The following is a 41839-nucleotide window of genomic DNA, read 5'->3' as shown; positions in this document are numbered from 1 at the left end:
TTGGTTTTATTGGAAAGTGATGACAAAGATAATAATTAGAACGTTATTTTTTCTATTATAAAAAGTTCTAACAAAATAAAACCTCAAAGGTTTTAAAAACCTTTGAGGTTTGTATAAATTTTAAAAAATTGTTTTTACAAACTTCCTTTTTCTAGTTAGTAATATGCGTTAAGGATTGAGCAATTGCTTAAGCTCTTTTTTGTTTTTCACAAAAAAAAAAGCGAGCGCCTTTCGATTATGCTTAAGATAAACTTCAGCCTGACCTGAAAGTTAACGCCCAAATAAATTAAGAAGCGGCTCTTAATTTCTTTAAGGTTGAATTTGTTAATTTTGCTTCTGCATATTCTTTCGTTACATTAAATTCCTTATCGTCTGAACTTGGTAGTTCAAACATAGCGTCTGTAAAAATTGCTTCACATAAGGAGCGCAAACCTCTGGCTCCTAACTTATATTCAACAGCCTTTTCTACAATGTAATTTAATGCTTCTTCCTCTATGGTAAAGGCAACATTATCCATCATAAACAATTTTGTATATTGCTTAATAATAGAATTCTTAGGTTCTGTAAGAATTGATCTTAATGTTACGGCGTCTAACGGATTCATATAACTTAAAACAGGTAAACGACCAATAATTTCTGGAATTAAACCAAATGATTTTAAATCTGAAGGAATTATATATTGTAATAAATTTTCTTCGTCAATTTTATCATCACTTATAGATGCGCTGTACCCAACTGCTTGCATGTTTAAACGTTTGCTAATAAATCTTTCTATACCTGAAAAAGCGCCTCCTGCAATAAATAGAATTTCTTGGGTATTTACTTCTATAAATTTTTGCTCTGGATGTTTTCTACCTCCTTTTGGCGCAACATTTACAACTGTACCTTCTAATAGTTTAAGTAATGCTTGTTGCACACCTTCACCTGAAACATCTCTAGTTATAGATGGATTGTCTCCTTTTCTGGCAATTTTATCTATTTCATCAATAAAAATAATACCTCTTTCTGCTTTTTCTACGTCGTAATCTGCAGCTTGTAATAACTTACTTAAGATACTTTCTACATCTTCACCAACATAACCAGCTTGTGTTAAAACGGTTGCATCTACAATACAAAACGGCACATTTAACATTTTTGCAATTGTTTTTGCTACCAATGTTTTTCCGGTTCCTGTTTCTCCTACTAAGACAATGTTAGATTTTTCTATTTCTACTTCGTTTTCATCATCTTTGGTCTGCAATAATCTTTTGTAATGATTATAAACAGCAACAGCCATTGCACGTTTTGTTTCTGTTTGCCCAATAATATATTGATCTAAAAAATCTTTAATTTCTTGTGGCTTTTTTAGTGTTAAATCTTTAGATAAGCTGCTTGTTTTTGAATCGGAAATTTCTTCTTCTACAATACCATGAGCTTGTTCTATACATTTATCACAAATATGTGCATCCATTCCTGCAATTAACAAGTCTGTTTCTGCTTTTTTACGTCCACAAAAGGAACATTCTAAATTTTCTTCTTTCGACATTTATTATGGTTTTTGGTTGACAGTTTATGGTTATTGGAAAAAACCAACAACTAAAAACCAACAACTAACAACTATTACTTTCTTACTAAAATTTCATCCACCATTCCATAGGCTTTTGCTTCATCTGCTTTCATCCAATAATCTCTATCAGAATCATTGTGTACTTTTTCTATGGTTTGGCCAGAGTGATTTGAAATAATTGCGTACAATTCATCTTTTAACTTTAAAATTTCTCTTGCAGTAATTTCTATATCAGAAGCTTGCCCTTGTGCGCCACCTAAAGGTTGATGAATCATGACTCTAGAATGTGGTAAAGCAGAGCGTTTTCCTTTGGTTCCTGCACACATTAAAACAGCGCCCATAGAAGCAGCCATACCTGTACAAATAGTTGCTACATCTGGTTTTATAAACTGCATGGTATCGTAAATACCTAAGCCGGCATACACACCACCACCAGGAGAATTTATATAAATTGAAATATCTTTATTAGCATCTACACTTTCTAAAAACAATAATTGTGCTTGAATTATATTTGCTACTTGGTCATTAATTCCTGTTCCCAAAAAGATAATTCTATCCATCATTAAACGAGAAAAAACATCCATTTGAGTAATGTTCATTTGTCGTTCTTCCATAATATATGGTGTTACACTGCTTGTAATTTTACCAAAATATGTACTATTTATTCCGTGATGCTTTGTTGCGTATTTTTCGAACTCTTTTCCGTAATCCATTTCTGTGATTATTTTTTATGTTTATTTGTGTAAATATAAGAACTATTTTGTTAGAATTAGTTGCTAAAAAAACCTGAATTTTTATTGAATTCAGGTTTTTTTTTCTTTGTTGAAACTTAAAATAAGTAAGTTTCGAAGCGGCTCTACTAGCTATTCAAAACAGCAGAGTGAGATACTAAAAATAGTCTGAAGCTATTATTTGTATACTTCTTTTATAAACTCTTCATAAGAAACTTCTTTTGTTTTAAAAGTTACATTTTCTTTATAAAAAGCCAATAATTTCTGGCTAATTAATTGAGATTGTAATTTTTGAGCTTCTTCTTGATTTTGTAAAATTCTACCAGCAATTTCATCCAATTCTTTATCTTCAGGATTCATATTACCAAATTGTGCCATTTGCGTGCGGATAAATCCTTTTGCATAGTCTACCAATTCTGCATATTCTAATTTAATGTCATTATCTTTCATAATCTTTCCTTCGATTAATTGATAACGCAATCCTTTTTCAGATTTTTCGTATTCTGCTGTAGCTTCATCTGCAGATAATTCTTTTTCTCCTGCCGTTGCTAACCATTTTTTTAAGAAATCTGCTGGTAAATCAAACTTTGTATTTTCTACTAAATGTTCTGTTACGGCATTTAATAATTGTTGATCTCCTTGTTGTTGAAACTGCTTTTCTGCGTCTTCCTTAATTTTTTCTCTTAATTCTGTTACAGTACTAACGCTACCATCAGCAAATAATTTATCAAATAATTCTTTGTCTAACTCTGCTGGTTCTGTTTTTGTAATTTCTTCTACAGTTAAAGTTACAGTAACATCTAAATCATGAATTACATCATGCTCTACACCTAAAATATGTTGTAATTTATGATCGTCTTCAAATAATTTCTTCGTTTTTAACTCGATAACATCACCAACTTTAGCACCAATTAATTTTGCTTCGTTTTTCTTACCTTTTAAGTCATTCACTAAAAAAGTAGATTTTTTATTGATTTCGCTTTCTTCGTTTACAAAAGTTCCTGTAACATTTGCATGTTCAGTAGCTTCTTCTAGCGTACTCATTTTTCCGTAACGCGTTTGAATATTCTTAACTTCTTCGTCAATTAATTCATCTGTTGCAACAATATTATATTGTGTAACTTTCTCTTTAGATTTTAAATCTACATCAAATTCTGGCGCTAAACCTAACTCAAATTCGAAAGAAAAAGTTTCTGCATCCCAATTAAAATTTTCTTCAATTCTAGGTAATGGATTTCCTAAAATATCTAACTTTTCTTCTGTTAAAAATTTATTTAAAGAACTTTGTAAAAGCTTGTTAACCTCATCTATCATTATAGATTTACCATACTGCTTTTTTATCATTCCCATTGGCACATGCCCTTTTCTAAAACCAGGAACGTCTGCCTTTTTACGATAATCTGTTAATAATTCTGTTACTTTTGCTTGATAATCATCAGCAACAATATCTACTTTTACAACTGCGTTTAACGCATCTATGTTTTCTTTTGTAATATTCATTTCTATGTTCTTTTATCTTGAAAAATCGAGTGCAAAATTACTGTTTTTTATCAATTTTGCAAAGGTTTAAATAGTTCTATTTCAGTATTGTTATTTAGTTTTCTATTGATTTCTGATCCTCTTTTAATAATGAAAATAATGCCGACCTAAAAATAGAGAGTAATATGCTGAATAATAAGGCAGCAAAAAACCCATTCACAGCAAAACCATCTACCAATTTATTTGCCAATAAAATAATACACGCATTTATTACAAAAAGGAATAAACCAAATGTAACAATTGTAGCTGGTAAGGTAAAAAAGATTAAAAGCGGACGTACAAACATATTTAGCAATGCAATAACCACGGCTACAATAATTGCAGACACGTAACCATCTACTGCTATTCCTGGTAAAATATTGGCCAAAACAATTACCGCTAAGGCTGTTAATAATATCTTTAAAAAAGGTTTCATTCCTATAATTTTTATTGAATCTTAAGAAAAATCTCAAGAAATAATCTGTACACCCTAATTGCGAAAACTATACCAAATTACAAAGTCTGCATTTTTGTCATGTTTACGTGATTTTTTTGATTTGTTTCTTAACTTTAAAAAATCTAACTTAGCTACAGCTGATTAAAGTAGTAACACTTTAAGAATTGGTAACAAATACCGCACTAAGTATCTAAACTGAAAGAACATCTTTTTTAGAAAAAATTAGCTATTTAATCAATGACATTTTAACAGTCTTTGCCTAAAAACAATGAATTTTTTAGCATTTATATTTATTTGTTAGCAAAAAATATAATTGAAAATATTCAGGATTGAAAATAAACTTAATATAATTTTTTATAAAACAATTAACTCAAATAAACTGATAGTATGGCTAAAAAAGTAGTAACATTTGGTGAAGTAATGATGCGTTTATCACCTCCCGGACATTCAATGTTTTCGCAAGCAACTTCTTTTGATCTAGTTTACGGTGGTGGCGAGGCCAACGTTGGTAGTTCTTGTGGGTATCTTGGTATGAAAGCTGCTCACGTAACCCGTTTTCCAGACAATGCACTCGGTAAAGCGGCCACTCAATTTTTACGTAAACACTGGTTAAGTACCGTAGATGTTATCTATGGTGGAGATAAAATGGGCATGTATTTTCTAGAAAAAGGAGCTGTTCATAGATCTAGTGTTGTCATTTATGAAAGAGAAGATTCTGCTTTTTCTTTAATTGAACCTTCTATGATCAATTGGGAACAAGTTCTTGAAGGTGCAGATTGGTTTCATTGGACAGGGATTACTCCGGCCATTTCAGAAGGAGCGGCAATGTGTCTTTTAGATGCCATTAAAACAGCCAATAAAATGGGCGTACTAGTTTCTGGTGATATTAATTCTAGAAAAAACATGTGGAAATACGGAAAAACCATGCAAGAAGTGATTCCGGAATTAGTAGAACATTGCGATATTGTAATTACTAGTAGTTATGGTATTCATGAAATGTTTGGATTGGGAGAACCTGGTAATAAATTTAGATTTTCTGCAAAAAAATTAATGGAAGCTTTTCCTAGAATTAAGAAAGTAGTTGGAAAAACTAGAACTTCTATCAGCGCTTCTCATCAACAAATATTAGGTAAAATGTGGAATGGCAATGAATATATTAAAACCAAAACATTAGACATTAGCCATGTAATAGATCGTGTAGGTACTGGAGATGCTTTTGCTTCTGGTATTATTTATGGACTTTTACATTATGATAATGACTTACAAGCTTTAAATTTTGCAACAGCTGCTTGCGCACTTAAACATACCATTCCTGGTGATGTAAACATGGTATCAAAAGAAAATGTAGAAAGTTTAATGGACGGAAACACTTCTGGGAAAATTAAAAGATAGTGCAAACCAGTATTCACTTAAAAACATAATAAGGTATTACACTTTTAAAAAATTCTAATTAATGTATATTACAAGCCTATTTAAAGGTGAATAATATGCAAGTAGATAAAACGCAAAACTTTATTAAAAATGTACTAAAAAATATGCCAAGTGATTGGTTGAACCTAACAACCCATCGCTTGGATATTTATACTGAAAAGTTGGCTAAAACTCAATTTTTAAATCAGTTTGAAACCTTATTTAACAACAATAATTCTACGCTATCTGCACTAAATAAATTACCCACAGCTTATGATTATATTAGATTAGGGCATCCTTTGTCTTGTGTTTTAGAATGGGCAATTGCGCAATTGCATGAACTAAAAACTGAAAATGTAATCAGTTTTTCATCAAAATCGATTGCTATTTTAGCAATTCTTAGAAAAAACTTATTAGAAAATAAAAACACTCAAATTCTTTATTCTGATGAATTACCTTCCTTTTTTGATGTAGAAATACTCAAGAATATTTATGGTTATAAATTTGATTTAAATAAAATTGAAAACGTTGCAGATATTTCTAAATTTGACGGAAGTACAATTTTTATTTCACAAAAAGAAGCTCTTTGTAACTTTGACATTTTATCGAATATCGATTTTTTTATAAATATTCACGCCACTTTAGGAAGTGTTTTAGTCATCAACAAAAATCAAGACAAAAGCTACATTTCAGACATTCAACATGTTAGAAGAAGAGAAACAATAGCAATGACCCCTACCAATTCTCTTATTGCTTTAAAATCTATAATTGAACCATTTTCAATTGAAAAGAAACGCAATTCTCTAGAAAGCAACAAAACAAATGTTTTAACTGCTATTCAACAAATAACGGGAACAACTACAAAACCATTAGTTGCCTCTAGCGGATTGTCGGTTCAATATGCTATTTTGATGGGTTTAATTCATGATGCAAAAGAAAATCATACAGGAAAAGCAATCAAAATTATTGTTCCTCCAAATTGTTATGGAGGCACAAATGATCAAGCAAGACGCGTTGCAGCCTGTATTGATGATGTAGAAATAGTAGATTTATTAGTAGATGGCGATAACAATATGGTGCAAAGTATTGATTCTGTTTTAACCAAAATAGCAAGCGAAGATGCCATCCCTTATATTATTGCAGAAATTCCTACAAACCCTAGAGTAGAAGTTCCGGACCTTCTGAAATTAAAAGAAGTGTTACGCCAAGAACGTAAAACAACAGCAGGCAAAATAGCAATTGACCCAGTATTTATTTTAGATCAAACATTTTGCCCTAATGTTCGCTTTTTAGGTGAAGGAGATATTTTATCATCCGTTAGAACTATTTCTTTTGCAAGTGGTTCAAAATTTCCTAGTGGCGGAAAATGTACTGCTGGCTACTGCGTAGGAAATAAAAACACAAAAGTATTGATGGAAAAAATAGAAACACATTTACATCTTTGCGATAATGAGGCTACCCCTTTTCAATATGAAATATTAGCAAATCAATTGCCGTCTATGAATCAAAGAATAACAGATGCGTATAAAAACACACGAAAATTTGTAAATTTTATTCAAGAGACTTTACCAAGCGCAAAAATAAATTTTGTTTCATCAGCATTGGCAAAACAAGGGTTTACGCCGTCTGTATTTTCTTTAGATCTTCCTACAAAAGGGACAACTGATGAAGAAAAAGAAAGCTATAAAAGAGCCTTGAATTTAACGTTAATCAATTTAATGATTACAGAAATTCCCAATGAAAGTAAGTTTTGTGTGAGCTATGGCCAATTAAATGGATGTTATTGGACCATTCCGGCAACCTCAACGCAAGGAACCACTAAAGAAGGAGATAAGGATTATATTGTTCGTGCATCACTTTCTCCTAATATGGATCTAGAACGTCATAAAAAAGTGTTTTTAGATTTTGTTAATACTATTTAACCCAAATAAAATGAAACATTTCTTTTTTAAAAATTATTAAAAAAGAATACTTGTCTTCTAAAAACGTCCTTAAAATTTTTAGGGTCGTTTTTTTATTATTTATAAATGGTACATTATATTCTGATGCTAAACTGTAAAGTAAGAAATGTTATTTATTTTTTTAGTTTAGTTTATGTTAGCAAAAAACAGCAAGCAATAAGAGAACATTTCTGTACAAACTAGCTCGCGTTAGGGATTGCAGTGAAAAGCCCACAGGGAGGAACGACCGAGGACTTGCAACGTAAAGCCCGACCCTTTTTTGGGGAACGCCCTAATTAATAAATTCTATTTTTTACTTATTTTGTAGCTCTGTAGCCTTGCGCTCTAATTCTGCCTGAAACTCTTCCATAACAGGTTTTACAGTGCTTTCTGGTATGTCTGCAACTTTTATGTACATTAAACCATCTACAGCATTGTTAAATTTAGGATCTACATTAAATGCCACCAAACGTGCATTTTGTTTTACATATTTTTTAATCAAGACAGGAATTCTTAGTGCTCCTGGTTCTATTTCATCAATAATTTTATCGAACTTTTGCATGTCTGCTTTGGTAGCATCAAATACAAAATCTTTATCGCCGTCTTTTAATTTTACTTTATATTCTTTCTTTGGATAAATGTATTGTGCAATATATGGATCGTAATAATGAGATTTCATAAACTCAATCATTAATGATTTAGAAAAATCTGAAAACTGATTGCTAATAGAAACGCCACCCATTAAATATTTATATTCTGGATAACGCAATGTTACATGCACAATACCTTTCCATAATAAAAATAAAGGCATTGGTTTTTGTTGATATTCTTTTATGATAAAAGCACGTCCCATTTCTATGGTGTTTTCCATCATTTGATACAATTCTGGTTCTATCCTAAAAAGGGTTTGAATGTAAAATCCGTTAATGCCATGTTTTTTATAAATATCTTTTCCTAGTCCCATTCTATAAGAACCTACCAAACAATTGGCTTCTCTGTCCCACAAAAATAAGTGATAGTAATACTTATCATATTTATCTAAATCTATAGAATTATTGGTTCCTTCTCCTACTTCTCTAAAAGTAACTTCTCTTAACCTACCAATTTCATGTAATAAATTAGGCACCTCTTTTGCATTGGCAAAAAAGACTTCGTAATTTTTACTTTCTAACAATCTGCCATCTCCTTCTCTTAAGGCATTTACTTCTTTAATAAATAAATCGACACTTTTTTGGGAAGTAATTTTCTTAGCTCGTTTCTTAGGAATTTTTAAATTTTGTGTTGAAATTAATTTATGGGCTTTCTCAAAAGGATTTGCCAACATGTAGGTCTTCTTTCTTATGAATTCATAAAAAGCAGGAATTTCTTTATACTCATCTTGGTTTTCAACTGAAATAGGTTTTCCTATTCGTACCCTAATAACTCTACCACCTTGTGACACTGCTTCTGATGGTAATTTTGCGGTTCTTAAAGTGCCAGATATTTTTGATAAAAAATAAAAAAGACGACTATTTCTAGCATGAAAATAAATAGGAATTACAGGTACTTTTGCTTTTTTTATCAACCTAACAGCACCTTCTTCCCAAGGTTTATCAACATTTAATTTTCCGTCTTTATAGGTAGAAACTTCCCCTGCAGGAAAAATACCCAACGGTTTTCCTTCTTTTAAATGTAGCAATGCACTTTTTACACCGGCAAGACTAGATTTTGCATCCTTTCTATTTTCAAAAGGGTTTACAGGCATTACATACGGTTGTAAAGGCGCTATTCTATGTAACAAAAAATTACCAATTATTTTATAATCGGTTCTTTTTTCTATAAGTAGTTTTAGTAATAATACACCGTCTATTCCTCCTAAAGGATGATTAGAAATAGTAATAAATGAACCATCTTTAGGAATTCTTTTTAAATCTTCTTCAGGTATTTCAAACTTTATATTACAATCGTCTAAAACTCCGTTTAAAAATTCTAAATCGGTTTTATTTTTATTTTTTTCGTAAATTTTGTTGATAGCAGAAATACGTAAAATACGCATTAACAACCAACCTACAAAAGTTCCTAAAAAACCAAACTTCTGTAAACCAATTACTTGTGCAATCTCCTTAGAGGTAACTAATGACATATATTATAATTAGACGTACCCACAAAACTACTAAAAAATATGAAGCAAAAAGTATATTTTATTTTGAATGTAGATAAAAACACCTCAAAAGTTTTATTGCTGAAATCTGTTCTACAAATGAAACTTTTGAGGTCTAGAAATTAATAATTAATCTTATGCTTGAATAGTAAGCTTTAAACTCAATTCTTTTAATTGCCCCTCATCTAAAAATGCAGGAGCATCAATCATAACATCTCTACCAGCATTGTTTTTTGGAAATGCAATAAAATCACGAATTGTTTCTTGCCCCCCTAAAATAGCAACCAATCTGTCTAAACCAAAAGCCAAACCTCCATGAGGTGGTGCTCCGTATTCAAACGCATCCATTAAGAAACCAAATTGTGCTTTTGCATCTTCTTCAGAAAAACCTAAATGTTTTAACATGGTTGCTTGCATTTGTTTGTCGTGAATTCTTATGGAACCACCACCAATTTCGTTACCATTCAATACCAAATCGTACGCATTTGCTTTTACAGCTCCCGGATCTGTGTCTAACAATTCCATTTGCCCAGGTTTTGGCGAAGTAAAAGGATGATGCATTGCATGGTAATGTCCTGTTTCCTCATCCAATTCTAATAAAGGGAAATCTATTACCCAAAGAGGAGCAAATACCTTAGGATCTCTTAATCCTAAACGTTCTGCCAATTCCATACGCAAAGCAGACAATTGTGTTCTTACTTTATTTGTTTCACCTGATAACACACATATTAAATCTCCTGGTTTTGCGCCTGTTACTTCAGCCCATTTTGCTAAATCTTCTTGATCGTAGAATTTATCTACAGAAGATTTAAAAGATCCATCTTCGTTTACACGCGCATAAATCATTCCCAAAGCACCAATTTGCGGACGCTTAACCCACTTAATAATAGTATCTATTTCTTTTCTTGTGTAAGAATTTCCTCCAGGAACTGCGATACCAATTACCAATTCTGCAGAGTTAAAAACTCCAAAATCTTTATGTTGCGTAACTGCATTTAACTCGCCAAACTCCATTCCAAAACGGATGTCTGGTTTGTCATTTCCATACAAACGCATGGCATCATCATATAACATTCTTGGAAATTTTTCTACCTCAACATTATTCACTTCTTTAAGTAAGTGACGTGTTAATCCTTCAAAAATATTTAAGATATCTTCTTGCTCTACAAACGCCATTTCACAGTCAATCTGTGTAAATTCTGGTTGTCTGTCTGCACGTAAATCTTCATCTCTAAAACATTTTACAATCTGAAAATATTTATCCATTCCACCAACCATCAACAATTGTTTAAAGGTTTGTGGAGATTGAGGTAAGGCATAAAACTGACCTTCATTCATTCTACTTGGCACCACAAAATCTCTTGCACCTTCTGGTGTAGATTTAATTAAATAAGGAGTTTCAACTTCAATAAAGTCTTCATCAGAAAGATATTTACGAACTTCCATTGCCACTTTATGGCGAAAAATTAAACTGTCTTTTACAGGATTTCTTCTAATATCTAAATACCTGTATTTCATACGAATATCTTCTCCACCATCCGTTTTATCTTCAATGGTAAATGGTGGCGTAATAGAAGCATTTAAAATTTCTAATTTAGAAACCAAAACTTCCACGTCTCCTGTAGCCATTTTAGAATTCTTAGATTCTCTGTCAATTACAGTTCCAGTAACCTGAATCACAAACTCTCTTCCTAAAGATTTTGCTTTCTCCATCATTTCTTTTGGCGTACGTTCTTCATCAAAAATTAGCTGTGTAATTCCGTATCTATCACGTAAATCTACCCAAACCACAAACCCTTTATCACGACTTTTTTGTACCCAACCCGCTAAGGTTACCTCTGTATTTATATGCGATGCTCTTAAATCGCCACAAGAATGACTTCTATACATTTCTTTATTTTTATATTGCTATCTACCATTCTTTCAAACGTAGAAATATGGTTAATTGAAGCTGCAAAATTAATCATTTTCTAATTAATAGCGGTTTTTTGGGCGTTCATTTCTTATCAGAAATACCCCGCTTTCCGCACTCGCTTTTTTTATTCCGAAAAAGAATAAAAAAGAGCTCAAACAATTGCTGCAATCGGTAACGCAGAATCCGTACAATTCTCTTAAAATTCGTTATAAATAATCATTATAAATTTAACTAAAAAGTTAAAAGTATAGGAATAATTTAATGATTAAGTTTTATCTTTGAGATAGACAATTTAATATGAAGCCCTTCTACCTTTTTTGGTGTGTTTTAATTTTATCTTTTCCATTATTTTCTCAAAAAAAATCAATTGCAATAGATAGTGCTTTTCAAGTACTAAAAAATACGCCTAATTCTCAAAAAAAGGTAGACGATTTAATTATTCTTTACAAACAATCTATAAGACAAAGAGAGATTAATACAGACTTAGTTGAAGAGGCTTTAAAGATTTCTGAAAGCTTATTTTATATAAAAGGAATTGGTATTTGTTATGATAGAAAAGGATTAACCGCAAGATATGATCAAGATTATAGCAGTTCTATTACAAATCACAAAAGAGCATTATCTTATTTAAACCAAACTACAGACACATTATTAATTATTAAATGTCTTAATAATTTAGGCGTTACTTATAGAAAAGTAAACTTAGAAAAAGAAGCTTTTAATCACTATTTTAAAGCTTTAAAATTATCAGAAAAAACAAAAAACACACGTAGCCAATCTATTGCTTTAAATGGTATTGGTAATGTTTTTATAGATACAGAACAATACAATAAAGCTTTATATTATTTAAGAAAAGCAATTTTACTTGAAAAAGAATTAAAAAATAATAAAGGCCAAGAATATGGTTATGCCAATTTAGGCGAGATCTTTATTGAAAAACAAGCTTATGATTCTGCCTATTTTTATATTAATAAGTCATTAGATATTGCTATTAAACATCCTAGAAAAGAAGGGGTTTCAATTAAATATACACTTTTAGGTAAATTATATCAAAGAAAAGGAGATTATAAAAAATCGAACGAATTTTACTTTAAATCAATTCCGCAGTTAGAAAAATTTAGTAATACGCGTTATTTAAGTAAAAGTTATTTAAATATTGGTGTCAATCAACTTGAGTTAAACCAGTTTACAGAAGCAAAAAAATACATTGATAAAGGTTTAGAGAAAGCAAAAAATATTAACTCTAAAGAGAATATTTTATTAGGGTACAAAACATTAACTAATTATTACACCAAAACAAATCAATATAAAAAAGCATTAAATGCACAAAACCAGGTGTTGGTTTTTAAAGATAGTATTTTAAATGAAGCTTCATTAAAAAGTTTTATAAGTACAGAAATTGGTTATGAAACTTTTAAAAAAGATCTTAAAATTCAAACTTTAGCAATTGCAAAAAGTAATAGTGATAAAAAAGCAAAATCTAATTTTTGGCTTTTTATTGCAAGTGTTGTTGTTGGAGTTGTATCTGTTGTTGTTTTATTGATAATTTTATTTTTATTGAAAAGAAATAAAACATTAGAATTAGAACGAAAAAATACTCAGCTTAAAAATTACTTAATTCAGATTAATAAATTAAAAAATAACCCTGAAAAAAAAGGTAGTTTCCCTAAAAATGAGCTAAAAGAGTTTCAATTATCAAAAAGAGAAATAGAAGTACTAAAACACATTTCTAACGGACTTAGCAATGCCCAAATTGCAGAGAAAATGTTTGTTTCTAACAACACAATTAAAACTCATATCTCTCATATTTACACCAAATTAGATGTAAAAAACAGAGTACAAGCTATTCAAAAAATTTCTGCATAAAATTTCTTCATTTTTTCTAATTATCACCCTTTAGGGTGATAGAAATCACCTTTTTTTATGGTCGTTTTTGTTGATTATACTCATAACTTTGGAGTATAATTCAAAAACAAAATTAAAATGAAAAATTTAAAAAGAGTACTCGTTTTGTTGCTAACAGTTATACTATTTAACGTTTCTTGTTCTAGTGACGACACTCCAACCACAGATTTTTGTGAAAATTATATTGAAAATATTGAGGAAGGACTTCAAGATTATAGTAGTGCAGTAATGGCTCAATATAATAATCCTTCAGATGCAAATTGCGCGGCATTAAAAACTGAAATTCAAAGTATGATTACTACAATTGAAAGTGGAAAAGAATGCTTTTCAGATTCAGAAACGGAAAGTTATAATGAATTAATTGCAGAACTTAAAGAGCATTTAATTACAGCTTGCGATTAGCCAAATTTTGTAAATAATACAGAAACTCACTTTAACCAATTTATCATTCTCGGAAGTATTCCCCCGCGATTTCTAGGTTGATTTTAAAAACACACATATTATGAAAAGAAAACTACTTTTATTTCTAGCAATAATCTTTGGCTTAATAGTTAACGCACAAACAACAAGTATACCAGATGCAAACTTTGAACATTATTTAGAAACTCATAGTAAAGACAGATATATAGTAGCTGTTGGTGACGCTAATAGTATGGGAAATGGAATTGATGGAGATCATCTTGTAACCACTGCTAATATTAGTTCTGTAACTTATTTGAGAGTAGATGCACTAAATATTTCTGATTTAACAGGAATTGAAGACTTTACTTCATTAGAAAGTTTAAACTGTAGTGATAACCAACTTTCAAGCTTAGATACCTTTTCAAATACTGCTTTATTTAATTTAAGATGTGATAATAATCAAATAACAAACTTAGATGTTACAAACAATGTTTCTTTAACAGGAATGCATGTGCAAAATAATCTATTAACTGCATTAGATCTTTCAACAAACATCAATTTAGATTATATTTATTGTGATAATAATCAATTATCAACCTTAAATTTAGCACAAAACACCTCGTTTCTTAATTATATAAAATGTAATAAAAATGCACTAACTAATTTAGACACTTCTAAACTTACAGCTTTAGAATATTTATTTTGTGAAGAAAATGTAATTACCAACTTAGATTTTTCTCAAAATCCATTATTGGTAGAAGTAAATGCATCCGTAAATCAAATTTCAAGTATTGATATTTCTAAAAATACTGGTTTAGAAAAATTAGTATGTCAACAAAATAAATTAACAAATTTAGATGTAACTAAGAATACAGCTTTAAAACATTTAGAATGTTGGATGAATGAAATAGAAAGTATAGATGTATCTCAAAATACTAATTTAGAGCTTTTATATGTAAGTGATAACCCAATAACTAGTTTAGATGTAACTAAGAATACAGCTTTAAAAGACTTGGGTTTTGGTGGTTCATATACTTTTACAAGCAACATTTCTAGCATAGATATTTCTAACAATACACTGTTAACAAGTTTAGATTTTAATTTCACACAAATATCTGATATAGACGTTTCTAATCAGCCATATTTAGAAGTTTTATTTGTTAGATATAATCAATTAACAAATATTGATGTTTCTCAAAATCCTGTTTTAACAGATTTAGTTTGTAATGATAATCAACTTAGAACTTTAAATGTAAAAAATGGAAATAATACAAATTTTACAAGGTTTAATGCAGTCAATAATTCTTATTTAAGTTGTATTCAGGTAGACAATTCTAGTTGGAGTGCTGCAAACTGGAGAAGTATTAATGGACAAGAAACTTTTGGCGATAATTGTCATTATTTTCAAACCTATGTGCCAGACAATAATTTTGAGCAAGCCTTAATAGATTTAGGTTATGACACAGGTTCTTTAGATGATTATGTGTCAACAAGTAATATAAATACAGTTAAAAGTTTAGAAGTAATTGATAAAAATATAGCAGATTTAACGGGTTAAAAAGATTTTGATGCATTGTCTTATTTTGATTGTTCATACAATGCTTTAACAAGTTTATCAACTATCAGTAATGAAGAATTGGGCGTATTACGCTGCAATAATAATGTGCTTACAAGTTTAGATATTAATGGAAATGTTAATTTAACACAACTGTATTGTGGAGATAATAATTTAACTTCTTTAGATTATTTATACAATGCACCATATTTAAACTTTCTTAGTATAGAAAATAACCAAATAGCTACTTTAGATATAAGCGCAAACCAAGAGCTTTTAAATTTATTTGTAGATGGAAATGGTTTGTCATCCTTAGATGTAACTAATAATTCTAAACTAACGGTAATAAGTGCAAATAATAATCAATTACAAAGTTTAGATGTTTCTAACAACCCAGATCTTTTCTATTTATACTTAAGTATTAATCAATTATCGGAATTAGATGTTTCTAATAACCCAGATGTATCAAGACTGCTTGTTAGAAGTAATCTTTTAACCAATTTAGATCTTAGAAATGGTAACAACACCAAAATTTCTAACGGAACTTTTAATACCATAAACAACCCAAATCTTAGCTGTATTTATGTAGATAATGTTGCTTGGAGTGCAACAAACTGGACAAATATAGATGATACTTCACATTTTGTTGCAGATGAAGCAGAATGTACCACTTTATCGGTAGCAAACTATGAATTTAACGGACTTAAAATAATATCAAATCCAACATCAGAGTACATTAAACTATCTATAGAAGAAGAAGCAAATTTTGTTCTAATAGATTTAAACGGGAAAATTTTAAGAAAAGGAAAATTAACTGTTGGAAATAACGCAATACCTGTTTCTAGTATTTCAAAAGGGTTATGCCTTTTAAAAATTACAAATACTAGAAACAGTAGCTTTAAAAAAATCATTATTCAATAATTCTCTTAGGAGATTAAAACGATACAAAATGAAAACAGCAAAAAGAAAAAAGAGCACTCAAATAATTTTAAAAACACTGTTAACCTTGTGTATGCTAATAGCAATACCACAAGATAGTAATGCACAATTTTTTAAAAAGTTAAAAGAAAAAGCGAAAAAGAAAATTGAGCAGGAAGCAGAAAAACGTGCAGAACGTCGTATGAATAAAAAAATTGACAAAGAATTTGATAAAGCTGAAGACGTTTTAGACGGAAAGAAAAAAGAAAAAAATAAAGATAGTAAAGAGGGAAATAGCAAGAAAAATGAAAAAGGTGGAAATAATTCAGAATCTATAAATTCTGATGAAGCCAATGCAAAATCAAACAAAACTACTGTAGAATGGAGTAAGTTTGATTTTGTGCCTGGTGATGAAGTTATTTTTGAAGATGGTCCAAGTACCAATGAAGAAAATGGAGAATTTCCAAGCCGTTGGGATGCTGCCAAAGGAAATGCTGAAATTGTAACTGTTGACGGAGAACCAGCGATTGTAATCCCTCAAAGAATGAGCGTTATTGTTCCCTACCTAAAAAACTCTAACGAAGATTATTTACCAGAAGTTTTTACCGTAGAATTTGACTGTTACTTTAAATCAGATGAACCTTCAACATCGTACATTATACATCTTTACGACCAAAAAAACCAAAGCAAGATATTAGCGAGTAGTAGTAATAAAGATAATTATCGTTTTAAAATTGACGAAGATGATATTTATGAATATAGCAATGGAACAAACTATAAATATAACGGTGAAAATGTTTTTAATAAAGGAGATGATGGTATTTGGAGACATATTTCGGTAGCGTTTACCAAAGGAAAACTAAAAATATATATGGATGAAGTTCGCTTATTGAACATACCACACTATCCTGAAAATCCACTTGGAGTATCTATCGAAACAATGAGTAATCATGACAAAGACTTAAGGTTGATAAAAAATTTCCGTATAGCAAAAGGTGGGGTAAAATACTACGACCGTGTACTTTCTGAAGGGAAAATTATTGTAAACGGAATTAAGTTCGATGTAAATAAGGCAACTTTAAAAGCAGAAAGTATGGGTCCAATTAATGAAATTTTTGAGTTAATGACCAAAAATCCATCAATCAATTTTAGTGTAGAAGGGCATACAGATAGTGATGGAGGAGAAGCAGCTAACATGACATTATCTATAGAAAGAGGAGAAGCTGTGATGCACAAATTAGTTGCTATGGGAATTGCTGCAAACCGATTAAAATCTAATGGCTTTGGAGAATCTAAACCTATAGATAATAATAGTTCTCCAGAAGGAAAAGCAAATAACCGTAGAGTTGAATTTGTTAAGTTTTGAGTTGATTTTTAAGCCTAATAGGTATAAAAGTCTGATAGGTTTTTAAACGTAAACCGTAACAAGTAAAACTCTTAATAATAAATTAAACAATCATGAAAAAGTTAAGATTAGTATTCGCAATTGCAATTATTTCAATAGTTGCGTTATCAACAAATCAATTAAAAGCACAAGAATCTAAAATTTTAGCAGGAGGTGGTGTTGCGTACGCAACCGAAATAAATTCTGCTGCAGTTTTTGTAAAAGGAGTGTATCAAATTAATGATAAATGGGAAGGCGCACTTGAAATTATTTATTTTTTTCCAAAAGGAGAAGGAGATTAACATACTTACAAAGCTTATAAAAATTAACGTACTACTAAAGTTCAAATTGTGGGGAAATTCTAAATTTTTAGATGAATAAGAATACATAAAAAAAGGAAACAAGTAGTACCAGAAGTATCAGATGAAAACATATATACAGCTTCTAGAAAGATGAAGTTGTTACCAGAAAACTAAAATAATTATTAATTTAAAACCTTTATTATTATGGCACTTACTATAAAACACAAACCGGTAAATAAGATGTATAAAGTCTCAAAAATGAGACCAAAACAACTAAAATTAAAAAGTAAATCAGCGTCATTAAAAACAAAAGTTGCTCCAAAATTGACGCAAAATCTTGGACGTTTAACTAAAAAACAAATAAGTTTCTTAAATGAGGTAGAGAATTCTCAGCCACAACCAGAGAATACTGATTTACTACCCGGACTACATTTCTTAGGATGTGGTTACAACATTTTTGGTTCGTACGCAGATGAAAGCGCAATTTTAGAACGTTTAATTGATCCTAACAAAATAAAACAATGGGGCACAACACCACAAGGCGGTATTACTTATGCACATTGGCCTTTTGTAAAGTTTATGAAAAAATCTAAAGCACTTTCTGAAACTTTTAGCGGTAAAACTTTAGATAGTATGTGTAAAGAAATAACAAAAAAAGCAGGATTGTCTGGCTCTTATTGTGGATTTCAAGGTTCAGTAAATTTAGATACTTACAGATCTGTTTCTAAAAGTTACTACCACGAGTGGTTTAGAAAGTTATCAATAATACAAAAATGGCAACTTACCTTAGATACACCTACTCGAATACGACAATACCTTTACACAGATGTTGCAAATGCCATTAACAATTGGGATCCAATTAAACTTTTTGAAAAATATGGACTCTATTTTACCGATGGCGTTATTTTAGGAGGACGATTTAGTTATACTTCTGCCATTGATACGTATGAGTGGGCTTCAAAAGATGAAATGAATTTAGCCGTTAAAGCCAGCTATCTTTCATTTGTTAGTGCATCTGCAAGTATTTCTAGTGCTACTACAAAAAATAAATACGAATCTAGTTCTGAAATTGAAATAGAAACTGTTGGAGGAGATAATTTAATTGGAGGTGATAGTATTTCAAACCGTCAATCCTATTTAAATTGGAGAAAATCGGTTACAGATGAAGATATTACACTTATCGATTTTCCTAATAATCGAGGCTTAACAGGAATTTGGGAATTAGCTAGTTCTTATAATAGAAGATCTTTTCTTCATCAAAAAGCCTATGAATACGGAAAACAAATGGAAAACAAATATGGATACAGTCCATTAGGAGCAAAAAAACTAGTTAATTATGTTATTAAAATAAAAACTGGAAACTCTAAATACGATGATACAGATGCAAAAGTTTTAGCTCGTTTAACAGGGGTAGATAGATTAGGAATAAGACGTGTTGGTATGTGGGAAAATTTAGATACCGTTAAAGACGATAGAGAAAGAGGGCATACAGATGAACATCATATAGATAAACACGAAGACTTGGGAGAATTAAAATACATAGAACTTTATCATACAGAAAAAAAAGATGCATGGGTTTGTGAATGGGTAGAGGTTAAGAACAATACCAATGGAAAAACGTATGCAGCTAGGGTTAATAAAAAATTCATAAACAATATGTCAAGAATATTGCTAACTGAAGAGTAATTTTAAGTTAAAACTCGCTTAAATAAAATGTTTAAGCGAGTTTAATAAACAAAAATATAGATACTATGAAAAATTTAAGCATTTTAATCGCAATATTAACCGTAACCATAGCTTGCAATAGAAACAGTACTAAATCTGCTAATAATTTATCAATTAAAACAGAACAACAAGAACCAAAATTAAAACGATACGAAGTAAAAACAGGTGCCGTTAAGTACAAGTTAAGTATAACTGGTAGTGTTTTGGGAAGTGAAATTCTAGGGAGCGGAACTGAAAATTTGTATTTTAAAGATTGGGGAAATATAGAACTTGTAGAAGAAAAATCTACAAGAACAACAAATACAACTATTTTTGGTAAAAAAAATACAGACATCTCTACCACACATACAATGTCTAAATTAAATAACGGAGAAAGTTACCAGGTAGATTTTAACAGAAAACAAATTTTTTTACGACGTGATATGGCAATGGAACTAAATAAAAAGTTTGCAAATGGAGCCGTACATAAAACAGGAAAAAAAATGTTAGAAGAAGTTGGTGGTAAGCTAATTGGCAACCAAAATTTTTTAGGCTATGATTGTGAACTTTGGGATGTACACGGAGCTAAACAACTAATGTATAAAGGCATTGTATTAAAGTTAGAAATGACTATAATGGGAGTTAAAACGGTTAAAGAAGCCGTAAGTATACAATTAAACGCAAATGTTGCAGATAGTAATTTTAAGCTGCCAGATTTCCCTATTATTAAAGAAGAAGGTTTTATGGATAATGAAGAATATGAAGATGAGGTAGAGAATATGGATGCCAAAATGGAGAAACTTAGTAAAATGTCTTTTACTGAATGGAAAAAAATGGCTTTGACGGATAAGGATAATGAAGACATACAACAAATGAGTGAAGAAGAGTTGCAACAGACCTACGAAATGATGCAAAAAGTAATAAGAATGCAACAGAAAAAATAAATTTTAAAAACGAGAATCTTATAAAAAAGAAAATAATTGTAATTATTATCATTGGTTTGTTGCTTTTCTATAAACGCTCAAAAATCTAAAATTATTGGAAGTTGGTTGATCACAAAAGTTGAAACACCTAATAAAAAGCAAAAACCATAGGGGGTTAAAGAGTTTGTTAAAGGTGGAAAAATGTTGATGATGGGAATGGAGTTTGCTAAAAGGTCAGAATGAAATTGAGTTAAAATCTGATATAGAAAAAGACTTTAATGGTGTCAATAAAATTTTAAGCTTTACAGATAAAGAACTGGTACTTGAAAAAAAAGGGGTAAAAGTAACTTACTTAAAACTCGATTTGATAAAATAGCCAAAGAAAATGCAACATCAAACTTAATGGGAGAATGAAAAACAGAAAATGAGTTTGATAAAATGCAATTGTTAAAAATAGAACTTCCAGATACTTTTACACTCACCCAAATTTCTTTTGGAGGTAGCGCAACTTCAAACTATAAAAGTACTTGGATTTATAAAGCGAAAGAATAATCTGTTTTGTTTATGGGGTAGTCAAAATTATTGAAAGGAAAAAGTATGATAAAAGAGCTTTCTGAAAACAAATTTATATTCGAAAAAGAGCACGTAAAATTGGTTGCTAAAAAAGAAACTTCATCAACAGATATTGAACTTTTAATATTGCTGATTTTCCTAACCGACAAGGCAATACTTCTCCTTAGACAAATTTTAATGCTTTATTAAAAGGACTAGAAAATGTTACTTATTTAAAGTATAAAGAACATACATTAACACCCGTACAATTAGTTTTAAAGTAAGCACTTTATTATCTAAAATAAACTTAGATATAGAAAGAAAAAGTATTAGTCTAGCTAATTTAAGTGTTTCTAATAAAGATACTACGCAATACTCAGAAAGTTATAAAGGAGGATTGTTAAGTAGGTCTAACGACTTTTTACCACAAAAAGAATTAGGTACATATAGAATTGTAAAAATAGAAAAGATTAAAGTACCTGCAGGAGAATTAAATGTAAGGTAATTGAAGGGTTTGATAGTGAAACAAAGTTTAAATTTTGGATGATCATTGACAAATCAGGTGCAAATACTGAAATAATTTGTGAAGATGTAGATATTTTTAATCATAAAAAGTATTCGATAACGGAATTAGAAGAAATAAAATAATGGCAAAAAAAGGCACTCGTATTTATTAAAAAAGAATACTATTTTTATCAATTCATTTACCAAACTTACAAAAGAATTTTACACAATTCTTTTGTAAGTTTGTGCTTATGAGCGTAATTAATCTTCAAGAGAAATTAAATTTATTTTCAGATCATTGGTCTCCTAAAAAAATAGGTGAACTAAATGGCCAACAGATCTTATTAGCAAAACTAAAAGGTGAGTTTGTTTTTCATAAACATGATAATGAAGATGAACTTTTTATGGTGATAAAAGGCAGTCTAAATATTGAATTACGCAATAAAACAATTACTTTAACCGAAGGTGAATTTTATGTTGTACCAAAAGGAGTAGAACATAAGCCAATTGCAAAAGAAGAAGTTCATGTTTTATTATTTGAGCCACTTTCTATTAAACATACAGGAGATATTATTGCTGATATTACAGTAGAAACCTATGAATCAATTTAACAATGAACAATTATCAACATTACAGCACACTAATAATTGATAATTGATAACTGCTAACTGACAACTGAAATAAAATGAGTAAATTATATTTAGTACCCACACCAATAGGCAATTTAGAAGACATGACTTTTAGAGCCATTAGAATTCTAAAAGAAGTCGATTTTATTTTAGCAGAAGACACACGGACAAGCGGAAAACTCTTAAAACATTTTGAGATTGCTACACAAATGCACAGTCATCACATGCATAATGAGCATAAATCTGTAAAAGGAATTGTGCAAAGAATACAAAACGGAGAAACCTGTGCGTTAATTTCAGATGCCGGAACTCCTGCCATTTCAGATCCTGGTTTTTTATTAACCAGAGCCTGTGTAGAAAGTAATATTGAGGTAGATTGTTTACCTGGCGCAACTGCTTTTGTACCAGCCTTGGTAAACTCTGGTTTGCCAAATGATAAGTTTGTTTTTGAAGGTTTTTTACCCGTAAAAAAAGGAAGACAAACTCGTTTTTTATTATTAGCAGAAGAAAAAAGAACGATGATTTTTTATGAATCTCCTCATAAATTAGTAAAAACATTAGGGCATTTTGTAGAATATTTTGGAGCAGACAGACAAGTTTCTGTTTCTAGAGAACTCACAAAAATGTTTGAAGAAACCATTAGAGGAACAGCCACTGAAGTCTTAGCTCATTATTCAGCAAAACCTCCAAAAGGAGAAATTGTGGTGATTGTGGAAGGGAAGAAATAATAGGTTATAATGTTATAATTGATCAATTTAAAAATGTAACAATGTCATACTTAGCTTGTCGAAGCATAAATTAGGCACACATTTAGATGAAAAAAAGGTCTTCGACAAGCTCAGACTGACATCCGTTTTTTTTTCATTGGTATTAGGAGAGTGTATAAAATTTTCGAATAACCATTGGAAATACTACCATAGATTTGTTAGCTCATTATTCAGCAAAACCTCCAAAAGGAGAAATTGTGGTGATTGTGGAAGGGAAAAAATAATAGATTAATGTAATAATTGATCAATTTAAAAATGTAACAATGTCATGCTGAGCTTGTCGAAGCATAAATTAGGCACACATTTAGATGGAAAAAAAGGTCTTCGACAAGCTCAGACTGACATCCGTTTTTTTTCATTGGTATTAGAAGGATGTATACAATTTTCGAATAAACCATTGGAAATACTACCATAGATTTGTTAGCTCATTATTCAGCAAAACCTCCAAAAAGAGAAATTGTGGTAATTGTGGAAGGGAAGAAATAATAGGTTATAATGTAATAATTGATCAATTTAAAAATGTAACAATGTCTTGCTGAGCTTGTCGAAGCATAAATTAGGCACACATTTAGATTCAAAAAAAGGTCTTCGACAAGCTCAGACTGACATCTGTTTTTTTTCATTGGTATTAGGAGAATGTATAAGATTTTCGAATAACCATTGGAAATACTACCATAGATTTATTAGCTCATTATTCAGCAAAACCTCCAAAAGGAGAAATTGTGGTAATTGTGGTAATTGTGGAAGGGAAGAAATAATAGGTTATAATGTAATAATTGATCAATTTAAAAATGTAACAATGTCATACTTAGCTTGTCGAATCATAAATTAGGCACACATTTAGATTCAAAAAAAGGTCTTCGACAAGCTCAGACTGACATCCGTTTTTTTTCATTTGTATTAGGAGAATGTATAAAATTTTCGAATAACCATTGGAAATACTACCATAGATTTGTTAGCTCATTATTCAGCAAAACCTCCAAAAGGAGAAATTGTGGTAATTGTGGAAGGGAAAAAATAATAGATTAATGTAATAATTGATCCATTTAAAAATGTAACAACGTCATACTTAGCTTGTCGAAGCATAAATTAGGCACACATTTAGATGAAAAAAAAGGTCTTCGACAAGCTCAGACTGACATCCGTTTTTTTTCATTGGTATTAGGAGAATTTATCAAAATTAGTAAAATTACTACCTCAGAAGTTTTAGCGATTTATACATCAATACCACCAAAAGGTGAAATTGTTGTAGTTGTGGTTGAAGGGAAAAAGTGATTAATGAACTAATTTTTCATTTTTAAAATGTAACAATGTTGGTTTGAGCGTAGATGAGAATTATTTCTTTTCAATATTATTATTTGATAAAAAATGAAAAAAACTTTTTATCAAATAAAGTAGACAAAAATTCTGCTTTTTATAAATTATTTGCAATTCAATAACAATTCAAATTAAAATATTGTTTTTTATTATAAACAATATTTCATATAATTGTTTTCTTAAATAAACATTTTTTAAAATTTTTGTTCTAAAAACTTAACATTTTTTTGTATTTTTGTTTATGACAATAAACAATTATGCAAAGATTATTTAAACTTCAGGAGTTTTTATTAAGTAATACATCTTCTTATAAGAGATATTTATCAGAAAAAATAGACTGGTCTAACAGATTAATTGCCATAAAAGGCGCAAGAGGTTCAGGAAAAACGACAATTTTATTACAACAAGTAAAATTCAATTTATCAGAAAAAGACGTTGCTTTATACACTTCTTTAGATAACATCTTTTTTCTAGAAAATAATTTAGTGGATTTAGCAGAAGAATTTGTTTTGCAAGGAGGCACACATTTATTTTTAGATGAAGTACATAAATACCCAAATTGGTCCAGAGAAATAAAGCTGATTTATGACCAATTTCCGAAGTTAAAAACTGTTTTTACATCTTCTTCTATGTTAGAAATTTACAAAGGAGAATCAGATTTAAGTAGAAGAGCTGTTTCTTACTTCTTAAAAGAATTGTCTTTTAGAGAATTTTTATATTTTGATAAAAAAATAATTTTACCAACATTTTCACTAGAAGAAATTTTAAAAAATCATGTAACAATTGCAAGAGAAATAAATACTACTTTAAAAACGCCAATAAAAGAATTTAAAAGTTATTTAAAGTATGGAAACTATCCTTATTTTTTAGAAAACAAAGAAAGTTACTTATTCAAATTAACACAAACCATTCAATTAATTTTAGAATCTGATTTAAGTGCTATTGAAAATATTTCTTATGATGATAGTAGAAAAATTAAGAAATTATTAATCGCCATTGCACAAAGTGTTCCGTTTACACCAAATATTTCTAAATTGAGTGAACGTTTAGGAATGTCTCGTGTGTTTTTAATAAATGCCATAAAATTACTAAACAGAGCAGATTTAGTGCTAGAACTTTATAAAACAACAAAAGGAGTTGGTGCATTAACAAAACCAGAAAAACTGTATTTGAATAACACCAATTTAATTTATGCTTTAGCACCAAAACAAGCAGAAATTGGCACGTTAAGAGAAACTTTTTTTGCAAACCAAATGAAACATATTCACGAAATTCATTTAGCAGAAAAAGGAGATTTTATCATCAACAAAAAATATACTTTTGAAATTGGCGGTAAAAATAAACCAACAAAACAAATTAAAGGAATTGAAAATGGTTTTGTGGTTAGAGATGATATGGAAGTTGGTGGTTTAAATATAATTCCTTTATATTTATTTGGATTTATGTATTAAGTTTGTTGCTTTAAATGAAGCTTTTCAATTGTAATTAAATATATTAAATGACGCTAAATCAATTCAAAACCAAATTAAAAGCAAACCCAACATCAATTAAATTTGCAGAAACCATGCAAGTAATTGAGGGTAACTACAATTTTACTCCAACTACTTTTACAAATGGAGATATCAAAAACAAAGCAGGAGAAAATTCTGGTTCTTGTAAATTATTTGCTTTTGCAATACTTCAAAAATTAACAAAAGAAGAAACTTTATTTTGTTTTGGTGAACATTATAAAAGTGTTTTGGAGGATAAAAACGGTTCTTCTCATCAAAATATTAGAAACTTTATGAAGTCTGGTTTCGATGGTTTGTCTTTTGAAGATGAAGCTTTAGAATTGAAATAATAAACTTGTTTTAGAATCTGTTTGTCATTTCGAAATGAGTTTTTTTTCGATTGAGAAATCTCATCTAGACCAAAGAAATATTTCTATTTATTCTTCGTTCAGAATAACATTCAGGTTGTCATTTCGAAATGAGTTTTTTTTGCGATTGAGAAATCTCACTTTTAATTTTTTTACTAATAATGGAATTTTTATCAGAATTATAAAAAATGAAAAAGCCTCATCAAATAGATCAGGCTTTCATAAATTGCAATTGTATTGTCTAATACTTAGAACCATCATGTTTGCCAACTTCAAAACCATGTTTTCCTAAAAACTGATTTCCACTTTCAATAGCATCTTCTTCTAAAGAAGTTCCCATAGAATCATTCCATCTGTTTAAGTATCCGAAGAGAGAAATAACACCTAACATTTCTACAATTTCACCTTCATCCCAATACTTATACAATTCAGCCTTTATTTCTGCGTTTACCGCATTTGGCACCATAGAAGCCGCCAAAGAGAAATCTAAAGCCGCTCTTTCCGCATCAGAAAAAGCTTTGTGCGTTTTGTACTCCCAAATATTATCTAACTGTTCTTGTTCTGCTCCGTAACGTTCTGCTGCTCTAATAGCATGTGCCTGACAATATCTACAACCAGTAGCGTTACTAGAAACCCAAGCAATCATTCTTTTTAATGCAGATGTTACCCTGCCTTCATTGGCCATAACCGCTTTGTTCAAATTGATAAAAGCCTTAGAAATTGCTGGTCTGCGTTGCATTGTTAAAACTGAATTAGGACAAAACCCTAATGTTTCATTAAAAAATAACGCTAATTCTTTTGTTTCTAAATCGTGTTCTGCACTTAAAGGTGTTACTAATGCCATATTTTCTATTTTTATTACAGACTACAACAATTACCTCATTCACAGAGAATAACCAATAGTAGTTTATGTTTTTTAAATTTCTTTACTTTTTTATAAAATCATTTTCTTATCAAACTAAAACTTCCCTTTTTTTCTACCGTCAAACCATTTTTATCGGTTAATATAGTTTGAAACCAGTACGAATTAGAAGGCTGTATTTTTCCTTGATATCTGCCATCCCAACCTAAACTATCCGCTTTAATTGTGTATAATAACACACCAAATCTATTGTAAATATAAATATTTGAAAATGTATAAGACTCCTTATCGTATCCTTTAATATGCCAATAATCATTTGTTCCGTCTTCATTAGGTGTAAAAAAACGAGGATAGTTTAAGATTGAAAAATTATAGTTTATTGTGCCACAACCATTAATTTCCTTAATATACAAAGTATGATTTCCTTCAGAAATTCCATCGAAAAAAGGAGTAGATTTATACCGCCCAAACTCATCATCTAAAGAAAATACATACGTGCCAATTCCTAAGTTAGTCGATTTTATTTCTATAGAATTATTCTCAGAATCATCTACAATTAAAACATCGTCCTTAGTGATGGTCGCAATTTCTGATGCTGTAACCAAAATATTTTTTTCTATAGACTGGCAACCCGCTAAAGTAATTGCACTTACCGAATAATTTCCAGCAGCATCAACAACTAAAATTTCTTTATTTTCGGTAAGAATTTCATTTTCTTTTTTCCATAAATAAGTATAATTCCCTAATGAATTTTTGGTTTCTAAAGCAACAGTAACTTTATCTTTACACAAAACATAATTGTTTTGCGCTAGCTCAAAATCCGGAATTGTAGCATCCACAAAAACGGTAACCTCAACTCTTGTGGTAGCTGTACAATTATTAAATTTGGCTTCTGCAAAATAGGACGTATCAGAAGTGATAATTGGTGTTGTAAAATTATTTCCTTTGAATAATGGTGTTGTACTTGTTAAAGAATCGAACCAAATAATATCTCCATCAGACGCTGTTGCACTTATCTCTCCAAAACCGTTACAAATTAAATCGTCTGTTTTGGTAGTAATTGTAGGTCTTTTATTTACTATAACGGTAACGGCCGTTCTTTCTAAAGAATCACAACCACCCACAGAAACCGTTGCATAATAAGTTGTATTTGTGGCAATTACTGGAGTTGTAAAACTATTTCCCGTATGTAATAAGTTTCCCCCTGAAACTGCATTGTACCACAAAACCGTTCCCTCACTAGGTATTGCCTCTATGGTAGCTACCCCAGACTCACATACCGCTGCCTCTGTTATAGATTTTATTTTAGGCAAATAAATACTAGTACTTGCAAAAATATTTAAAACAGGATCACCAGTTGTACCGCCATATTCTACCACATAACCTTTTGGGTGATAAGGGCCTGGCGGATCTCCTGGGTTTGGCAAATCATTCCAGGCGCCAAGAATACCTATTGTAGGATCTGTAATATGTGCATAATCTTCATTTCCACCAGAATCATTGGGTTCATTATTATTCCAATTTGCATAATTGGGTGTACTTCCATTTGATTTTCCATTCCAAAAAACGGTACCCGCTTCTGGACCAGTAACCCATTTCCAAACGCCTTCTGTTTCCTCATCAGAACCACCAATCCAACCAGCGCCCGATGCTTGTTCTCCTGTCAACGCAGCTTCATCTGCAGATAACAAGGTTGCCAAATATCCTTTTAATCCAAAATAAGTTCTCTTTTCTGCTTCAATTTTTGCGTTAGACCACGTAATTCCTAAATCTGCCACATATTCATAAAAATGCCCTGTTGATGGTAAATAATTTGCATCACCAATAGTTAATGAGAAAAATTTTTCTTCAGTAATTGTTGTTGCTGTAGTTGTAAAAACCACATCTTTAACGGCGTTTTCTAAATCTGTATATAAAATTTCATCACCTACTACTTTTGGAGTAAATGTTAATTTACCTTCAGTTGTATTAAAACTTGAATTTATGGTTGGATGACTTGCTTTTGACGTTAATTCTAAAAGATCAAAATTAACTTGATATCCAGAAGAAATTTGAATAAAAAAAGAGTCTATTCCAGTATCATCAGTATCAGTAATTGTAAAATCTGTGACAATTGGTATTGAATTCCCTGGGCAAAAAGCTTGCTTGCCGCTTGCTGTTAATATTGGCGAATTGTTAGCTTGTGAAAACAATTGCAAACTCATCAACAAAAAAACTTGAAGGAAAATTATATGCCGAAGTATTAAATATTTATTCATTTTAACCATTAACTTAAAACCGATGTTCTTATTTTTGTAAAACAGCACAATTTAATACTTCAACCTCAAAAACAATATAAATTATGGTTAAAAATATAGTAACAACAGTTTGGACAGAAAAAGGGCAATTTGAAACAAACAACCCTAGCGGACATAAATTAACGATGTTTTCTGTAGCTGATGAAGAAAATAAAAACACCACAGGTTTTGGGCCAAAAGCCTTAATGCTTTCTTCTTTGGCAGGATGTTCTGGTTTAGATGTAATTTCTTTACTGAAGAAAATGCGTGCAGAAGTAGATGATTTTAAAATTGAAGTTACGGCAGAATTAACCGATGAACATCCTAAATTTTATAATAAAGTACAAGTAGATTATCATTTTACAGGAACTAATTTAAAAGAAGATAAAATTAAAAAAGCCGTTAATTTATCGGTAGAAAAATATTGTGGTGTTATGGAAATGTTTCGCCAATTTGCAGATTTAACAACAGCCATCATTTTTCACGAAAAATAAAAATTCTAGCCAAACCATGAAAATAAAATTACACGCATTCAACCTAGAATTAAAGCACACTTTTACAATTTCTAGAGAATCGCACGATTTTCAACCGAGTTTAATTGTAGAATTAATTGATGGTGAATTTTCTGGTTTGGGTGAAGCAACATCAAATCCGTACTACAATATTACTGTTGAGAATACAAAGGAAATTATTCTAAAAAATACCACTTTTATAGAATCTTTATCCGAAGAAGAACCTACCAATTTTTGGAAAAAACTACAACCTATATTTACAGAAAACATGTTTGCATTATGTGCTTTAGACATGGCTTTTACAGATTTGTACGCCCAAAAAAAAGGTAAAAAACTCTATGATTTATGGAGTTTACACATTGATAAAAATCCAAAAACAGATTATACTATTGGTATTGATTCTATTGAAAAAATGGTTGCAAAAATGCAAGAACTTCCTTGGCCAATTTATAAGATAAAATTAGGTACAAAAAATGATATTGCCATTGTAACTGAATTAAGAAAATACACAGATGCTATTTTTAGAATTGATGCAAATTGCGGCTGGACTGCAGATGAAGCGATAGCAAATTCTTTTAAACTTAAAGAATTAGGGGTTGAGTTTTTAGAACAACCTTTAAAAGCCAATGATATTATTGGCGCTAAAAAATTATATGAAAATTCTGCTTTACCAATAATTGCTGATGAAAGCTGCATTGTGGAAAGCGATGTAGAAAAATGTGCTGGTTTATTTCATGGTGTAAACGTAAAACTTACAAAATGTGGCGGTGTAACTCCTGGTAAAAGAATGTTAGAAAAAGCAAAATCTTTAGGAATGAAAACCATGGTGGGTTGTATGACAGAATCTACTGTTGGTATTTCTGCCATTGCACATTTATTACCTCTTTTAGATTATGTAGATATGGATGGCGGTTTGTTGCTTAAAAAAGATATTGCTACAGGAATTACTATTCATAATGGTGTAATTTCTTATGCTGATAAAAATGGCATTGGAGCAAGCTTGTTATAATGATGGAATTAGAAAAAATACCAAGTACAACGCTTTCTTTTAACGGAACAAATTATTTATACTTTAGCGGCACATCTTATTTAGGTGTTGCTGCTTTGCCAGAATTTCAAGAAATTGTTATCAAAAACATTCTAAAATGGGGTACTTCTTACGGAAGTTCTAGAAATGCAAACGTTCAATTAAATATTTACAAGAAAGCAGAATCTTTTATTGCAAATTTCTTGCAAAAAGAAGATTGTGTAACTGTTTCTTCTGGCACTTTAGCAGGGTTATTTTCTTTAAGATCTCTTACAAAACTAGTAGATGACTTTTATTTTATGCCAAAAACGCATCCTGCAATTTTAACAGAAAATGCCAAACCTGTTTTTGAGAATTCAATTTTTAATTCTGAATTAAATACCTTAAAAAATAAAACAATTTGCATTTTAGCAGATGGTATTGCCGCTTTAGAAACCCAACCTTTTTCATATCAATTTTTAGACAAAATAGACCCTTCTAATACCATCTATTTACTGATAGATGAATCGCATAGTTTGGGGGTTTTAGGTAAAAATGGCTGTGGAATTTCTACTGAAATCTCTACAAAAGAAAATGTACAAATTATAGTTACTTCTTCATTGGGTAAATCTTACGGCATCAATGGAGGAATAATTGCTGGTTCTAAAAACTTTATTGCATCAATAAAAAACGATCCTCTTTTTGTGGGAAGTGCAGGTATGAGTCCTGCTTATTTAGAGACTTTTTTAGAGGCTCAAGCAATATATAAAAGTCAATTAAAAAAGCTTCGAAAAAATATTAATATACTGTATGATGCCTTAAATTTGAATACTGAAATAAGAATAGACAGCTCTTATCCTGTTTTTTTTCATCAAAAAGAAAAAATTGAAGACTATTTATTATCAAAAAATATAATTATCACGTCCTTTTATTACCCAACAAGTACTAAAAAATTTAACAGAATTGTTTTAAACGCCAATCACACAAAAGAACAACTGAGCACATTAGAACAGTGTTTAAAATAAAAAGCTTTAACATTTCTGTTAAAGCTTTTTTAATCTAATTAAAATCTTACTTTTTATTGTGCCCACCAAACCTTTGTAACAGGTGTTTTTTGGTTTGCTTCTACATTGGCTTTGTTTCTGTTTAATTCAGAAGATGGATAGGTTGCTCTTGTAAACCATTCTCCTGCATAATCTCCATTAGCGTCTATTTCTTCTCTTATTGTTAATCCTTTAAACACATTGTTAGAAAAATTATACCTTCTAAAATCTACATAGGTTTCTGGATTTAAAAAATTGTGAATGTATTTTTCTTTCATAATATGGTTTAACATTAAACCTGCCTGTCCTACAGCAATTGCACCGTCTGCAACATAATCTGCACCATCTACATCATACATACTCATACTTGCATTAATTCCGTTTAAATACGCAGCATACGCTGTACTGTTAGAACCTACACTTGTTTCATTTCCTCCATTTGCCAAAAATGCTGCTTCCGCTTTAATAAACATCGCCTCTGCATAACTAATTAATAATAAAGGAGAATCTATAGTAGTGTAATACCCATTTGATTTAAAACCTACATTTCCATCTGTTACTCCGTCTGGAGAAAGACCTCCACCACCACTCACATAACCTTTCCAAGTTGCAGCATTGTCATTTTCCGCAAAAACTGGTAATCTAGGATCTATAGTTAAAGTTCCTTGAAAAGGATAATAATCTCCATTCATAGAGCTTACCAACTGGCTAGCAATATCATTATGAAAGTTTCCTGTTTCTCTAGATAAAACCTCTACAGAATACCAAGGATTGATGTTCTTATCATTATAACTCATTTTAAAATCATCACTAGTAGAAGTAAAACCATTTGCAATTGTTGTTAAAACTTCATTTGCAGTTACCGTTCCTTTATTTACAAGGTGTAATTGATAACGTGCCTTTAAAGTATATGCTGCTTTTTTCCATTTTTCAATATCACCATTGTAAATTAAATCTTCACTACCAATTGATATTCCAGAATTATCAGCACTATTTAAGGCTACAATTGCTTGGTTTAATAAGGTGAAAATTGTGGTATAAATTTGTTCTTGAGAATCAAACTTTGGAAACAAATTATCTTGCCCTTGCGTTGCTTCAGAATACGGAATATTATCCCAAGTATCTGTAGCTATTCCTAAATTAATTGCTGTTAAAATATCTGCAATTGCTGAAAAATGTATTGCTCCTTTTTCTGCTGCTTTTTCCTTAATTATTAGAATATTTGGCAATACATACAAATACACCTGAGACCAAAGACCACTTGCGGTTGTTTCTCCTGCAGCTGTGCCTCCTTGACCCACAAAATACTGTGTATAATTACCAAGTGCTTGCTCGGCAGAATGTTGCCCCTCTAAGGTACTGTGAATAACGGGTGCTAATAAATCGTTCATTCTTAATTGACTAACATCTGCAGTACCAGATGGCGTATTTACATCAAAATAAGAATCGTTACAAGATGTTATACTTGTAATTAATAGTAAAACAAATATTGTTTTTATAATGTGTTTTTTCATAATTATTATTTTTTAAAATCCTAATTTAACTCCTAAAGAATAACTTTCGCTAATAGGAGTACTTAAACCTGTAAATCCGTAAACATTAGTACCTGCACTATACTGGCTTCCTTCTGGATCATACCCTTCATAAGGTGTCCATAATAAAAGGTTATTAGCATTTGCAGTTATAGACAAATTACGCATATTTAATTTTTTTAAAATAGCTCCATCAAAATTATAAGTAATTCCTATAGTTCTTAGTTTTACCCAAGAAGCATCTTGTACTAAAACTTCTGCCGCTCTATTGTAACTTGTAGAACTTCTGTAGTAATTCTGATCTATTGTACCAAGGATTGTGTTGGTTGTAAAACCACCATTACCATCATCCATAACTCCTTCTAAAATCGTTTCTACATCTCTGTATTCTGTCACTTTTAAAATTCCGTTTCTTATTGAGTTTCTTCTACCAGAGTCATATAAATCTCCACCTTTTTTCCATTCTAATAAAAAGTTTAGATTAAATCCTTTATAAGAAAAGCTATTTGAAAGTGATGTTATAAAGTCTGGAAAAGCGTTTCCTACTTTCACTCTTTCGTCTAAATTTACCTTTGGTAAACCATCGCTACCAATGTATCTTTCGCCATTTTCATAACGCCATTTGTACCCATACAAGGTTCCCATTAAATCTCCATCTCTAATTTCTGAAGTAATCCCAGCAAAACCTGCATCAGCAAATATTAAACTTTCTATATCATCTGGTAAAGACAACACATGGCCTTCATTTGTAGACCAATTTAAAACGGCATTCCATTTAAAATCTTCACCTTTAAAAATATCCGCAGAAAGAGAAAACTCATGACCTTCTGTTTCAAAATCTCCTGCATTTCTTACAATACCTCCTAAGCCAGAAGAGTATGCAGTACCTACGGTAAAAATTTGATTATCGATTCTAGTTTTATAATAAGAATAATCGACACCTAATCTATTGTTAAAGAAACGAAAATCTGCACCTAACTCATAAGATTTATTACTTTCCGGAATCATATTAGTATCACCCAATCTTGTACTAGCTCTGTAACCACCTGCTCCTCCAAAAGGGAAATCTCCATCGGCCACAAAATAATGTCCTACTTGTCCAAATAAAGGTCCTTTACCAACTTCTGCCCAAGATGCTCTTAGTTTACCAAAGGATAAAACTTCTCCTTCTTTATCTATTAAATCTTTAATATTATATGCTAAACTTACAGATGGATAAAAGAAAGATCTATTATCTTGTGGCAACGTAGAAACCCAATCATTTCTACCGGTTACGGTTAAAAACAATTGGTTTTTATAGGCTGCTTGAAATTCTCCAAAAACACCTACATTTCTTAATTGTGTTACATCTTTATCTGCAAAAGTGTTAATTGTATTTGCCAAATCATTTATTCCTGGCACATTTAATGTTTCTCCTCTTACTGTAGACACATCTCTTTTTGAATCGGAAAATTGATTTCCTACCGTTAAAGTGGTGCTAAAATCATCTGTCCAATCTTTATTTAAGGTAACTAAAAAGTTAGACTCTAAACCCACAAAATTAATATCTTGATTTACAATATAACCACCGGTTTTTGCCCCTCTATCTAAATCTGGTCCAACAAATCTATTTCTATTATCAGAATAATTATCTATTTGCGCCGCATACATTACATTAATCCATTCTTTTGGTTTCCAATTAAAGGTAACGCTACCAATCCAACGATTTACATCATCAGTTAAAGGGCTTTTTTCTAATACATACCTAGGATTATCAATGATACCAAAAGAATAATCTCTTTCAGAACCATCTGCATTTTGGTAATCATTTATAGGAAATGTTCCTGAAAAATAAGACAATGCACTAAATACAGATTTATCGCCTCCGTTTCCTCTTTTTCCTCCAGATTTAGTATACGCAACAGAAGAACTAATATTAACACTTTCTGATACTTGGTAACTTCCTTTTAATCTAAAATTGGTTCTTTTATAATCTGTATTTGGTAAAACACCTTCTTCAGAATTATTACCCATTGAAAAGAAATAATCAATTTTTTCATTTGCACCGCTAATACTAAAGTTAACTTGTTTGTTTACACCTGTTCTAAATAAATCATAAGGACTGTAAAATTTATCATTAGATAAATCTATTGTTTCACCACCTACTACAGCAGAATCATCTGTGTATTTTGGTCCCCAAGAATAAAATACTGTTCCTCCTAATCTTGTAAACCCTGTTTCTGTATCTGGCGTATATAAACTACGTGGCAAACCACTATAACCTTCTCTATACGTCTCTTGAAGTTCTGGTGTTTTTGTAATACTTCTAAAGGTTGTAGACGCAGAAACATCTATTTTAGCTTTTCCAGCCTTCCCCTTTTTTGTGGTTATAATAATTGCTCCGTTAGATGCTCTTACCCCATATAAAGCGGTAGCTGCCGCACCTTTAAGTACACTATAACTTTCTATATCATCTGGGTTAATATCTGCCCCTCTATTAGAAAATGAAAATTGTTCAGCACTACTAGGAGATGAAGTATTTGTACTTGGTAATACATTACCAGAATAGGTGTCATTATTAATTGCCAATCCGTCTACAATTATTAAAGGTTGATTATTTCTGTCTGGATTTACAGAAGTTACCCCTCTAATTAAAATGTCCAATCCACCACCAGATGCACCTGACGATTGATTAATTTGAACACCAGCAACACGTCCTTGTAATGCAGAAAAAGCACTAGTTTGTCCATTTAATTCTAAATCTTCTGTTTTAACTTGTTGTACAGAATACCCTAAAGATCTCTCTTCCTTTTTTATCCCAAAAGATGTTACAACAACTTCACCCAACACATTGGTGTCTTCTTCTAAAACTACGTTGTGTTTGGTAGATTTTACAACTAGTTGTTTTGTTTTAAATCCTAACGAAGAAAATACTAAAACATCTCCATTATTTGTTTTAATAGAATACATTCCATTAAAATCTGTACTGGTACCTTTTGCTGTTCCCTTAACAACAACGCTGACACCTGGTAATGCGCCTGTTTTGTCAGTTACTTTACCTTTCACTGTAACCTCTTGTGCTAAGAGATTTAAAGTAAAAAGTAAAAAAACCGCAATTAACAAAGTAATCTTTTTTTTCATAAAATGGTTTTTAGTTAAAAATTTTCATAAATTTAGATAATTTTTTCAATTATTCACAACGAATTTTAAAAAACAATCAATATAATTAAAATAAATATTTAGCATTGTATTAAAACAACCACAATACCAACCAATTAAAGAAAGAAGCTACATTCAAAATAAAATGCCCAAGTAACCATAAAATAATTATATTATTGCGGTTAGAAGAATTAAAAATATGCCGTTATGAGATGGACATTAAAACCACTACCAGAAAAAGAAAAGATAGAAACTTTAGCCAAGGATTTACAGGTTGATACCACCATTGCAAAAATACTTTGTCAGCGTAATATTGAAACTTTTGAAGAAGCAAAAAAATATTTTCGTCCAAGTTTAAAAGACATTCACAATCCCTTTTTAATGAAAGACATGGATGTGGCAGTTGCCAGAATTGAAACAGCAATTACCAACAATGAAAATATTTTAATTTTTGGCGATTATGATGTAGATGGCACCACTGCTGTTTCCTTAGTATCTTCTTATTTAAAAACAATTCACCCAAATATTGCAACGTATATTCCTGATAGATATGCAGAAGGTTATGGTGTATCTTATATGGGAATTGATTTTGCCGAAGACAATAACTTCTCTTTAATTATTGCCCTAGATTGTGGAATAAAAGCAATTGAAAAGGTGGCGTATGCCAGTGAAAAAAATATCGATTTTATTATTTGTGATCATCATAAACCCGGTAAAGAAATTCCGAAAGCAGTGGCTGTTTTAAATGCAAAAAGAGAAGATTGCCAGTACCCTTTTGATGAACTTTGTGGTTGTGGCGTTGGTTTTAAATTAATTCAGGCATTGGGAGTCTCTAGAAATCAAACAATAGAACATTTTGTTCCCTATTTAGATTTGGTTGCTACGGCAATTGCAGCAGACATTGTACCTATGAATGGCGAGAATAGAATCCTTACCTACTTTGGTTTGCAAGTAATTAATAAAAGTCCTAGAAACGGAATTAAAGCCATTATTCATCAAACTAAAAAAACAACACTTACAATTACCGATGTTGTTTTTATTATTGCACCAAGAATAAACGCCGCAGGTAGAATGAAACATGGTAATTATGCTGTAGAATTGTTAACAGAAATGCATTTTGATGCTGCCCTTGAATTTGCAGCAGCAATAGAAATTTTTAATGCCGATAGAAAAGACCTGGATAAAAAAATTACCGAACAAGCCATTATTCAAATTATAGACAATGAAGAAGAAAAACGTTTTACTTCCGTTGTTTTTCAAGAAGATTGGCACAAAGGCGTTATTGGTATTGTTGCTTCTAGGTTGATAGAAAAATACTACAGACCAACACTTGTTTTTACAAAAAGTGGCGATAAATTAGCCGCCTCTGCACGTTCTGTAAAAGGGTTTGACGTTTACAATGCGCTCTTAGAATGCGAGGAATTTATAGAGCAATTTGGCGGACATAAATATGCTGCGGGTTTAACCTTGTTACCAGAAAATTATGAAAATTTTAAAAACAAGTTTGAAGAAGTTGTCGAAAAAACTATTGATAAAAAACTATTAACACCAGAAATTTCTGTGGATGCGGAGATTGATTTATCAGAAATTACACCTAAGTTTTTTAGAATTATTCAGCAAATGGCTCCTTTTGGCCCCATGAACATGAAACCAACTTTTATATCTACTTGCGTTAGAGACAATGGGTATGGCAGACAAGTTGGCGCAGATAAAACACATTTAAAACTAAATGTTTTTCAAGGTGATAATAAAAAAACATTCAATTCTATTGGTTTTAATTTGGGACATAAAATGGCACTGGCACAAAACAATTTTGATATTGTGTATGCACTAGATGAAAATGAATGGAACGGGAATACATCTATACAATTGTTATTAAAAGATTTAAAATAACCCCTGTCAAATTCCTAATTACGCAGTGCTAACAAACCTTATAAAATAGCACCTCATTTTTTCGACAAAACAGTGTAATTCTTATATAAAAAAAACTAATTTAAAAACTTACCTTTGCAATATGGGATTAACAAATAATGATATTTTCAAAAAATTACGTGTTGCACATAAATTGCGCGACACAGATATTATAGAAATTTGTGCACTAGTAGACTTTAAAGTAAGTAAAGGTGAATTGGGCGCTTTATTTAGAAATGAAGAACATCCGAAATATGTAGAATGTGGAGATCAAATTTTACGTAATTTCTTAAATGGCTTAGTTATTCATTTACGAGGACCAATGCCTAAAAAAGGAGAAAAGAAGTAGTTTTTTTAAACGGTAGACCGTTTCTAATTTAGAACATATACAAGACAAAAAAAGAGAGAATTCAGTACTGAATTCTCTCTTTTTTTGTCTTAATTCCTAATTCCTAATTCCTAATTCCTAATTCCTAATTCTTGAATCTTAATTCTTAAACTCTTAATATTAAAAAGGTAAATCGTCTGGTTCTTCATCAGAAATTTTAGAAGCTGGCTCAAACTCACTTACAGGAGGTACATTTTTATTTACACCTTGCGATAAATTTTCTATTCTCCATCCTTGTACAGAATTAAAATATTTAGCTTCACCTTGTGGGTTTATCCATTCTCTACCACGTAAATTGATAGATACTTTTACATCTTGTCCTACTTTGTAATTGTTTAACAAATCACATTTATCTTGCACAAATTCTATCATTATCATTTGCGGATATTGATCATCTGTTGTAACTACTAATTCTCTCTTTTGAAATCCGTTAGCTCCAAATGTTTGAACCTCACCAATTAACTTAACTTTACCAATAACTTCCATAATTTCTATTTTAATAAAAGTACTTTCCAAGCACTTTCTACATCATTCTTTTTTAAATACTCTTGGGCAAATGTATGTTTTTTTGTGGTTTCTAACCCAATAAATTTAGGATGTTCTTTCCCAAAGTTATCAACATTTTCTTTGCTAGGAAGTTCTTCAACATTGCCTAACATCCCTAAATTATTACCTGTTAAAATAGTACTATTTCTAATGTCTAACGGAATTCTATCTACTCCAATTCCCAATGTTGCTATAGGTTTCGGTATTTCAAAAAAACCATCTCTTGCTCTAGAATAGTAATTTCCGCCAGCTCTTGCCACCAAATCTATTTTATGTTGATCTATTGCGCCGTTTTCATCTAAAACATCCTCAGAAATATGCATTTTTACAACTTCACAAACTATTAAATTTCCAGCGCCACCTTCATCACCTGTAAAAATAACATCTTTTACTTTGCACTCTATTTGCACAGGAGATTCTGCCACTCTATAAGGTTTTACTTTATCAGACTTTAACATCGTAAAGCCAGCTTTTACAAACTCATTTACACCTTTATCATATTCTGTACTACTCAAAGACATTTGCTGTACAATGGCATAATTAACCACATTTATAACTACTTCTTTGGTTTCCAACGCATTTTCTAAGGTATGTTTTATGGTATTATCTCGAACCCGTCTTGCCGGAGAAAAAATTAAAACTGGCGGATTAGCACCAAACACATTAAAAAAGCTAAAAGGCGATAAATTCGGATTTCCATCTGCATCAATAGTACTTGCAAATGCAATTGGTCTTGGCGCAATTGCACCCAATAAATAACCGTGTAATTTTTGTGTTGATATTTCTTTCGGATCTAACGTAAGCATCTTAAAATATTTAGCATTGTAAAGATACTATCAAAATAACAAATGAGTTATATACAAGAAACCATTATATTTGTTTTGATGAAATTTATAACCAACACCTTTTTATTTAGAAGAATTGCAATTTTAGTTTCTTTTGTAATTGTATCTCTAATTTTATGGAATACTTATATGTTCTTTCAAAGATTTAAACAAGAAGAACGCATTAAAATGGAAATTTTGGCAACCGCTACAAAAGAATTGGGAACCGGAGATATAAACGCCAATGTAGATTTACCCTTAAAAATTATTGAAAACAATAATAATATTCCTATGATTTTGGTTGATGAAACCGGAGACATAATAAATATTCAAAATTTAGACTCTATAAAAGCATTAAAGCCAAGTTATTTAGAAAATCAATTGGCAATAATGAAATCTGAAAATTCGCCTATTGAAATTAGTTACGAAGGCCACAACAAACAATATATTTATTATAGAAATTCAGATTTATTAAATAAACTTACCTATTATCCTGTTGCGTTAATTCTTATTTTGGTGCTTTTTATAAGCGTTATTTACATGTTCTTTAACTCTAATAAAGTGGCTGAAACCAATAAACTTTGGACCGGAATGGCAAAAGAAACAGCGCATCAAATAGGAACACCGCTTTCTTCTTTATTGGGTTGGATTGCCATTTTAAAAATGGAAAAAGTAGATGACAAATATATAGAGGAAATAGAAAAAGATGTGCACAGATTAAATACCATTGCCAACAGATTTTCTAAAATTGGTTCTGTACCCACCTTAAAAAAACAAAATATTGTTACCGTAACAAAAACGGCTTTTGATTATTTAGAATCTAGAAGTTCTAAACAAATTTCTTTCTTCTTTAACACTTCTGATCCTGAAATTTACACCAACTTAAACGCAGAATTATTTGGTTGGGTTATAGAAAACCTTATAAAAAATGCCATTGATGCCATGTTAAGAAAAGGCAACCTAAAACTAAACATAGAAAATACACAGAAAAAAATAAGAATTACTATTTCTGATACTGGAAAAGGAATGCAAAAAAGCATGTTTAAACAAATTTTTAAACCAGGATTTACCACCAAAAAACGAGGTTGGGGATTGGGTTTATCACTTTCTAAACGTATTGTAGAAGATTACCACAAAGGAAAAATAGTTGTTTATAAATCAGAAATTGGCAAAGGAACAACTTTTGAAATTTTGTTAGATAAAGTTTAGTTTTTTATTAGAAGCTATCTCCTGCTTTCACTACTCGCTTTTTTGTTCTGCTGAAAAAGTTCAGCAAAACAAAAAGAGCTCAAACAGACCGCTCAATCAGGGCTCATATCTTTGTAGTAGTCAAAGATATTTAAAATTTCTATCTTTAAAATTAGAAATTGATAAACATAACCAGGTAGCAAAATTGTATCGGGGCGAAATACATCTATTGATGA

Annotated in this window: 33 protein-coding genes; 21 read left to right on the top strand and 12 right to left on the bottom strand. The window is 30.6% G+C overall.

The genetic code is table 11. From position 1 onward, the window contains the following. Positions 1-286: 286 nt before the first annotated feature. The 4 genes from clpX to ACSHW5_RS14030 form a co-directional block, all read right to left on the bottom strand. Complete coding sequence (clpX, locus tag ACSHW5_RS14045) at positions 287-1525, bottom strand: ATP-dependent Clp protease ATP-binding subunit ClpX (RefSeq protein ID WP_435676776.1); 1239 nt, start codon at positions 1523-1525, stop codon at positions 287-289. A gap of 74 nt (positions 1526-1599) precedes the next feature. Continuing rightward, positions 1600-2259, bottom strand: coding sequence for an ATP-dependent Clp endopeptidase proteolytic subunit ClpP (gene clpP, locus ACSHW5_RS14040; RefSeq protein WP_435676775.1), 660 nt, complete (start codon positions 2257-2259; stop codon positions 1600-1602). A gap of 195 nt (positions 2260-2454) precedes the next feature. Next, positions 2455-3777, bottom strand: coding sequence for a trigger factor (gene tig, locus ACSHW5_RS14035; RefSeq protein ID WP_435676774.1), 1323 nt, complete (start codon positions 3775-3777; stop codon positions 2455-2457). A 94-nt stretch (positions 3778-3871) separates the two neighbouring features. Beyond that, positions 3872-4231, bottom strand: coding sequence for a phage holin family protein (locus ACSHW5_RS14030; protein WP_435676773.1), 360 nt, complete (start codon positions 4229-4231; stop codon positions 3872-3874). Between the two features lie 408 nt (positions 4232-4639). Between ACSHW5_RS14030 and ACSHW5_RS14025 the strand changes: the two genes are divergently transcribed. Both ACSHW5_RS14025 and ACSHW5_RS14020 read left to right on the top strand, forming a co-directional pair. After that, positions 4640-5644: a sugar kinase gene (locus ACSHW5_RS14025; RefSeq protein WP_435676772.1), complete on the top strand. Its 1005-nt coding sequence runs from the start codon at positions 4640-4642 to the stop codon at positions 5642-5644. Positions 5645-5739: 95 nt separating this feature from the next. Then, the gene (locus ACSHW5_RS14020) at positions 5740-7584 is read left to right on the top strand and encodes a PLP-dependent transferase (protein ID WP_435676771.1); all 1845 of its coding nucleotides are present in this window, start codon (positions 5740-5742) and stop codon (positions 7582-7584) included. 331 nt (positions 7585-7915) lie between these two features. Here ACSHW5_RS14020 and ACSHW5_RS14015 read toward each other — a convergent pair whose 3' ends face one another. Both ACSHW5_RS14015 and aspS read right to left on the bottom strand, forming a co-directional pair. After that, positions 7916-9724, bottom strand: coding sequence for a GNAT family N-acyltransferase (locus ACSHW5_RS14015; protein ID WP_435676770.1), 1809 nt, complete (start codon positions 9722-9724; stop codon positions 7916-7918). 153 nt (positions 9725-9877) lie between these two features. Next, complete coding sequence (gene aspS / locus ACSHW5_RS14010) at positions 9878-11632, bottom strand: aspartate--tRNA ligase (RefSeq protein ID WP_435676769.1); 1755 nt, start codon at positions 11630-11632, stop codon at positions 9878-9880. Between the two features lie 322 nt (positions 11633-11954). Between aspS and ACSHW5_RS14005 the strand changes: the two genes are divergently transcribed. The 13 genes from ACSHW5_RS14005 to ACSHW5_RS13945 all read left to right on the top strand — a co-directional run bounded on the left by ACSHW5_RS14005 (position 11955) and on the right by ACSHW5_RS13945 (position 26359). Then, the gene (locus ACSHW5_RS14005; protein ID WP_435676768.1) at positions 11955-13523 is read left to right on the top strand and encodes a LuxR C-terminal-related transcriptional regulator; all 1569 of its coding nucleotides are present in this window, start codon (positions 11955-11957) and stop codon (positions 13521-13523) included. Between the two features lie 117 nt (positions 13524-13640). Further along, on the top strand, positions 13641-13964 hold the full coding sequence (locus ACSHW5_RS14000) for a hypothetical protein (protein ID WP_435676767.1): 324 nt from the start codon (positions 13641-13643) through the stop codon (positions 13962-13964). Between the two features lie 100 nt (positions 13965-14064). After that, a complete protein-coding gene (locus ACSHW5_RS13995; RefSeq protein WP_435676766.1) occupies positions 14065-15522 on the top strand; it encodes a leucine-rich repeat domain-containing protein in 1458 nt (485 codons plus the stop codon). Between the two features lie 15 nt (positions 15523-15537). Further along, positions 15538-16440 (top strand): T9SS type A sorting domain-containing protein, encoded by a 903-nt coding sequence (locus ACSHW5_RS13990; RefSeq protein WP_435676765.1) that lies wholly within the window; start codon positions 15538-15540, stop codon positions 16438-16440. 28 nt (positions 16441-16468) lie between these two features. Next, positions 16469-17803: an OmpA family protein gene (locus ACSHW5_RS13985; protein ID WP_435676764.1), complete on the top strand. Its 1335-nt coding sequence runs from the start codon at positions 16469-16471 to the stop codon at positions 17801-17803. A gap of 92 nt (positions 17804-17895) precedes the next feature. Continuing rightward, positions 17896-18123, top strand: coding sequence for a hypothetical protein (locus ACSHW5_RS13980; RefSeq protein ID WP_435676763.1), 228 nt, complete (start codon positions 17896-17898; stop codon positions 18121-18123). Positions 18124-18327: 204 nt separating this feature from the next. After that, positions 18328-19809 carry a PLAT/LH2 domain-containing protein gene (locus tag ACSHW5_RS13975; RefSeq protein WP_435676762.1) on the top strand — a complete coding sequence of 494 codons (1482 nt, stop codon included), beginning with the start codon at positions 18328-18330 and terminating at the stop codon, positions 19807-19809. Between the two features lie 65 nt (positions 19810-19874). Next, on the top strand, positions 19875-20771 hold the full coding sequence (locus ACSHW5_RS13970) for a hypothetical protein (RefSeq protein ID WP_435676761.1): 897 nt from the start codon (positions 19875-19877) through the stop codon (positions 20769-20771). Positions 20772-22057: 1286 nt separating this feature from the next. Continuing rightward, positions 22058-22417: a cupin domain-containing protein gene (locus tag ACSHW5_RS13965; protein WP_435676760.1), complete on the top strand. Its 360-nt coding sequence runs from the start codon at positions 22058-22060 to the stop codon at positions 22415-22417. 74 nt (positions 22418-22491) lie between these two features. Beyond that, positions 22492-23163, top strand: coding sequence for a 16S rRNA (cytidine(1402)-2'-O)-methyltransferase (gene rsmI, locus ACSHW5_RS13960; protein ID WP_435676759.1), 672 nt, complete (start codon positions 22492-22494; stop codon positions 23161-23163). A gap of 1113 nt (positions 23164-24276) precedes the next feature. Further along, on the top strand, positions 24277-24477 hold the full coding sequence (locus tag ACSHW5_RS13955) for a hypothetical protein (RefSeq protein ID WP_435676758.1): 201 nt from the start codon (positions 24277-24279) through the stop codon (positions 24475-24477). A gap of 299 nt (positions 24478-24776) precedes the next feature. Then, entirely contained in the window at positions 24777-25970 is a 1194-nt protein-coding gene (locus tag ACSHW5_RS13950) for an ATP-binding protein (protein ID WP_435676757.1), read from the top strand. 47 nt (positions 25971-26017) lie between these two features. Further along, a complete protein-coding gene (locus ACSHW5_RS13945; RefSeq protein ID WP_435676756.1) occupies positions 26018-26359 on the top strand; it encodes a HopJ type III effector protein in 342 nt (113 codons plus the stop codon). 259 nt (positions 26360-26618) lie between these two features. On the opposite strand, the gene ACSHW5_RS13940 is transcribed toward ACSHW5_RS13945, so the two are convergent. Then, the gene (locus ACSHW5_RS13940) at positions 26619-27221 is read right to left on the bottom strand and encodes a carboxymuconolactone decarboxylase family protein (RefSeq protein ID WP_435676755.1); all 603 of its coding nucleotides are present in this window, start codon (positions 27219-27221) and stop codon (positions 26619-26621) included. A 98-nt stretch (positions 27222-27319) separates the two neighbouring features. Beyond that, positions 27320-29443 carry a T9SS type B sorting domain-containing protein gene (locus ACSHW5_RS13935; RefSeq protein WP_435676754.1) on the bottom strand — a complete coding sequence of 708 codons (2124 nt, stop codon included), beginning with the start codon at positions 29441-29443 and terminating at the stop codon, positions 27320-27322. A gap of 137 nt (positions 29444-29580) precedes the next feature. Here ACSHW5_RS13935 and ACSHW5_RS13930 point away from each other — a divergent pair, with 137 nt between their 5' ends. The 3 genes from ACSHW5_RS13930 to ACSHW5_RS13920 are packed head-to-tail and all read left to right on the top strand — an operon-like array spanning position 29581 to position 32058. Continuing rightward, positions 29581-30009 (top strand): OsmC family protein, encoded by a 429-nt coding sequence (locus ACSHW5_RS13930; protein ID WP_435676753.1) that lies wholly within the window; start codon positions 29581-29583, stop codon positions 30007-30009. A 16-nt stretch (positions 30010-30025) separates the two neighbouring features. After that, positions 30026-31036 carry a dipeptide epimerase gene (locus ACSHW5_RS13925; protein ID WP_435676752.1) on the top strand — a complete coding sequence of 337 codons (1011 nt, stop codon included), beginning with the start codon at positions 30026-30028 and terminating at the stop codon, positions 31034-31036. Beyond that, complete coding sequence (locus ACSHW5_RS13920) at positions 31036-32058, top strand: aminotransferase class I/II-fold pyridoxal phosphate-dependent enzyme (protein WP_435676751.1); 1023 nt, start codon at positions 31036-31038, stop codon at positions 32056-32058. The genes ACSHW5_RS13925 and ACSHW5_RS13920 overlap by 1 nt, the downstream gene beginning before the upstream one ends. Before the next feature lie 53 nt (positions 32059-32111). On the opposite strand, the gene ACSHW5_RS13915 is transcribed toward ACSHW5_RS13920, so the two are convergent. Further along, positions 32112-33590 (bottom strand): SusD/RagB family nutrient-binding outer membrane lipoprotein, encoded by a 1479-nt coding sequence (locus ACSHW5_RS13915; protein ID WP_435676750.1) that lies wholly within the window; start codon positions 33588-33590, stop codon positions 32112-32114. A 12-nt stretch (positions 33591-33602) separates the two neighbouring features. Next, a complete protein-coding gene (locus ACSHW5_RS13910) occupies positions 33603-36728 on the bottom strand; it encodes a SusC/RagA family TonB-linked outer membrane protein (RefSeq protein ID WP_435676749.1) in 3126 nt (1041 codons plus the stop codon). Positions 36729-36953: 225 nt separating this feature from the next. On the opposite strand from ACSHW5_RS13910, the gene recJ reads away from it, so the two are divergent. Both recJ and ACSHW5_RS13900 read left to right on the top strand, forming a co-directional pair. After that, positions 36954-38639, top strand: a complete 1686-nt coding sequence (gene recJ / locus ACSHW5_RS13905; RefSeq protein ID WP_435676748.1) for a single-stranded-DNA-specific exonuclease RecJ — start codon at positions 36954-36956, stop codon at positions 38637-38639. 121 nt (positions 38640-38760) lie between these two features. After that, positions 38761-39006, top strand: a complete 246-nt coding sequence (locus tag ACSHW5_RS13900; protein WP_435676747.1) for a DUF1456 family protein — start codon at positions 38761-38763, stop codon at positions 39004-39006. 159 nt (positions 39007-39165) lie between these two features. On the opposite strand, the gene ACSHW5_RS13895 is transcribed toward ACSHW5_RS13900, so the two are convergent. Then, positions 39166-39531 carry a DUF3127 domain-containing protein gene (locus ACSHW5_RS13895; protein WP_435676746.1) on the bottom strand — a complete coding sequence of 122 codons (366 nt, stop codon included), beginning with the start codon at positions 39529-39531 and terminating at the stop codon, positions 39166-39168. Positions 39532-39536: 5 nt separating this feature from the next. Beyond that, a complete protein-coding gene (locus ACSHW5_RS13890) occupies positions 39537-40397 on the bottom strand; it encodes a flavin reductase family protein (protein ID WP_435676745.1) in 861 nt (286 codons plus the stop codon). Between the two features lie 78 nt (positions 40398-40475). Here ACSHW5_RS13890 and ACSHW5_RS13885 point away from each other — a divergent pair, with 78 nt between their 5' ends. Continuing rightward, positions 40476-41624, top strand: coding sequence for a sensor histidine kinase (locus ACSHW5_RS13885; RefSeq protein WP_435676777.1), 1149 nt, complete (start codon positions 40476-40478; stop codon positions 41622-41624). The last annotated feature ends 215 nt before the right edge of the window (positions 41625-41839 follow it).

The sequence above is a fragment of the Polaribacter sp. genome (assembly GCF_051251875.1).
In the GTDB taxonomy this organism is placed as follows: Bacteria; Bacteroidota; Bacteroidia; order Flavobacteriales; family Flavobacteriaceae; genus Polaribacter.
The sequence above is the reverse complement of the archived record's forward strand: the minus strand, read 5'-3'. Positions and strand labels throughout refer to the sequence as shown.

Coding starts and splice junctions, on each gene's coding strand:
- clpX (WP_435676776.1), bottom strand. CDS start 1,525: ATGTCGAAAGAAGAAAATTTAGAATGTTCCTTTTGTGGACGTAAAAAA.
- clpP (WP_435676775.1), bottom strand. CDS start 2,259: ATGGATTACGGAAAAGAGTTCGAAAAATACGCAACAAAGCATCACGGA.
- tig (WP_435676774.1), bottom strand. CDS start 3,777: ATGAATATTACAAAAGAAAACATAGATGCGTTAAACGCAGTTGTAAAA.
- ACSHW5_RS14030 (WP_435676773.1), bottom strand. CDS start 4,231: ATGAAACCTTTTTTAAAGATATTATTAACAGCCTTAGCGGTAATTGTT.
- ACSHW5_RS14025 (WP_435676772.1), top strand. CDS start 4,640: ATGGCTAAAAAAGTAGTAACATTTGGTGAAGTAATGATGCGTTTATCA.
- ACSHW5_RS14020 (WP_435676771.1), top strand. CDS start 5,740: ATGCAAGTAGATAAAACGCAAAACTTTATTAAAAATGTACTAAAAAAT.
- ACSHW5_RS14015 (WP_435676770.1), bottom strand. CDS start 9,724: ATGTCATTAGTTACCTCTAAGGAGATTGCACAAGTAATTGGTTTACAG.
- aspS (WP_435676769.1), bottom strand. CDS start 11,632: ATGTATAGAAGTCATTCTTGTGGCGATTTAAGAGCATCGCATATAAAT.
- ACSHW5_RS14005 (WP_435676768.1), top strand. CDS start 11,955: ATGAAGCCCTTCTACCTTTTTTGGTGTGTTTTAATTTTATCTTTTCCA.
- ACSHW5_RS14000 (WP_435676767.1), top strand. CDS start 13,641: ATGAAAAATTTAAAAAGAGTACTCGTTTTGTTGCTAACAGTTATACTA.
- ACSHW5_RS13995 (WP_435676766.1), top strand. CDS start 14,065: ATGAAAAGAAAACTACTTTTATTTCTAGCAATAATCTTTGGCTTAATA.
- ACSHW5_RS13985 (WP_435676764.1), top strand. CDS start 16,469: ATGAAAACAGCAAAAAGAAAAAAGAGCACTCAAATAATTTTAAAAACA.
- ACSHW5_RS13980 (WP_435676763.1), top strand. CDS start 17,896: ATGAAAAAGTTAAGATTAGTATTCGCAATTGCAATTATTTCAATAGTT.
- ACSHW5_RS13975 (WP_435676762.1), top strand. CDS start 18,328: ATGGCACTTACTATAAAACACAAACCGGTAAATAAGATGTATAAAGTC.
- ACSHW5_RS13970 (WP_435676761.1), top strand. CDS start 19,875: ATGAAAAATTTAAGCATTTTAATCGCAATATTAACCGTAACCATAGCT.
- ACSHW5_RS13965 (WP_435676760.1), top strand. CDS start 22,058: ATGAGCGTAATTAATCTTCAAGAGAAATTAAATTTATTTTCAGATCAT.
- rsmI (WP_435676759.1), top strand. CDS start 22,492: ATGAGTAAATTATATTTAGTACCCACACCAATAGGCAATTTAGAAGAC.
- ACSHW5_RS13950 (WP_435676757.1), top strand. CDS start 24,777: ATGCAAAGATTATTTAAACTTCAGGAGTTTTTATTAAGTAATACATCT.
- ACSHW5_RS13945 (WP_435676756.1), top strand. CDS start 26,018: ATGACGCTAAATCAATTCAAAACCAAATTAAAAGCAAACCCAACATCA.
- ACSHW5_RS13940 (WP_435676755.1), bottom strand. CDS start 27,221: ATGGCATTAGTAACACCTTTAAGTGCAGAACACGATTTAGAAACAAAA.
- ACSHW5_RS13935 (WP_435676754.1), bottom strand. CDS start 29,443: ATGAGTTTGCAATTGTTTTCACAAGCTAACAATTCGCCAATATTAACA.
- ACSHW5_RS13930 (WP_435676753.1), top strand. CDS start 29,581: ATGGTTAAAAATATAGTAACAACAGTTTGGACAGAAAAAGGGCAATTT.
- ACSHW5_RS13925 (WP_435676752.1), top strand. CDS start 30,026: ATGAAAATAAAATTACACGCATTCAACCTAGAATTAAAGCACACTTTT.
- ACSHW5_RS13920 (WP_435676751.1), top strand. CDS start 31,036: ATGATGGAATTAGAAAAAATACCAAGTACAACGCTTTCTTTTAACGGA.
- ACSHW5_RS13915 (WP_435676750.1), bottom strand. CDS start 33,590: ATGAAAAAACACATTATAAAAACAATATTTGTTTTACTATTAATTACA.
- ACSHW5_RS13910 (WP_435676749.1), bottom strand. CDS start 36,728: ATGAAAAAAAAGATTACTTTGTTAATTGCGGTTTTTTTACTTTTTACT.
- recJ (WP_435676748.1), top strand. CDS start 36,954: ATGAGATGGACATTAAAACCACTACCAGAAAAAGAAAAGATAGAAACT.
- ACSHW5_RS13900 (WP_435676747.1), top strand. CDS start 38,761: ATGGGATTAACAAATAATGATATTTTCAAAAAATTACGTGTTGCACAT.
- ACSHW5_RS13895 (WP_435676746.1), bottom strand. CDS start 39,531: ATGGAAGTTATTGGTAAAGTTAAGTTAATTGGTGAGGTTCAAACATTT.
- ACSHW5_RS13890 (WP_435676745.1), bottom strand. CDS start 40,397: ATGCTTACGTTAGATCCGAAAGAAATATCAACACAAAAATTACACGGT.
- ACSHW5_RS13885 (WP_435676777.1), top strand. CDS start 40,476: ATGAAATTTATAACCAACACCTTTTTATTTAGAAGAATTGCAATTTTA.